Here is a 43,429-nt window from a genome sequence, read left to right on the forward strand (position 1 = left end):
CTGCATCGTTATCATTTATTGATATCGGAGCAGGCACTGGATATCAGTTTAAATTTAATCCAGGTGCGTTTAATGTCACTCTTTCAAATAAGTTGACATTCACTGCTACACCGGTTATCCCAGTTCCTGAACCAGAAAACAATGCTTTGATGTTGGCTGGCTTGGGTATTATTGGGCTAATCGCACGCAGAAAGTTTGCTTAATTTTTGTGTATGAATAAAAGCCGATTGCTGATGCAATCGGCTTTTTTATTTGTGAACTTGATCAACTAAAGTACTCACGAATTCTTTCGGCCGCAGCAATAGTTTCAACATTTGATGCCACAAGTGCCATACGAATAAAACCTTGTCCAGGGTTGAGTCCATGTACTTTACGTGCAAGGAAAGAGCCAGGCAAGACGGTTATATTGAGATCCTGATACAGTTCTTTAGCCACGACTGTGTCATCTTGCTGGGTATTAATCCATAGATAAAACGCTGCATCTGGTAATTGCGTCTTTGACCAGACGCTTTGTAAAAGCGGAGTCACCGCTGCAAATTTTTCACGGTAAAGTGCACGGTTTTGTTGAACGTGTGTTTCGTCATTCCAGGCCACGATACTGGCGGCTTGCACAGCCGGATTCATGGCGCAGCCGTGATAAGTACGATAAAGCGCAAATTTCTCGACAATCTCTTCATCACCCGCCACAAAACCTGAACGCATGCCAGGAACATTTGACCGCTTCGACAATGAGCTGAACATGACAATGCGTTTAAAGTCGCGACCTAGCTGATGTGCGGCTTGTAGGGCGCCCACGGGTGGTCGCGCTTCATCAAAATAGATTTCCGAGTAGCATTCATCTGAGGCAATCACAAATCCGTATTGATCAGAGAGTTCAAACAGCGTTTTCCAGGCGGCAATATCCATCACTTTTCCTGACGGATTGCCAGGACTGCAGACAAAAACCAGCTGCGTGCGTTGCAACACCTCGTTCGGTACTTGCGTGAGGTCCATGACAAAATCATTGTCAGGCGTAGTATTGATAAAGTAGGGCTGGGCCCCAGCCAGAAACGCGGCACCTTCATAAATCTGGTAAAACGGGTTGGGGGAGATCACCACCGGCGCTTGTGTGCCTGTATTGTCTATCACCGCCTGTGCAAAAGCGAATAATGCCTCGCGACTGCCATTGACTGGCAAGATGGCTTTATCGATATTTAGCGATGGGATCTGGTAGCGGCGTTGTAGCCATTGATTAATGGCTTCACGCAAGGCGGGGACACCGATTGTGGTAGGATAGCTGGCCAGTCCGTTCAGGTTGTTTGCCAAGGCTTCAGAAATGATGGCAGGTGTGGCGTGCTTGGGCTCACCGATAGACAGATTGACATGGCTATAGTCTGGATTAGGGGTAATTCCCTGAAACAAGTCACGCAAACGTTGAAACGGGTAGGGCTGGAGTTGATTTAAATGTGGATTCATAGGTGTGTATTATAAGTGACGCTTTCATATAAACAAAAAGCTTCGCAGCAAAAAAAATGGGCATCTTTGGCCTTGGTGTATGGCGCCTTATGTTGGGGCGTGATTTGGTATCCTTACCGTCTGCTCAATGAGGCGGGCATGTCTGGCGTGCAATCGAGCGTACTGAGTTACTGTGTGGCTTTGTTGTTGGGTGTCTTGTTGTTCTGGCGTCGCGCCGCTCAAATCAAAAATATTCCTTTTTCTGCCTACGGTTTAAGCCTGGTGGCCGGCTGGACCAATCTTGCTTATGTATTAGCGGTGATTGATGGCGAAGTGATGCGGGTCATGTTGCTGTTTTATCTTTCGCCATTGTGGACGCTGCTGTTGGCCAGAATATGGTTGCATGAGTCTTGGCATTTACCGCAGCTGGCAGCGATTGCGTTGTCTTTGCTTGGTGCAACCTTGATGCTGACGGATGGGCAATGGGTTTGGCCATGGCCGCAATCCAGCTCGGATTGGTTGGCGTTATCCGCCGGCATTGGTTTTTCACTGACCAACGTCATCACCCGATATTCCACACATTTGTCTGTTGCGGCTAAGGGCATGTTGGTGTGGCTAGGCGTATTTGGCTTGTCTGTGTTGGTATTACTCTGGCTGAATGGTGTCGCCGGCTTTGCTTTTGTGGCGAGCGTCTCGCCTGTGATGGGGCTGTGGTTGGTGGTTATCGCATTGTTGCTGGTTTCTGCCACCTTACTTGTTCAATATGGCGTGACCAAAATCCCGGCCATTCAAGCCTCGGTGTTATTTATGACCGAGTTGATTGTCGCTGCAGTGGCAGCCTATTTTTTAGCGCATGAGACCATGTCGGTGACAGAGATGATAGGCGGCTTGTGCATCATTGCTGCTGGCGTATTGTCAGTTAGCGCTGCGGAGACTCAGGACTTAGCCAGCGGATAAAAGCAGTTGCGCATAAGCGTGTTCCAGCTGGCGGCAGAAGCTCTCCGGGCTAAATAGTTTGCTGGCATTGTTTTGCAAGCGCAGCTTGATGGAGGCTAACATACTTGGTGATTGAGCCAATATGACGGCATGTTGTTCCAAGACATGCCAATCTTGGCATATGCAATCGTCCAAACCGATTTGCTTGAGCAAGCTTGCGCTAACGCGTGCCGGAAAGGTTGCTCCTTGCACCGTGAGCAAAGGAATGCCTTGCCACAGCGCATCGCTGGCGGTGGTATGGGCATTATAAGGCGCGGTATCCAGCATTAAATCCGCATGTTGCTGCCTGGCGATATGTTGCTCGATACTGGTGCGCGGCGCAAAAATCAAACGCTCAGGCGCCACGCCATGTGAGATCGCGGCATTTCTCAAATGCTTGGCTGCCCAGGCGTTACTTTCGAGCAACCACAATACGCTATCAGGGACCTGTTTTAAAATCCGCATCCAGCAAGCAAATACTTCTGGCGTGATCTTGAAACTCTGGTTAAAACAGCAAAAAACAAAGCTTTGGACAGGTAAGCCATGCGATTGGCGACTACCAGGGTCCGCCACTGGACGCCGTGCATTGTTGGGTTGATAGCACGGCAATCGTATTTTTTGCTCAGCCAAGGCGACTTCCGCCAGGGTAGCATCCACGACAATGGCATCATATAGCGGCCGACCGTTGACCATGCCCATACTGCCGGGATACCCCAACCAATTGATATGCTTGCGCGCAGGTTTGTAAGCCGCGACCCCGCTGCGACTGCGCTGGGTAAAGCCGGTCAAATCGACCAGCAGATCAATATCAGCGGCGCGCATATGTTGTGCTACCGCCTCGTCTGTCATGTCACTAATCTCTATCCAGTGATCGGCGGTGGCATGAAAAGCCTGCCATTCGGCAGACTGGTCATTTTTGCTATTGCTGTATAAAACCACCTCAAACTGATCGCGCTGATGGGCTGCGATGACCTCTGTGACCAAATAAGCCAAAGGATGTTTGCGGAAGTCAGAAGACAGATACGCCAGTTTTATGCGGTCACCTGCCGATTTGGCTGCCGGTGCAGAGAGTGGCTGGATATGCGCGTAATGCTGTTGTGCCCAGCGGCTGGCACAGGCCAACTGTTCCTGATCCGTAGTGCCCGGCATGGCTAAAAAAGCAAAGGGCGGGATTTGTGCCTGCGGCATGCTTTGCAAGGCATCACGCACCTCCGTAATGGCTGGTTCAAGACCTTGCCAGTCTGCCATATGCTGTTTTTGGTGGATCCAGTGCACTTTGGCATGTAGCAGGTTGGGGTTTAATTGCAGTGCTCGGGCGTAGGCCGCCACCGCCTGGTCAAGCAGGCCTTGTTCGCGGTAGGCATTGCCGAGGTTGTTATGGCACTCTGCATCGTGCGGATCCAACCTCAATGATTGCTGGTAATGCTGGATGGCGAGTGCCGTTTGCCCTAATTTACGTAAGCTATTGGCCAGGTTGAAATGCACATCGGCCTGCCCGTTGTCTTGTGCCAGCGAACGCCTGAAAAAGGTGGCAGCCAAGGCTTCATTGCCTTGAAGACTAGCGGCATTGCCGAGCTGCATTAATATCTGCGGATGTTCTGGCACCAATTGCAACGCGCGCTGAAAAGCAGTTTCTGCAGCACTGGCCTGTTTGTTTTGCAAATAATAGCGCCCAAGCTCGTAATGCAGTTCCGGGTCATCCGGCGCCCGCTTTAATTGCTGCTGTAATTTTGCTAGCTGATCATTCATGTCGTTTGCTGGGCCTGAAAAGGCTGTAACAATGGTTTCCAGCCGGCTTGTTTAAATAATAGCCGTTGGGGATGCAGGCCTAGCCAAAAAGTATCTTCGGTGAGCTGCGGCAAGGCATGCCCAAAGTCTTGCAGCAAACGCCTGGCCAGCACTGCTGCACAATAAGGCGCGGTCATGAGTCCTTTGCTACCGTGCGCCGCATGGGCATATAAGCCAGAGGGCGCAGGGAGGTCAGTGACGCTGGTGACGAGTTGCTGACTTTCAATCAAGGGCTGCAAGGGTAACACGGCGCCCACATAAGGTAAGTAATCCGGGGAACCACAGCGCAAAGAGGCGCGGGCAAACACAATGTCGGTCTGAACCGCCTGGTCAAATTGTGGGCTGAGCGTGCTCACCATTTGCAGATTATGCTGATTGTCTTGAGTACGCACGCTGGTATCGGTTTCGCCCGGTGCAAAGGTTGCGCCCATGGCATGTGTGCCTTGATGTGCCGGGGTTAGATAGCCATCGCCACACAAGATGGTACGCAGGCCTTGCATCAACGGTTGTGCGGCAATCACGCCCATTTGTCCACGCACCGGATTCAGCCACATGCCACTGTCAGGGATTAAGTTGGCTGCTTCGGCAGCATTACAAACCACGACTGCGTCAAATTGCCCCAGCAGACCCGCCTCGCTAAAAAGCTGCCAGCCCGAGGGCAAACGAGACAACTGGTGGACTGCTTGCCCGGTATACAACTGAATATTCGGCTGTTGGATCATCTGCTGACATGCCAGCACCGGATTGACCCAGGCGCCATGTGGAAAGTACAAACACTCATGTGCAATCTGAACGCCTGCCTGCTCACTGGCTTCTGCAGCTGTCGTTTTGTGTAGCAGTGGGGTTTCTACACCAAGGCCTGCATAACGTGCAGCTACCTTTTGTACCCGTTTATGTTCACGCGGACTGGCACCCAGTTGTAATAAGCCAACGCGTTGAAAGCCGTCTTCGCCCAGATTCAGTTGGGCATAATGCCGCAGACTATAGCTATAACTACGCCAGGCAAGCTGGTCATTGAGCGGTTTTTCGGCATTGAGCCTGGGATAGAGCATGCCTCTGGGGTTGCCGGAAGCGCCCGTCGCGACTTGTGCTGCGCGTTCAAATACATGCACTTCACAGCCTAACGTTGCTAATTGCCAAGCCGTACTGCAACCGGCGATCCCCGCACCTATGATGGCAACTTTTGGCAGCGGTTTGGAAGCTGGTTGAGCAGGCTCAGGCCAGCTGCCACATAACATCTCGCGTTTATTGCCAAAGCCTTTGGTTTTATTGACTGAAAACCCGGCGGCTTGCAAGCTACGTTTGACTATGCCTGCACTGGTAAAGGTAGCAAACGTGGTCCCTGCATGTGCGCAGGCCGCCATGCTGGCAAACAAATAAGGCTGCCACATTTGTGGGTTTTTAGCTGGGGCGAAGCCATCTAAAAACCAGGCATCAGCCTTCAGGGTGAGCGTAGGCAAATAATCGGCACTGTCGCCAATAAATAGCGTCAGGCTGGCCGAGAAGGCGGGCAGTTCAAGCTGGTTAATGCCCGGCTGTAATAACTGGTATTGCGCGCAGAGCGCTGCGCTCGCCTCGGCCAGTTCAGGAAAATGCGCATGCGCGGTCTGTAAGTCTTGCAGGGTAAACGGCGCGATTTCAACACTGACAAAATGCAAGTGGGCATTGGCGGGGGCGGTATCGCGCCAGAGTTGTAGGGCCGCCAGAAAATTGAGGCCACTGCCAAAGCCAGTCTCGACAATGACAAAATGACTCGCGTGCGCTGCCGGTAATTGCCGCCAGCGTTCAGCTAGATGGTTATGCTGCAAAAACACATAACGCGTTTCAGCCAACCCATGCTGGGGATGCTCAGGGCTGACCGAAAAGTAAACGTCATCAAATTGGCGGGAGTAGGGCAGACCATTGCGCCACTCTAAAACTGCATGTGTGCTCATAAGCCGCCAAGTTTATCACGCCAGGTTGCAGGGGCGTCTACCCGATGCGCTTGAGTTTGCGATAGCCGGGTTTGGCAAGCAAAAGATGCACATCCCCTAACGCGCATTCGGCAAAGCCACCCTCGCAATAACTCAGGTAAAAATCCCACATCCGAATAAAGGTCTCGCTGTAGCCCAGCCGCCGCACTGCGTCTAGGTTGGCAAAAAAGTTTTCCCGCCATAAGCGCAAGGTGGTGGCATAGTCCAGACCAATATCCTGCAGATCTACCAGGCGTAAATTACTTGCCCGCGTCATGCTGGCAAGCATGGCGGTATTTGATGGGATGTTGGAACCAGGGAAAATATAGCGCTGGATAAAGTCTACCGAGCGGATGGCGCTGGCATAACGCTGATCGGCAATCGTAATCGCCTGAATCAAGGCGACGCCATCCGGTTTTAAAAGCTTGCTGACCTTGTTGAAATAGGTGTCGTAATATTGATGACCGACAGCTTCTATCATTTCGATCGAAACCAGTTTGTCGTATTGCCCTTGCAGGTGGCGGTAATCCTGCTTGAGCAAGGTAATGCGGTCTTGCAGGCCTGCTTCGGCAATGCGGGTTTGCGCCAAGGCATATTGTTGTTGGGAAATGGTGGTCGTTGTGACATGACAGCCATAATGCTTGGCAGCATAGAGGGCAAAACCACCCCAACCGGTGCCAATCTCAATCACGCGATCGTTTGCGTTGAGCTGAAGCTTTTCACAAATCACCTGCAACTTACGCTCAGACGCGGCTTGCAAACTTTCAGCCCCTGCATCAAACATGGCAGAGGAGTACATCATGGTTGGGTCCAGAAATATCTGGAATAACTCATTGCCGAGGTCATAATGCGCCGCAATATTTTTTTTGCTGCCAGCTTCGCTGTTGCTATTCAGCCAATGAAACAGTTTCAGCACGGGCTTACTCAGCCATTGATAGCCCCCCTCCAAGTTATCCATAACTGATTGGTTAAGTACCATCAAACGGATGACATTGGTTAATGAATCAGCCTGCCAGTAACCAAGCATGTAAGCCTCACCGGCGCCTATGCTGCCACCAAAGGCAATTTCGCCATAAAAACGGGCATCATGCACAGTAATGCTAGCTTGAATTTGCCCTGACTGTGCCTGGCCAAATACATGAATTTCTGCGCCATCCACCAATGTGAGTTCACCAATTTGCAATCCTGCCAGGCGCTTAAGTACCTGCGATTTAGCCAGTTGAGCCACCCACTTGGCGCGGCTTTTGGCTTTCAGTGGTTTGGTCAGGCTGTCCGAAGTCAGGGATGAAGGGCTAGGGATGGTTGTCATAAGCTTAGTTTCCAAGTCTGGAATTTTGATCAGGATGAGAATAAAACGGTACTTTCTTAAGCCATAACCGCAAGGCTTGCCAGTAAATGGCGGCAATCACTTTCAGGGTCATCCAGGGGTATTGCCATAACAGGCGGTTGAGCGTTTTTGCCTGCCACGGCTGGCGCTGCAGTTTAAGCGTGGCAAAAAACATAGCCTGTTGATCACGCCAGTTTTGCATATGGACATGGATTTCTTGTGCGGGGGCAGAAAACTGCCATTGATACTGGATATCCATGGGCATGAATGGCGACACATGAAAATTCTTTTTTAAACGGAATACGCCGTTTTCTGCGGTATCCATGGCGTGCACATACGCATACCGTTCTTTCCAGGGCGTATTGGTTATGTGGCTCACAATCGCTTGCAACTGCCCCTGTGCATCATGGCAGTAATAAAAACTGACTGGATTAAAGCAAATACCCCAGTAACGGCAATGCGTGAGCAAGCCGATGCGGCCTAAAGGACGGCGCCCGGTTTGCTGTTCCACCAGGTTGCGCACACTGACATCCAGTGGCTCATTACTAGACCCCAGGTAGTCACGGCGCCTGAAATAAGCAAGATTTGGTTTAAGATAAGACCATAACCAATTGTTTTTAAAAAGTTTTGGTAGCTCTTCCAGGTCTAGATACAGCATAAATAACTGGTAACGAAAGCCATGCATGGTGGGCTGCAGCCGGTGATGGCTGACCCAACCCGTATAAATCGCGCTATGCAGCGGTTCTGTTTGCGAGGTGGTGGGTGCTGGACTCATGAAGTCATGGCCTGAAAATGTTTTACAGCGGCCAGGGCACTCACCACGCCATCCTCATGAAAGCCGTTGCGCCAATAGGCACCCGCATAGGCGGTGCGGTGCTTGCCACTGATTTCGGCATGGCGGGCTTGCGCTTGGGCACCCGCCAATGTGTATAAGGGGTGGCGATAGTGTAGCTTTTTAATCACCTTGCCTGGCGCGATGGCATCGGTGTAGTTCAAGGTGACCAGTAATGGTTCGCTGGATTGGATGCCCTGTAGAATATTCATGTTATAGGTGACTTGCACCTTGCCTGTCGTTTGCGCCGTGACATGGTAGTTCCATGCTGCCCAAGCCAGTTTGCGTTGCGGCATCAGGCTGGCATCGGTATGCAGATACACCGTGTTGTCCTGGTAAGGAATAGCGCCGAGAATTTCTTGCTCGGCTGGGGTGGCTTCAGCACCCAATATTTGCAAGGCTTCATCGCTATGGCAGGCAAAAAAGACAAAATCGAACTGCTCAGCTGCTCCGTTGAGCGTGGTGACGGTCACGCCATGTGCATCCCGTTCTATACTTTGCACCGCTGCATTGAGCCGGATGCGATCGCGGTAGCCTGCAGCCACTTTATCCAGATAGCGCGCAGACCCACCAACGATCGTGCGCCACTGCGGCCGCTGATCTATGGTAAGCATGCCATGATGGTGAAAAAAACGCACAAAAAAGCGGGCAGGAAATTGCAGCATCTGCTCTGCATCGGTAGACCAAATCGCCGCCCCCATAGGCACGATATAGTCGCGGATAAATGGCTTGGAGTATCCTTGCTGCTTTAAATACTCCCCCAGCGGGATTTCATCGCCGGCGGCCAGCAAGGCCAGCGACGATTTGTTAAAACGCAAAATATCCAGAATCATGCGGTAAAACGCTGGCGAAAGCAGGTTGCGGCGCTGGGCAAACAGGCTGTTCAAAGTCGTACCGTTATACTCCAGGCCAGACACCTCGTTGCGTACGCTAAAGCTCATATTGCTGTCGCGCCAGGCCACGCCCGTTTCACGCAAAATGCGTTCAAACTCAGGATAGGTTTTATCGTTAAACACAATAAAGCCGGTATCCACCGCATGGGTCTGGCCGCCGATCTTTACCTTGTGCGTATGGGTATGTCCGCCCAGGTAATCATTTGCCTCAAACAGCGTGATGTCATGCTGTTGATGCAAGGCGTAGGCAAGCGTATTGCCGGCAATGCCGCCACCTATGATGGCAATTTTAAATCCCATTACCGTGGCCCTTCCTGATGATGCTGGTCACGCACCTCCACCGGGACCTGTTTCAAATTCCAGATCAACCCCAATGCAGCCAACAGCTTTAGTCCGTAGTAGGTTAAGTCTATCTCCCACCAGTAAAAACCTTGCTTGACCGACCCTGGAAAATGATGATGATTGTTGTGCCAGCCTTCTCCCAGCGTCAGCACTGCAATCAGCCAGTTATTACGGCTATGGTCGCGGGTGGCATAACGGCGGCTGCCCCAGACATGTGCCAACGAGTTAACGCAAAACGTCGCGTGATAGAGTGCCACGGTGGACACCACAAAGCCCCACACTAGCAACTGCCAGCCGTTGGTATGTAGCTGTGGCGCATAGTATTCAAGCGTAACGCCCAGCAGGTAAATAGCCAAGGCCAGGGCAAGCGGCACCAGGCTATCAAACCGATCCAGCCAGCAAAGCTCACGAAAGCGCGTTAATTCTCGCACCCGCTCTAATTGTGTCTTAAAGTTAGCATGGCTTAAAAACCAGCCTAAATGGCTCCATAAAAAGCCATGCTGATGAGGGGAGTGGATATCTTGCGGCTGATCCGCGTGAACATGGTGGCTGCGGTGATGGGCTGCCCACCAGAGTGGCCCGCGTTGCACCGCAGTCGCACCGAGCAGAGCAAACAAGAATTGACCTGCACGTGAGGTCTGGAAGGTCTTGTGGGCAAAATAGCGGTGATAAAAGCCAGTAATGGCAAACATGCGGATGACATACAAGACTACGGCAAAGGCGACTGCAAACGGGCTCCAACCAACCCAATACAACGCAATCAACGCCAGATGCAGACCAACAAATGGCAGCACCCGCCACCAGTCTATACTCTCGGCATTGGCACTGGCAGGCGGTTGGTAGCGCTGGTTATCCAGCCAACCGATCAGCCGCCAAAGCAGCGCGGTGTTTCTGTGTTGCATGATTCGTCCTCTCTCAAATGCGCGACACGCTTGTTACTCATTATTGTTATGTGAACAAATTAAACATTATTTCGCCTGATGCTTGAATCGCTGCAGCTTGCTGGTGTCGTAGCCCATGGCGCGTATTTTAGTCACCAACTCTTCATAGCGGGCTTGCTCCAAAGTTGGCTGCCTGGACATTAGCCAGACATAATCCCTTTTATTACGGGCAATAATCGTATGCTTGTAATCCTGGTCCAGGTATGCGATCAAATATTCTGACTTAAATGGCCAGACGAATTGCATGCGCCACTCAGCATTGCCTGTTTGCGGAACAATAAAACCAGTGGGGTGATAGACTTTAAGCGGACCGCTAAAGCTGCCCTGGTGAAAGCTGAAAGTCGTCGCAATACTGCCATCGGCATTTTTTTCATAGCGCTCAACCGGATTGTAAGGATCCTTTTCAATAAATGTCGGGATCGCGGCAATCACGTACCAGTCGCCCATGAAACGGTTCAAGTCGACTTCCTCAACCGTTTTTATCGGAGGCAGGGTTTGACAAGCAGTGAGTGAGAAAATACCCATGATACAAATCGCTTTAAAAAGATTTTTCAACATATTGATTAAATGAGTTTATATATGATTTTGTAACCTTCTGGTGTGATTGACTCCAGGCCTACCCATTGCTGTTGCTGATCGTACCAAAGGGTAATTTTCAATTTTTCTTTGCCCTTGTAACGGCCATTGAGGCGGTATTGGTGGGTGAGGGTGGCCTGACCTTTTACCTCTATAGTTTTCACGCCATCATCCGTGACGGTCACATCCAGATATTCCGCGTTTTGCGGGTTAAGTAAACGCGTTTGCTTGAGTATTTCCGGATTCCAGTAGGCGAAGGTCATAACGCAGCCGGGCAGAGTTTGCGTGCTGCCATTTTTTTCAATGACAAACTGATTGTTTTGTAGCGCCCCTTTGACATCGGTGATTTCTTTATTTTCTTCGGTGTGTGCAGTCAATTGAGCCAGGCAGTTGCCTTGCCATTGCTCTTTGGCTTGGTGCTGGTAGCGGTAGGCATTAATAAACAATACTTTTACCTTAAAGTTGGCACGGCTTTGCAGTTGGTTTTGATCCAGACTGAACGTGTGAGTGCCAATTTTTTGCTGATCGAGAAACACCTCGAAAGACCAGTCCTGCGCGTGTAATGGCATCGCCGCCAACATGGCTAGGCCCGCTAAAAGGCACGGTGTTGATAAATGCTTGCTCATTTTTCAACTCGCTTGGGAATCCCGGGAATAAATGCATTGGTGTTGCTGACGTATTCGGCATAGCCGGGGCGGCGGCTATGAATCGTCTGCTCCATCAAGCGCACGCCACTCACCTTGAGTAGTAAAAACGTCATCAACACCGGTGATAGCCACACCCAGTAGCTGCCAGAAGAAGCCGCTAACAGTGCAAATCCCCACCAGATCAGGCATTCGCCAAAATAGTTGGGATGGCGGCTGTAGCGCCACAAGCCGGTATTAAGCACTTGGGTTTCATGCCCGGCTGCAGCTCTGAATCGTGTCAGTTGCATATCCGCAACCGCCTCCCAATATAAGCCGACCACAAATAACAATGCCCCGGCCAGGTCCAGCCAATTCAAGGCTGCGCTGGCTGAGATGGCTGCGAACAGCGGGTAAGAAATGACCCAGGCCAGTAGCGCCTGAAAAGCAAACACGATGTACAGGCTCTTCAGCCAGAAAAAAGGCTCGTTGTTTTTGCGTATGGTTTCGTAACGGTGGTCTTCTTTGCCCCAGTTGCGCCAGGTTAAGAAAATACTCAGCCTCAGCGACCATACGGTCACCGCGGTCAAAACCAGACAAGCACGTATGGAAAAATCGTCTAGGAATATGGCCGTTATATAGGCTGTGATTGCAAAAAACAGGCTCCACATGCTATCGACATGGCTGTAGTGTTTGGTGATGAAACTTAAGAACCAGCCACACAGTGCGAATAAGCTAATCGCAATCAGTGCGTAGTAATAAATCATAAGTGCCCCAAAGCAAAAGACTGGTTAAAGCGATAGCGTAACCACAACATGAGTGGCAACAGGGTAGCCCATTCAAGCCCAAACCACACCAGGCTGTAAATGTTGGGGAGCTGAATGGCTCCAAGGCTTTGCGCTCCTAAATAAGCGAGCGGACCAAATACGGCCCCCAAAATTAGTGCCAAGCCATATTTGTGCTGCAGCCAGCGCATGCTCACGTTCAAGGTGGTGGCAAATCCAAGCCATAAGGCCAGCATCCACAGCGGCAGATAGCCTGGCCAGTGTGTATGGTTTTCAAACAGAATCCATTGCAGCTGGTAGGCATATTGGTCCGCCACGGCACCAAGTAACGCTGTTAATAATAAAGGCAGGGTTTGTGACCAACCCTCGACCAAGGCTAGATGCAGTAAGGTATAAACTAAAACGGCAACAAAAACGGCGGCACTTAAGTCAGCTTTGGCAGACAGCACGCACAACCACCAAATGGCTTGAAAAGAAATAAAATTAAATATAATCAATTTATTATTGGTCATATTTAATACTTAACCTTATCTTTTTGAGAATAAATAATGGCTGACCCACCAGGTCTGGCCGTGGTTGTAGCCGAACAGTTCTGCGCAGGCCATGAAAAAGATCCGCCAGCGCTGGCGCCACATTTCTGCCTCTGCTTTGCTATAGATAGACTCAAGCACTGGCGTCAGTGCCGAATGGTTTTGATCCATGTGTTGTAGCCAGGCATTGGCGGTTTTTTCATAATGCGTCCCATCCCAACGCCATTTGTTTATCAGCTTCAAATCATCCTGAAAATACAAGGGCAAATCATCGCTAGGCATCATGCCGCCGCTAAAGAAATACTGGCTCATCCAATCATCTTCGGCATTCACATCAAATGCATACGGGGTGTAGCGGTGGACAAAGATATGTTTAAAAAATAAACCGCCCGGTTTAAGCCAACGCGCGACCTTGCCATACAGTACCTGATAGTTACGCATGTGCTCGAACATTTCCACCGAAACGATCCTGTCGTAAGTCTGCTCAGTGTCAAACACATTCATGTCAGCGGTCAGGATATGGATATTTGACAGGCCACGTGCTTTTGCCTGCGCCAAAATGTATTCACGCTGTGACGCAGAATTTGATACGCCGGTAATCTGTGATTGTGGATAATGGCTAGCCATCCATAACGTGAGTGAACCCCAGCCACAGCCTAGTTCCAGAATGTGCTGGCCATCCTGCAATTGGGCATGCGCACAAGTTTGCGTTAGCGCAAGCTGCTCGGCTTCATCCAGCGAGCGCGTGTCGGGTAACCAGAAACAACTGCTGTATTTGCGGTTGTGGCCTAAGCAATATTGATAAAAGTCGGCTGGGACTTCGTAATGTTGCGCATTGGCTTTTTCGGGCAAGGGAGCAATCTCTGAATGCGCCATGGCTTGCACAAATTTTGCGAGGTTTGACTGGGCCTGTTCACAATCCTCATCAGAGATCTCTTCTAACCTTGTTTTGCATAAACGCTGTATGCCTTTTCGTATCAATGCATCGGGGAGGTGGCCCATTTCAGACAACTTTAAGGCAAATGTCACAAGTGAAGTCATGATGATAATTATTGTGTTAACTAAATGATCCTAGTATAAGTCCATTCGTCCTTGAGATAAGTTTCATTGATAGAAAACTTTTTATCACATCTAGATGACGAGGCGGGAGCCCCCACTGTTTACCAGTAAATAAACGGTTGGCTCGGCAGAGTGCGTTTTAGGTGTATACTAACCTGTATAGTTAAAAATGTAGTAGGGGTTATCATCATGCGCAATAACAAATTAAGCGTGTTTTCCTTGGTGGCGCTTTCCGCCGTGCTCATGGCATGTACGCATGCCAGCAAACCGCAAAAAACATCTTCTCCCAATGTGGATTGGCCAACCTATGGGATGAATCTGAAGGCCCAGCGTTACTCCTCTTTGTCTCAAATCAACCAGAAGAATGTGCACCAGCTAGCACTTGCCTGGAAGGTTGAAACCGGCGTGAAAGCCACGTTTCAAGCCACCCCGATTGTTGTCGATGGCGTGATGTATGTCAGTCTGCCCTACAATCATGTGCTGGCTCTGGACGCAGTCACTGGCAAGCAGTTGTGGAAATATACGCATGACCGCAAATCAGATTGGCCCATGTGCTGTGGCCCTGCGAACCGTGGGGTGGCTGTGGCAGAGGGGAAGGTTTTTATAGGCACAGTGGATGCAAGGCTGATTGCGCTGGATGCTAAAACTGGCGAAAAACAATGGGATATTGATGTTGCAGCCAATCAGGTGAATACCGAGCATCAGGAAGCCTTGAGCGGAAATGACCCTAACAAAACCCGTAAAGTGACTGGTGGCACCGGCGTGGGGATCGCGATGGCACCAGTGGTTTTCAATCACAAAGTGATGATAGGCATTACCGGTGTCGGCTATGGTTTACATATCGATAATCCGCGCAGCGATGCGCCATTGGGCGCGGTGATTGGCGTGACTGGCCGCTACGGCCGCCCAGGCTTTTTAGCTGCATATGATGTGAAGGATGGTCATCAGGTTTGGCAATTTGATACGATTCCCAAGCAAGGTTGGGAAGGGCAGTTTACGACCCGAACCCCGGACGGTAATCAGTTCCAAAGAGACACCGCAGCTGAGCGTTCAGCGCTAAAAGATTATCCCGACGCTGCAACCTTTGGTGGCGGCTCTGCCTGGAGCACGCCAGCCATCGATACCGCGACCAATACGCTTTATTTTGGGACAGGCAACCCCTCACCGCAAATGAATGATGTATCGCGGCCAGGGGATAATTTGTATACGGTCTCTTTAGTGGCACTGGATACCGAAACAGGTCAATACAAATGGCATTACCAGCAAGTGCCACACGATCTCTGGGGCTATGATCTGGCAAGCCCTCCAGTCCTGTTCGACTATCAATATCAAGGTAAAACCATTGCTGCCGTTGGCCAGGCGAGTAAAACGGGTTGGTTCTATATTCACGATCGTAAAACAGGACAGTTCTTAACTAAATCAGCACCTTTCGTGCCGCAACATAACTTATTTTCCAAGCCAAGCAAAGAAGGCACTGTGATCTATCCAGGCATTCTGGGCGGCGCCAATTGGTCCCCAGTCAGCCTCGATGAAAAAAATCAAAAGGTCTATGTCGCTGCTATGCATAGCCCAATCAAATATACCGTGCACGAAACAACCGTCAATGCTGGCGAAAAGCCTATCCGCTATGCGGCAAGTGAACCGACGGATGATCCGAGGTGGGGCGTGCTTAGCTCAATAGACCTTGCTTCTGGCAAAGTGTTATGGCAAAGAAAAACAACTCAACCGCTGGTTGGTGGGGTTTTGAGTACCGACGGCGGGCTGTTATTTTGTGGAGAAGGCAATGGAACATTTTCTGCATACAACAACAGTACTGGTGATTTGTTATGGCAATATCAGTCCAGTTATGGTGTAAATGCTCCGCCAGTGACTTTTTCGGCGAATAGAAACCAATATATCGCTGTTGTCAGCGGTGGTAATTCATTATTTGGATTTAACCAAGGTGACATTATTTATGTGTTCAAGCTTAATTGAATTAACTAGTCGATATTCATCAAAGAATAATATATATTGATTAATATTTTTATTTTTAATAAAACTTAAATGATTAGTCATAATGGACTATTGTTTAAACAGTTCACTATTAGCATAATTGTTGTAATAGATTTTTTTACTTTGGAGAAGGAAATGTTTAAATCGTTCGTAAAGCTTGTAATGCCAGTCATGGCGATTGCAGCGTCCACCACAATTGCACAAGCCCAAGACTTTGGCCCATATACATCTAGTCAAAGTATTGATTTCACACGCTTAAAAGCCGATGCTGATTTCATTAAAAACACTGGGGCGATCTCGACTCGCGGAGCTTATTTTGATGACACCTATCAAATTAATCTATTGCAAGTATCTGACTTCTCCTACAATATTTCTGAAATCACTGCTGGTGATAATGTAAAGTATGACGTTACATTCCTCAACTTTGGTTTTTACGATTCATTCGGCGACGCTGTGACTACATTGACCAATCTTGCTGCAGGTACATACTTCCTGACAGCAAGCGGTAAACTTGCAGGTAGTGAAGGAGGGGATTTCAATGTTAGTTTCAATATCTCTCCAGTAGCTTCCGTACCTGAAGCTGACTCCTATGCATTGATGTTAGCTGGTTTGGGGTTGGTTGGGATGATTAGTCGTCGCAAAAACAAATAAATTAAGTTTTTTGAGAAGGGGTTGTTTATGAAATATGCCAAATATTTAATTACTGCTTGTCTTTTTGGGTCGTCATTAGCTAACGCAGCATTTTCCATATCAGATGCTGACCTTCTAAGCACAAACAGCAATAACTCCTTCTCCACTGCTCAATCAGCCTTCACCCTTACAGCTGGCAATAGTTACTCCATAAGCGGAGAAATTACAAGTAATGATATTGATTACTACAAAGTAATTATTGAACCATCAAGTTCATTAGTATTGAATATCAAACTTAGTGCGCCTAATATGAATCCAGGCTTGGGTTTATATGATTTCGGAGGTAACTTATTGTCTTATGACACTGAGACAGGCGGAACTCAGTACGCTGCAATACTGAATTATGTTCTAGATCCTGGAACTTATTTTATTTCCGCCGAACGCTCAGTATCCAATAGTCCGAACTTTAATTATCTGATAACTATTGACGTACCGGGTGTTACTCCAGTACCTGAACCTGAAACCCTTAGCTTGCTTGCTGTGAGTGTTTTTGGATTGTTTGGCATACGCCGAACTCGATAGTTTTAGTAGTAATCAATCAAAAGGGCTCATCGAGCCCTTTTTTTATAGAATAAATATCTTTAAGCTTTATAAAACCAATCTTTTTTACGTGCAGTAAATCCTTAAGCATTTATACGCGTTTAAAGGAGAAATTATGTTTTTAACTCCATGGGAGGAATATGTTTTAAACAAGGACTTACCTCGAATGCAATATTTATGTCAATGTGCAGACAGGATGATTGCTGAATTTGTTTATAACTATAATTATTCCGCTCCAATACCCAAAATTTATATTGATGCTTCCGATAGTTTTTATCCGTGTTCTGCACCAGATGGAAAGATTATTTTGCCTCATGGTTTTTTCCAATGGCTTGAAAATCTCGTTGAGTCTTTACCAGACCAAATAACTCCTGAAATAAAAAAGAAAAATGCTGGATTGATGATGATGTTTTGGGTTGTGGCACATGAGTATTCACATTTAGCTCGGTCTCACTTTGAACTTAAAAAAGTGAGACCTGATTTGTACGATGCTTGCGAATATGATGCTGACATGTGCGCCACTGAAGGACTATTTAGACATACACAACATATTCTAGACTCAAGGAAATCTGGCGTTACCACCATAAATAACAAAATTTACTTACTGGTATCTGTATTTTTTTATCTCAGGCCGTTGATTGATAGGGACAAGCTTGAATATGAAAAACATCATAAACCTTTCCATATAAGACTTTGGTGGATTTTAGAAAAACTAGCCTGGATAGATAATTTCGACCCTGTGACAGCCCAGCCGACAGAGGCCTTTGTATCTGAAATTAAGATTTTGATGGATGCATTATATTCTGCTGAGAAGGCTTATATAAAACATAACCAAATTGAAAATAGTTTATTTATAGACTTATTTGTCAGATTTGCAGATACCGTTAAACCATATGCGGATGAGATTAGTAAAAAATGGCAAGAAGCTGCACCTTTTGTTAAGCAATTTCAGCTAATAAAAATTTCAACGTGATGTTTTTCTATTTAACTCGATAAATATTTCAAATTTCAGTTTATCAAATTTCAAAAATTATGAATCTTTAAGTCGGGTATTGTCCGAAATTGAGCCCAATTGGTTATAGATTTTCGATGCTCTGAGGCTTCTTATTTTCCTCCTTTTTAGTTCGTGTAATGTATATTATGTTAAATATTATAGATAAGGTAAAAAGCTTACAATGAGGCTCAGCACGCACTGCCCTTAATGTATTAGCGTTTTTTGAAGCATAGATACCGTCAAAAAAATGAGATTTTCTTTGTTACACCCAAGCACCGCTGAAGGTAGTTTTTCTTTTTGTTTCAATATCCCCGGCTACGCATATAGCCCAATATGCGTGTCTTAATTAATTGTAAACTTACGAATTAATTGCATACATTATTAAAATATAAATATTATTTACATTTTATTGTGGCGTGCTAGTATGAAGTCTCAAGCTATTAATAATAAAGGGGGGAATTAATCATGAGAGGAAATAAACAGCACGAAAAAATACAGGCCAAGTACACACTATTATGGTGTTTAAAAATCGGGGCATTCTTAGGTACTTTTAATCAGCATAACCTTATCAAAGAGTTTAATTTGAAGCCAATTTTTGTGAGACGCTGGGTGTTGGGCAAATTGGTTGTCCCGCAAACGCTTTTGTATCAAGTGAAACATCTTGCTTATGCCCCACCACGTTCTCAAAAATTCAGAAAAGTAAGGGCGCCTTTTAGTGATCAATCTTGTTTAGTTTCTCTTGAGGCTAGGAGTGAATGGAAGTTACGTTTCTTTGATGAGATGAATAGTCGCGCCAAATATAAATTTTGTAAGCGACTAAAACACCTTCTTTAAATTGTTGCCTTCAATTCAATAAGGTGCAATTAAAAAATTTGCCCGCTTTTTGTATCATTTTTCTCGTCTTCAAGCTTTACTGATTAGCTGTAGCATCAATATCCTATTGTTGGAGATGCTACATGCAGCTTTTACCTACACAGGAAATGGTGAAAAAAATATCTGACTCCTGGTCGTTTGTCAGCGGTTCCGCTTTCAACTTCAAGGAGAGCCAGCGCTATACCTTTCACAACCATGACAACCTGATGGCTGTTGTACTCCCGCTTTATATCGATCGTTTACCACAACATGAGTCGATTGCGATTGGATTGATCGTGGATGACGCTGAGGCACAAAAAATTGCATCCCATATGTTTGGATTATCATTTGATGAGTTATCAGATGATGATGTGAAAGATGCCAAAAAAGAAACATGTAATATTATGGGGGGCGGCCTAATCGTTGATAATCACAGCGAATTGGGTTTGCCTACAGAGATTCCTTTAGAAGAATTCTTTGAGCTACAAAAAACAGCGACGTTCAGTCGTTTATTTGTCAGTGATAAGCCAAACGAAGACCTGGTCAATCTAGTGATCTTCGATGTAAATAATCATAAGTTTTCAGGGGTATTTTCATTATGAGCACAATGACGGGTGAAGCCACCAAGTTCTTGATTGTGGATGATAGTCGCGCAATACAAAGTATTATTAAACGCGCGATAGAGGGCTGCAATTATCCAAAACTCGAAATTCAAACTGCCACCGACGCAGAAGCTGCCATGAATATCCTTGAGGGCTACCGCCCTGATCTGATTATCACCGACTGGCATATGCATAAAATCAGTGGCTTGGAATTTTGCCAGCATGTCTGTCAAACGTATGGTAAGAAAATTCCTATCGGCTTTGTGACGACAGAATCAGCTGTTGAAAAGATTGATCAGGCATATCAAAGCGGTGCTAGATTTGTAATTAACAAACCATTTCAAGATATTGATTTAATGTCAAAAATACTGGAGATTATTCCTGTAGGTGGCATAGTTGAAGAGCCTACTTCAGTGCCAGAAAACCTCGCTGGCAGCCATAAAATGCTGGCTGGTATGCTGAAAGGGCAAGCTTTTACATTAGAGCCCTGCCCTCCACTCACCCTGAGCGGTTTAACAGAAAACAATTTTATTGGCTTGTTTGGCGAAAATGGCAAAACACCGCCCGTGAATGCATTGGCAATCATGGAAATGAACGCTGTTGGCATGCTGTGGGCGCTCAATAATGAAAAGCCGGATATGTTTAAAACTCTCATGGCCAGCGGAAATGCAAATAACGACCAATTGGACGAGGCAAGAAGATTCATGGATGAATTTGGTGCCGGAATGTCGATTGGACATAAAAATGGTCCGTTAAAACTGGCTAGGTCAAGTATTGTGAGTAGGCAATTTCCTCGACTTGAGATGTCTTTAAATAGCAATTTAGGCCGGATGGATTACCGTATTCATGTGCCAGACATTGGCACAGGATTTATCACTTATATCAAACTCCTGTAAGGAGAATATGATGCCTTTTACCTGGGGTGAATTGTTAAGTGGCGCTGGCGTGGTCATTAGTGTTGGCGCCGCTTTTCTATTAGTTAAATTGCTCATCAGCAATACCTTGCAACAGGAAAAGTTTTTCAATGCGCTGGGTAAGTGTTATACAGAGCTGGAATCATCAAGTGATCGACTGGATACGCTGTGTACTATCCTCGATAGAAGATTTTCCAATTTTGAAGAAAACCAAAAACAATCAGATCCCTTTTTAATCAATAGCATACAGCGATTTGATAAAGCTGCGCAGGAGATTAGAGATCGCCTGGATGACTTATTACTCTCAGAAGACTCAGATATCAGAATCGCAGAGCGCTTGAGTGAGCCTGTGTTGCAAGAGCTTAATAAGCTACAAACGCATTTGGAACAAATGGCGGGCCAACTGCGGCGCAATAATTACTTATCTGCTGATGAAAATGCTGAAATGGCCGCAATGAGAAAGCGAATTGAAAGCTATCAAAGCATGATGATGAAGGCGAGATCAGAAGCCAAGGAAACAGAAAATGTGATGGCTGAATTACGTCAGGAAATTCAACAGTTGCGTGTTATGAGCAATCGTCCAGTTCAACCCGCAAATGATGCCTCTGCCAGAGAGCTACAGTATCAGCTGGATGAGATGGAGCAGCAAAAACGCAAACTTGAAGAACAGCTTGCCGCATTAAATAACGAAAAAGAGCGTAATGAAATCGAGAAGAAATTCATTGAAGATCGGTTTATGGAGTTATCTTGATAGTCATATAAAACAAAAAGCCACCAATCGGTGGCTTTTTGTTTACGCTCATTAATTAATTAAATGATATCTTAAAGTGGTGGAGCTGGGGGGAATTGAACCCCCGTCCGCAAGCCCTCCACAGACAGTTCTACATACTTAGCTGTGTTGTTTATGTTTAACCAGGCAGCCACCAACGAGCAAGCAGATGACTAGCGAGTTGCCTTAGATTTAATGCCTTACCAAGCAACCCGGTAAAGCACGATCCTCTCTAAATGACGCTGCTGCCGGTTACCCGGCCCGACCGAGAGGCTCTTCGGTGCAGCGTCCGGCTGGATTAAGCAGCCAGAGCGTAAGTTTCGTCGTTTGCGACTATACTTTTTCAGATGGATTTACGAGGGAACCTGAATCCTCGGTATGCCCTGCACTGCTTTGCAACCCACGTCGAAACCGGGTCAGCCCCAATGCACCTGTTGGATTATACGCCTGAATCGGCGGCGAACCAAACTTAAAGGTGCAAGGGTATGACATGGTACAATTTAAAGATGTTCAAAAAAATTGTGATTTTTGGGGTTGGTCTCATTGGTGGCTCAGTTGCATTAGCACTCAAACAGCAGCCGCATGCCCCGCACATTACAGGCGTAGGTCGTTCAGCACAAAGCCTGCAAGAAGCGTTGGATTTAGGGTTGATAGACAGTGCAGAAACAGACGTTTCGCTGGCACTTAAAGAGGCCGATCTGGTATTGATCGCGACGCCCGTTGCGCAGACCCCTACCATTCTAAAAGCGATTCTGCCGTATTTAAGTGATAACACTGTCATCACGGATGCAGGCAGTACAAAGTCAGATGTGATGAGCTATGCAAGTGCAGAATTGGGTGACCGTGTAAACCAGTTTGTTGGCGGCCATCCGATTGCCGGGGCTGAAAAAAGTGGTCCCGCGGCGGCTTTAGCTGAATTATATGTGGGCAAAAACGTCATTCTGACGCCAGATGCAATGACTTCTGCTAAAGCGGTGGAGAAAGTTACCTGGCTGTGGCAGCAATGTGGTGCAGTGGTCTCGCGCATGACAGCGTCAGAGCATGACAGCGTGTTTGCAGCTGTGAGCCATTTGCCTCACCTTCTGGCATTTGCCTTGGTAGAAGATTTGGCTAGCCGTAAAAATTCAGCGCTGCTATTTAAATTTGCTGCCAGTGGTTTCCGTGACTTTACTCGGATCGCCGGCAGTCATCCTGAAATGTGGCGGGATATTGCATTGGCAAACCGGGCTGCATTATTGAATGAGCTTAAATGTTATCAGCAGGCGCTCGCTGAAATGACGGTATTGCTTGAAGCTGGCAATGGTCAGGCATTGCATGATCTGTTTGAACACGCCAGCCGTGCACGCAACGACTGGGCCAAATCCAAAATCCAATAATTCACTTTCGCTTATGGAACAACTGCACTTATCCGCTGCCCGTCATGCTCAAGGCCAGATCACTTTGCCTGGCTCAAAAAGTATTTCCAACCGCACTTTACTGCTCGCTGCTTTGTCTGATGGCGTCACGGTCATCCGGGATTTACTTGCCTCGGATGATACCGCCAGAATGCTGGAAGCATTAACTGCGCTAGGGGTAAAGCTGGAAAATATTTCAGAAAATGCCTGGCAAGTTACCGGCTGTGGCGCAGACTTTCCTAATAAGCAAGCAGATTTATTCCTCGGCAATGCAGGGACAGCATTCAGGCCCTTAACGGCTGCGCTGGCATTCTCAGGGGGGCACTATCATCTGCATGGGGTTGCTCGCATGCATGAACGGCCGATTGGCGATTTAGTGGATGCCTTGCAACAAGTAGGTGCGCAAGTCGCCTACCTTGGCAACGCGGGCTACCCTCCCCTGCAAATTTCTCCGGCAAAATTGGATGTTAGCCAAGCCATCAAAATCAGGGGTGATGTCTCCAGCCAGTTTTTAACAGCGTTGCTCATGGCATTACCACTCACCGGTCAGGCGGCAACCATAGAAGTAGTGGGCGAGCTGATCTCCAAGCCTTATATTGAAATCACACTCAATCTGATGCAGCGCTTTGGCGTGACTGTGCAGCGCGATGGCTGGCAGCGTTTTTACCTCCCGGCGGCTTTGCATTACCAATCGCCTGGCGAGATTTATGTTGAAGGCGATGCTTCAAGCGCCTCTTACTTTATTGCAGCGGGTATCATCGCCGGTGATGTGACTGTTCAAGGTGTTGGCAAGCAAAGCATACAAGGCGACATCCGTTTTGCCGAAGCAGCCAACTTGATGGGTGGCCGTATCAGCTATGGAGACAACCATGTCCGCGCTGAAAACACAGGGGCATTGCGGGCAATTGACCTTGATTGCAACCATATTCCCGATGCAGCCATGACTTTGGCCGTGATGGCCATGTTTGTAAACGGCGATACCGATCAAGCCCGCACCACAACCTTACGAAATATCGCCAGTTGGCGCGTTAAAGAAACAGACCGTATTGCCGCAATGGCGACAGAACTGCGCAAAGTCGGAGCGACAGTTGTGGAAGGTCCGGACTATATTCAGGTGACGGCACCCAAACAGCTGACGCCTCATGCCGTAATTGACACCTATGATGACCACCGCATGGCGATGTGTTTTTCATTACTCAGCCTGGCTGGCATCCCCATCACCATAAATGATCCTAAATGTGTCGCTAAAACCTTTCCCGAATACTTTAAGGTATTTGCGGGCATTGTGCGTGAGTGATTTTCAAGCTGCATAAGCCCATTCATGCTCGTCCGGTTCTATTGCGCTAGGCATGTCCTGCGCATGTTGATGGCGTTGCCAGGCGCGCTCATGAAAATAAAAGACAACGGTATTACAAGCGGGCTCGATGAGTGCCATGAGCCCGCCCACCAGAATACTGCCGGTGAAAAGATAGGCAATGGTAAACGCAACGCTGAAATGCAGCATGGCAAAAGACATGGTTTTAATCATGATGTGCTCCTTATAAACATTGAAGCCATGATATAAAAGACCAAAATCAAAATCCAATTCATTGTTTTTAATTATTTGATAAGTAAAATTTATTATGGATAACTTCCTACCTCCAGTGATTGCCATTGATGGCCCTTCCGCCTCAGGGAAAGGCAGTGTGGCAGAGCGTGTTGCCAATTATTTTGGATTTCATTATCTGGATTCCGGGGCAATTTACCGGCTGTTGGCTTATGCAGCTTTCCAACAAAAGGTAGCCTGGTCGGATGCTGAGCATTTAGCTGAGATTGCCAGTCAGATGCAGATCAGATTTGAACACGGCGAAGCTTATCTGGATGGTGAACAAGTGAGCGCGCATATCCGAACCGAAAACATGGGTAAAGGAGCTTCTGAAGTTGCGGTCCACCCTGCTGTACGCACGGCCCTGTTTCAAACACAACGCAATTTCAGGCAAGCGCCAGGGCTGGTGGGGGATGGCCGTGATATTGGATCAGTTATTTTTCCTGATGCAGGATTAAAGATATTCTTGACTGCCGCAGTCGAAACACGCGCCAAGCGCCGCTATGACCAACTGATCCAGCGCGGAGAATCCGCTGATTACGCATTAATTCTGGCCGATTTGCAGCAACGGGATTTGCGCGACAGCCAGCGCGCGGTGGCTCCATTAAAACAATTGCCAGATGCTATTTTGCTGGATACCACTGACAAGAATATTGAGCAGGCGGTGAATATCATTATCGAAGCATTTAAAAAAGCAACATAAACAGCGTAAAAAATCACATAAGTCATTGAAGCCAATAATTTTTTTGTGTATAGTCTCGGATTCGGGTTGCTCAAGTCATGCTTGGGCAATATTTTTTAAACCTTTTCTATTGTTTGCGCCTGTGCGTGGCAATAGCTCGCTGAGAGATGCCTGTCTTCCCGCGAGTAAAATTGGACAATTTTTTAATGGCTTCTATTTCTAATACATCCTCTTCCATGGAATCTTTTGCAGCCCTCTTCGAAGAAAGCCTGGCCCGCCAGGAAATGCGCGCTGGTGAAGTAATCACCGCCGAAGTAGTATCTGTAGACAATGATTTCGTTATCGTGAACGCCGGCTTGAAATCCGAGAGCGTGATTAACGCCAGTGAATTCAAAAACGCCCAAGGCGAGCTCGAAGTTGCTGTGGGCGACTTCGTTAAAGTAGCGATCGAAAAACTGGAAGATGGTTTTGGTTCTACACAACTTTCTCGTGAAAAAGCGAAGAAAATGCAAGCATGGCTGGATCTGGAAGAAGCCATGAACGAAGGCCGTGTTGTTAAAGGTTTCGTAAGCAGCCGTGTTAAAGGCGGTCTGCGCGTTTCTGTCAGCGGCATCATGGCATTTTTGCCTGGCTCACTGGTAGACATTCGTCCAGTAAAAGACACCACTCCTTACGAAAACAAAGAGTGGGATTTCAAAGTGATCAAACTGGACCGCAAGCGTAACAACATCGTGGTTTCCCGCCGCGCTGTCATGGAAGACACTCTGGGTGCTGACCGTGAAGCCTTGCTGGGCAGCCTGACTGAAGGTGCTGTGATCAAAGGTATCGTTAAAAACATCACTGACTACGGCGCGTTCGTGGATCTGGGTGGTATCGATGGCCTGTTGCACATTACTGACTTGGCATGGCGCCGCGTGAAGCACCCATCTGAAGTGCTGACTGTTGGTGAAGAAGTTGAAGCCAAGATCCTGAAATTCGACCAAGAGAAAAACCGTGTTTCTCTGGGTATCAAACAATTGGGCGACGACCCATGGGTGGCATTGAGCCGCCGTTACCCAGTAGGCACACGCCTGTTCGGTAAAGTGTCTAACCTGACTGACTACGGCGCGTTCGTTGAAGTCGAGCCAGGTATCGAAGGTTTGGTACACGTGTCTGAAATGGACTGGACCAACAAGAACATTCACCCAGGCAAAATCGCTCAATTGGGCGACGAAGTTGAAGTCATGATCCTGGAAATCGACGAAGACCGTCGTCGTCTGTCCTTGGGCATGAAACAGTGCAAACCAAACCCATGGGATGATTTCGCAGCAACACACGCTAAAGGTGACAAAGTCGCTGGCCAAATCAAGTCTATCACTGACTTTGGTGTATTTATCGGCCTGCCAGGTGGCATCGACGGTTTGGTACACTTGTCAGACCTGTCATGGACACAGTCTGGCGAAGAAGCCATCCGCAACTTCAAAAAAGGTGACGAGCTGCAAGCTGTGATCCTGGGTATTGATGTTGAGAAAGAGCGTATCTCCCTGGGTGTGAAACAGTTGACTGAAGATCCTAGCGGCAACAGCGCACCTATCGGTGAAGACAAAGGCGGCAAACCAAAAGCCAAGAAAGCAAAAGCTGACGACGTGATGATCGACGAAGCTTCTGCAGGGACCACTAACCTAGGTGCTTTGTTGAAAGCCAAACTGGACAGCAAAAAATAAGAAGGCTTTAGATCATGACACGATCTGAACTGATAGACCTGCTCGCCCAGCGCTTTCCGCAATTAGTGCTTAAAGATGCTGAGTTATCCGTTAAAACCATCCTGGATGCAATGACGGAAAACCTGGCGACAGGTGAGCGTATCGAAATACGCGGCTTTGGCAGCTTTAGTCTCAACTATCGCCCGCCTCGCTTGGGTCGTAATCCCAAAACTGGCACCAAGGTACAGGTGCCAGCAAAATACGTCCCGCACTTTAAGGCTGGTAAAGAGTTGCGTGACCGCGTAGACGCGATCGAATCTTAATTTTTGTGATTCAGTAGTAAACAGAAAACGGTATCTTCGGGTACCGTTTTTTTTTACCCGTCAGAGTGCGATAGATAGCGCATTCAATAGCGCTTGGGTAAAATGTCATATGTACAAACAAGAGAGCGTTTATGCTGGTTGAATTCGAGTATTGGTGGCTGTTGATTTTGCCCCTGTTTTTTACATTGGGCTGGATTGCAGCCCGCGTGGACATTAAGCAACTGATTGCTGAGTCAACCTCGCTACCAGCCACCTATTTCAAAGGCCTCAATCTATTGATTGCTGACCAATACCATAAAGCTGTGGATGCGTTTAGTGAAGCGCTCTACATGAATAAAGATTCGCTTGAGCTGCACTTTGTCTTGGGCAGCTTGTTTCGTCGAACTGGAGAAACCGACCGCGCGATACACTTGCACTTAAACCTACTTGAAAACTACGAACTTACCGAGCAGCAATCCACTTCGATCAAAGTCGAATTAGCGCAGGATTACTTTAAAGCAGGCCTGTATGATCGCGCAGAAGAGATTTTTCAAACGCTACGGCATACGCGCTATGAACAAGCAGCTTTGCGCCATTTGCTTGAAATCTACGTTAAAGAGCGCGAATGGTCACTCGCCATCGGCATTGCCACCGAGCTAGAGCGCTCATCTGGCGTGTCTTACCGCAAAGAGGTGGCACAGTATTATTGCGAGCTGGCGGCAAGTGCCATGATTGCGCAGGACTGGCCATCGGCAAAAGTACAACTCGAACAAGCACTGGATGCCAATAAAAACTGCGTTCGGGCCAATGTCCTGCTGGGGGATATCGCTGCGCAACAAGGCCATCATTCTGATGCCATCGCGTTCTGGAAGCGTATAGAAATGCAGCATCCTGAGCACCTTGGCCTGGTCGCGCAAAAAATGCTTAAAAGCTATTCTGCTTTGTATGGTGAAGAAGAGAGCGAGAACAGTGGTAAGGTTTCTCGCGGCTTGAAAGAGGGCTTGAGCCAGCTGCATTATTATTTGGAGCTCTATCAGCTGAGTAGCATCATGTCAGTCTTATATGAGGCAACACTGCAGGCTGAAGGTGCAGATAAAGCTGCAAAACTTGCCCGCAATGAATTAATCCGTAAACCCAGCCTTAAATCACTGGATCAATTACTGCAAGCACGTGCCATGTTGCAGGATGAACAGCATGATTTACAACTGATGCAGCAAACTGTTCGCAATGCCATCGGTGACCGTGCTGCCTATTATTGCGACCAATGTGGTTTCCGCGCTAAACAATATCACTGGCAATGCCCTGCTTGTAATGCCTGGGAATCACTCCCGCCAGAGCCGACAGAAGCGACCATCCGTGACATCAAGTTACTCAATCGTAAATAAGTACGCGACTCCCCTTCCTAAACACAAATTGCTTAATAAGACCGTTTATTTATGACAGACAGTAAAATAGTTGTTGCCCTGGATTATGCCGATGCAAAATCGGCCCTTGCCCTGGTAGACCACCTTGATCCCAGTTTGTGTAAATTAAAGGTGGGCAAAGAACTCTTTACCGCCGCTGGACCCAATTTTGTAGAGCAACTGGTAAGCAAGCAATATGATGTTTTTCTGGACCTGAAATTCCATGACATCCCCAATACGGTGGCTAAAGCTTGCCAGGCAGCGGCAAATTTAGGCGTTTGGATGGTGAATGTGCATGCCAGCGGCGGGCAACCTATGATGCAAGCGGCGCGTGAAGGGCTGGATAAAGCCTTTGGTGATCAAGCACCGCTGTTAATTGCGGTCACGGTACTAACCAGTATGGATGCTGCAACGCTGCACTCCCTTGGAGTACAGCGCTCCTTGCCTGAACAGGTGCTTGCATTAGCCACGCTAACGCAGCAGGCTGGACTAGATGGTGTGGTGTGCTCTGCCCAGGAGGCCAGCATGTTGAGAAACGCTCTCGGTGATGCGTTTTGCCTGGTTACTCCTGGCATTCGTCTTAAAGACTCGGCAAAGGATGATCAAACCCGTATTGTTACGCCCGAAGATGCCCTGGCGCTAGGAGCAAGCTACCTAGTGATTGGCAGACCGATTACTCAAGTAGCAGATCCGCTTGTTGCATTAAATGCAATTATTAAAAATATTTAACATTTATTAATAAATTTAATGACCCTAAGCTTCTTATCTCTATTTGTCTCAGTAGAATTAAAAACAGGCGACATGCCTGATTTTTTATACTTATCGATTCTGGAGGACATATGATGAAAACGCTTATGGGGTATCTGATGTATTTTCTTTTATTGCCGGCAGCTTATGCGGTGGTAGATATCAATACGGCAAGTCAGGCGGAACTTGAAAGCCTGAATGGTATCGGTCCGGCCAAGGCGCAAGCCATCATTGAATATCGAAAAAAGAGTGGTGGCTTTAAGTCAGTGGAAGAGCTGGATCAAGTGCCAGGCATAGGCCAGGCAACCTTGGCAAACCTGAAGAAAGATGTAAGCGTCGGCGCCAAGAAAGCAATTGCGGCTGAGGCTAATAAAACCGAAAAAGTAGCAGAGAAAAAGAAATAACTATCTAAATTAAACAAAAAGCACCCTATTGGGTGCTTTTTTTATTTGGCGGAGATAGGAGTAAAGGCTTCAACAGATACATAAGCGACTGCCGTAACTATTGGAAATATATATACAACCGTATGAGGAGTCTATAGCTGACCTTGAGCCATTCCGAGACATCCTCTCACATAAGCGCAAGAAGAAAGATAAAGCCGACTCAAGAGACGCTTGGACTAAAGAGGAAGTATTACTTCTATGGAATAAGGCCAAACTCAAAGGCAAGCAAGACCTTGTAGACCTTATATCCTTGCGGCTTACACTGGAGCACGCATTGAAGAGATATGCAGTCTGAAGGTTGAGGATGTTACCGACAGCGCCTTTAACATTACAGATGCAAAAACTAAAGCTGGGATAAGGTCTATCCCTATCCACAGTAAGATTGAACCTGTAGTGAAGCGTCTTAAGGAAAACTCTAAGGATGGTTACTTGCTGTCTGGCCTGACCTTCAATAAGTACGGCGACAGGTCTAATGCTATAGGTAAGCGATTCGGGACGCTTAAGACGGGCTTGGGCTTCAATAGAGATAAATCCACCCACAGCTTTAGACACTCTCTTATTACCTTCTTGGATGATGCTGGGGGGCAGACAACACACATACAGGATATTGTCGGCCATGAAAAATATGGTACCACGGGCAAGGTGTACAACAAGCCTGCGCCTGTGAGTGTGAGTGTGCTTAAGCAGGATATAGAGAATCTGGTTTATCCGTTGCCTGATTTGGCATAGTAGAATTATTTTTGTAAGCAAATCTCACAATCAACAACAATAAAGAAAATTATGAAAAATACTATTACAACTGTATGCATTGGTTTGCTTCTAACAGGGTGTGCGACCACTGGCTCAACTCCTCCAGTCCCAAATTCAAGTATTAAGCCCCAGGAGTTGCTTGAGGCAACTTACCAAAGTTGGCTTCGACAAGTCGCTGAGGAGTATCACTGCAACAATCCCCGAGTGATTGAAGTCCTGCCGAATGAAACAAAGGTTAAAGGTGTAATTTCAGAAAAGTGGGTTGCTGATGTCTGTGGGCAGACAAAGAACTTCTTCCCTATTCTGACCCCAGATGGCACAGGCGGCTATCTAAGAGCTATAGGTTCATAAACATGACTGAATTAATCAACTTGGCATTTAAAGATGCTGTTATCAGAAACCAAGTCAAAGAAATTAAAAGACTGCTTTCAGAAGGGGTTAACATTAACAGTATATTAAACAGTGATAGCGACACTGCCTTGCATTACGCTAGTTACCTTTTAATGCCAAAGCTTGTAGATTTCTTGATAGAGAATAAAGCCGATTTAAATGTAATTAATGAAAATGAGTACACGCCTCTCATGAATGCATGCTCTTCTGGGGGAGTGAAAGGTAGCGCCATTGCTTTGAAGCTTATTGAAGCAGGTGCTGACGTAACATATATCAGACAAAGCGATGAAAAAACTGCTCTAAACTGTGCTGTAGCAAACTTCATAGGTAAGAGCTGCTCCACTGAAGTCATTCAGGCCTTAATTGATAGAGGTGCCTGCGTTGATGGAGTTCCAAATGCAGTTCAGACTCCCCTTATGCTGGCCGCCAGAACTAATAATATCCAGTCTATCGAGATACTTTTGCAGAATGGAGCAAACCCCAGCCTTCCATCCGGCCTGCCTTGGGCAAAGGGATTCACAGCGGAGGAACTTGCAGCACATGAAGGTATGAAGAAAGCTTTTAAGTATCTAAGTGAGTACAGGCAGAACGGTTACAAGTTTGTATAGAAGCACATTGAAGCTTATTTAGAATATTTTAATGAAAATAATTGCCTTGCTCGTACTTTTATTCTCTTCAGAGCTGATGGCCTTTGAAGACTTCAGTATCGAAGAACGCTTTACAAAGCCTGTTAAGATTCCAGCTTCCATTACTTCACATCTAAATAAAGAGATTAGTGAAGACATGGCATTTTGCGAGGATTTAAAGCCTGAAGACATGCTTGAGGCTCAGATAGTCAGTTTGAATAAATCTTCAAAGGCTTACTTGGTAAAGCCAGCAACTATGTGCTTGTGTGGTGTTTATTATTGCCCTATGTGGATGTTTCAAATAAAGGGCAAGAAAACCAGCCTGATTTGGAGCGCTCCTGCCACTGGAGTAATGGCAATACTAAATACAAAAGCTAATGGGTATCCGCAAATAAAGGACTATGGAGGAGCTGCCTCACATGGCTATAAGTCAATCTGGACATGGAGTGGAAAGAAATACAAGGAAACTTACAGGCAAAACTACTCTACGGATGGCTTTAAAGGGTGCTTTGATGTAGAAACTTTTCGTTTAAAAGGCGAGAAGCTTGTTAGAGTTTCTAATGAGTGTCTTGAGGACTTACCAGAGCGGTGAAATTTCACCACAAATTTTCGTGGGGATATTGATAGTTTAAGGAGCGCGAAATACCCCCCGTGGCGGTCTCGAGGTGTGGCTTGACTCATCGCCCTTCCATTTTCCCCAACCATGCGCCAGACTGCTAGTAATCCCTGTAATTGTCGTTACATATAAGAAGACAAGACATGATAACTAAACCTACATTGTTCATCCTTGGGGCTGGGGCAAGCATCCCTTATGGGTTTCCTTCAGGTGCGGCTTTGAGAAGGCAAATATGTGAGGCTGCGGTTGGCTCTGAACCCCCATTGGCACTTGCTTTAGAGAAATATTTCGGAGTTAGTTGGCCTGAGTTCATCGATTTCGCAGAGTCTTTTAAACTTTCCAGAACAGCTTCAATAGACTCCTTTCTAAGCAGAAGGCCGGAGTTTTCAAGAATAGGCAAACTCTTCATTGCATCGCTGTTAGTACCTAAAGAAGATAAGGAAATATTTAATCTAAATATACAAGATGATTGGTATTTCGCTCTTTGGAATTGCTTAATCAGTAACGCGCACTCACTCAAACAACTGAAAAAAAACAACATTCAAATTTTCACCTTTAATTATGACCGTTCATTAGAGGTGTACTTACACGGCGCAATAATCAATACATTTAATGTGAGCGAAGAGGAAGCCATTGAAGCCCTGAGCTACTTTGAGATTCAACATGTATATGGCTCCCTAGGTGTATACGGTATGACTGATGACTTTCCAATGAACACAAGAGCATACAGTAACCATTGGAATATGCATTCAATTCAAGCTGCGGCCTCGACATTAAGAGTGATACCTGAAGCAAGGGATGATGACGCAATATTCAATAAAGCTAAGGATGCTTTTCGATGGGCACATAACGTCTGCTTCTTAGGTTTTGGATTTGACCCACTAAACGTTCAACGTCTCGGATTTAGAGAGTTGATTCATTCAGGGCATTTCAATTCTTTGCCTTACAAAGTTGTTGCTTCTACACTAGACAAGACACCTGCCGAAGTTGAGATGATTCACGAAGCGATTCTAGGAGTTACAGACTTTCATGACCAACAGGGCCGCCTTTGCTTGGATTGGAGTACTTACGACTCAGAAAATCTTTCAACATTGAGACGCTTTGCGTGGTTACTCCAGTAACCGACCTGTTTTGTATTGAATTAAGGCAATCAGAGAACCACTGTCAGAAAGTGGTCAGTTATGGACACCCTCTTTAAGTAACTCTCTCGCTACCAATTTTTCTGAATAGTTGATCAAATCAAAAGGGTATACATATCTATGTTACTTAATTCAGGATTACCTTAAGTTTCACTCCAAGCGCCCCGCCCTCTCTCCATGTCTCGATTAAGCCGGATGAGTCTACAGCCTCAAAGGCATACGATGAGCAAAAGGTGTTGTCAATGTGTTGACGGTTGATGCTAAGCGTTGCATTGTTTATTCCTTATATATGTTGAAATGTATATCAACGAGCTAGGAACATCACGCAAACGTAAGGTAAAAGCGCAAGGTAAAAATAAAAAACCTGTTATCCGTAACTTATTAATTAGTAACAGAAAACAGGCCTTATTTTACTGCTGGCGGAGAGAGAGGGATTCGAACCCTCGATAGAGTTGCCCCTATGCCACCTTTCCAGGGTGGTGACTTAAACCGCTCATCCATCTCTCCGAAAGAAGGCGGGATTATACCCATAAAAGTGGAAGACGCCAAATCATTTTGCGGCATTTATTCCAAGCTTAATTTAACGTCACTTACGTCTTTGCGGCGGCGTTCTGATTCACAGTCTGCTATCTTATAAAACAGTATAAAGTTGGCTAAAAGGCTTGCTTTTGTCATTTTTAAGGTTTAATGTTTAGCACACAAACATGCGGCTAAGCCTTATAAAATAAGGTGTTATCGTTTGTTTATCGCGATATCTTGTTGCGATTTGATGTATGCGGTTTGGAGAGCAGTTCTGCTACGATATTAATAGAAAAAACACAGGAGTTACTATGAGTTTGGATCTTCTCAAGGCCATGGGTGTTAAAGTCCCCTATAAAGCCAAATACGATAACTTTATCGGTGGAAAATGGGTTGCACCGGTCAAAGGCGAATATTTTGATGTCATCTCCCCCATTACCGGCAAGCCTTACACACAAGCTGCGCGCTCGAGTGCAGAGGATGTAGAGTTAGCCTTGGATGCAGCGCATGCAGCGGCCGATAAATGGGGCAAAACTTCTGTGGTTGAGCGCTCTAATCTGTTGCTGAAAATTGCGGACCGTATCGAGCAGAATCTTGAACTCATTGCGACCGCGGAAACTGTTGATAACGGTAAACCTATCCGTGAAACGATGAATGCAGACATTCCATTAGCGGCAGACCATTTCCGCTATTTTGCCGGGGCGTTACGTGCGCAAGAAGGCAGCATCAGCGAATTGGATGAACATACCGTTGCCTATCATTTTCACGAGCCACTAGGCGTGGTCGGCCAGATTATTCCATGGAACTTCCCTATTCTCATGGCTGCCTGGAAACTGGCGCCTGCGGTGGCGGCTGGTAACGTGGTCGTGATGAAGCCTGCAGAGTTCACACCAGTTAGCTTGCTGATCCTGCTGGAAGTTATCGCTGACTTGATTCCTCCAGGCGTGATTAACGTTGTTAACGGTTTTGGCCGTGAAGTGGGTGCGCCACTCTCCACCAGCAAGCGTATTGCCAAAATTGCTTTTACCGGCTCTACAGCAACGGGTCGTTATATTGCCCAGGCAGCGGCAAGCAACCTGATTCCAGCCACACTCGAATTGGGTGGTAAATCCCCCAACATCTTCTTTAAAGATATTATGTCTGCCGACGATGACTTCCTGGATAAAGCGGTCGAAGGCTTGGTGCTATTTGCATTTAACCAGGGCGAGGTCTGTACCTGCCCTTCCCGTGCGTTAATTCAGGAATCCATTTACGACAAATTTATGGAGCGCGTATTGCCACGCGTTGCCGCCATCAAACAAGGTAACCCGCTCGACCCTAATACCATGATTGGTGCTCAAGCCTCCCAAGACCAGGTTAACAAGATCCTGTCTTATATGGATATTGGCCGTCAGGAAGGCGCGCAATTGCTGTGTGGTGGCGAGCGTAATGTATTGAGTGGTGATCTGGCTGAAGGCTACTACATCAAGCCTACGCTGTTCAAAGGCCACAACAAAATGCGTATTTTCCAGGAAGAAATTTTTGGGCCTGTGCTGGCCGTGACCACATTTAAAGATGAAGCCGAAGCGCTGAGCATCGCTAACGACACGATCTTTGGGTTGGGTTCAGGTGTTTGGTCACGTGATGGCAGCCGTGCCTACCGTATGGGCCGTGGCATTAAAGCTGGGCGCGTATGGACCAACTGCTACCATGCTTATCCTGCGCATGCGGCATTTGGTGGCTACAAAGAGTCCGGTATCGGCCGCGAAACCCATAAAATGATGCTGGATCACTACCAGCAAACCAAAAACTTACTGGTCAGCTACAACCCGAAAAAACTGGGATTCTTCTAAATCTCAAAGGGCATTTTAAATAAGTATTTGTTTGATCTAAAGGAGCGAATTTTTCGCTCCTTTTTTCATCTATCATCAGAACAACATAGACAGGGGAAGCGTATGACTGAACGTGTTTCTGCAACGCCAGCGGCGATTGCACTGATTGAGCAATTAACAGCCCAGCATGGCCCGATTGTATTTTTTCAATCTGGCGGCTGTTGTGAGGGCAGCGGACCGATGTGCCTGCCTGTAGCTGAATATAAAGCCAGCCCGATGGATGTGAAGTTGGGGACGTTACCTGGCGGGGCTATTTTTTACATGAGCGACAGCCACTTCAGTTTTATGCACAGCACGCATACTATTTTGGATGCCATGCCTGGCTCAAGTGGCTCTTTTTCACTCGATTGCGGTAGTGGCATGGCTTTTATCACGCGCGGGCGTTTATATTCTGATGAAGAGCTGGCGACACTCAAACCAGAAGAGCGCGTTGGACTTTAAATAAAGAAAGCCAAATAAAAAAGGCATCCGCAGATGCCTTTTTTCGAATGGTTACATTAGAAGCCCAGACTCTCCAGCAGGTCATCCACCTGCTCCTGGTTGGCGACCACGTCCACGGTATTATGTGGATCAATTTGCGGGCCATTCATCAGTGAGTCTTCGTCTTTTTTAGCTGAAGGGGAAAAGTCTACCAATACCTGCACCAGCTGCCGCTCTAGATCCTGAGCCAGTGAAGTCACTTTTTTAATCACTTGGCCAGTCAAATCCTGGAAGTCTTGCGCCATCATGATATCCATCAGCAAAGACTTGGTGGTCGACGTATGCTGATTGACCAGCGACATATAGTCCAGTGTTTCACGCACAACCACATCATATTCAGATTTGAGTGCTGCACGTTGCATAATTTCTTCCCAGCGCTGTTTCAACACAGCAGCGCGGTCAGCAAGCTCAGATTGCAATGGAGTTGCCAGGTCAGTCGCATTTAATACGCGCTCAGCAGCCTGCTCTGTCATCCTGGCGACGTAGCTGAGGCGATCGCGTGCATCGGGTATTTCCTGCGCGACTTGCTCCAGCACTTTGTCGTAGCCCAGCGCACTTAAGTTATCGTGCAAAGAACGGGTCATGTGCCCAATCCGGCTGATCATTTCCTCTTGCTGATTGGGGCTCATGGAGGAAATCATGGCAGAGGCAATCTCCACCGCGGCATGATCCTGATTAGGATTGATAGCTTCGGTCATGGTTACACCTCGCCTTTTTCCAATTTTTCAAAGATTTTGGATAATTTCTCTTCAAGGGTCGCAGCAGTAAAAGGCTTCACCACATAGCCGTTGGCTTTGGCCTGGGCGGCTGCAATAATGTTTTCTTTTTTAGCCTCTGCGGTCACCATTAACACCGGTAATTTGGATAATTTGCTATCCGCGCGGATGTTCTGCAACATGGTTAAGCCGTCCATGTTAGGCATGTTCCAGTCAGAAACCACAAACTCAAAGTCACCATTGCGCAACTTGTTGAGGGCATCTGCGCCATCTTCTGCCTCTTCAACGTTGTTATAACCAAGTTCTTTAAGCAGGTTGCGCACAATTCTACGCATCGTAGAAAAATCATCCACTACCAGAAATTTAGTATTTGGGTTGCCCATTTGTTACTCCGCTATCATTTAATTACTAATCCCGTAGCCTGTATTATGGAACGAACCATGGTCAATGCTAATCAGGATAAAGCTGGGATTTACCGGTTTATTCCACAGTGTGTTAAACACGAATGGCACGTTCACTATTGGCAGCCAGATGTTGCAAGACCATGCGTGGCAGGTCTTTTAAATGCCCGACTTCGTGCACACCGCCATGGGCGACTGCCTCTCGCGGCATGCCATAAACGACACAGCTTTCTTCATTTTGGGCAAAGTTATAAGAACCTGCATTTTTCATGCGTAGCATGCCAGCCGCGCCATCTTTACCCATGCCGGTGAGGATAATCCCCACTGCGTTTTTACCGGCATTGACAGCCGCTGAATCAAACAATACATCGACTGACGGTTTATGTCTATTCACCGGCTCACTGTCGGAAAGACGCGTGACGTAGTTTGCACCGCTTCTGGCAAGTAACAGATGCTGGTCACCTGGCGCAATATATGCGTGACCAGGCAAAACGCGCTCACCTTCTTCGGCTTCCTTGACGGCAATTTTACATAAGCTGTCCAAACGGCTTGCAAACGATTTGGTAAAGCCCGCAGGCATGTGTTGGGTAATCAAAATGCCTGGACAATCTGACGGCATTTGCATTAAAAAAGATTTAATCGCTTCGGTGCCGCCGGTAGAGGCGCCAATGATCAATAGTTTTTCACTACTGATCAACGGGTTGCGGATAGCGCTTTGCTGTACTTGGGTGTTGGAGGCTTTGGCGATGCTTTGCAGGGTGCTAATTTTGGCCCTGGCAGCAACGCGGATTTTATCCGTGATTTCGGCGGCGTATTGCTGCATGCCTTGGGTAATGCCCATTTTAGGCTTGGTGACAAAGTCGGTTGCACCCAACTCCAGGGCTCGCAAAGTGATCTCAGAGCCCTTTTCGGTCAGCGTGGAGACCATGAGTACGGGCATCGGGCGTAACCGCATGAGTTTTTCTAAAAAATCCAGACCGTCCATCCGTGGCATTTCCACGTCCAGCGTCAGCACATCCGGATTAAGTTGTTTGATCATCTCACGTGCCACCAGTGGGTCCGGGGCGGTACCAACCACTTCCAGATCCTTGGTGTCGTTAATGATTTCGCTCAACAAACTGCGTATCAATGCCGAGTCGTCAATCACCAGCACTTTTGTTTTCATGGCATAACCCCTTGTTTTAATTATTATTAGAACAAATCGATATCTCCACCCACATCGTTGGTTTGCAGCTTGCTGGAGTAAGCTTGCTCGCGTTTGACCAAGGTGTAGTTGTTCAATTGTTTCAGTTTTTTAACCAGTACTTTACCCGTTTTGGGAAAGAAATAAACCTTGCGGGGATAAATATCCAGCAAATCTTCACCGGTCACTTTAATCCCTTCTTCTTTAAGATATTTTTTGACAAATGCAGCATTGCGGTCTCCCACGTTATTAGTGGTGAAACTGCGCAACACGTTGCCGCCGCCAAAGATTTTGGCTTCCAGGTTTTCACGCTTGGCGCCATTGCGCAACAGCTGGTTGATCAGGACTTCCATCGCATACGTGCCATAACGCATGGATTCTGAAATGGGGCTGTCTTTATCTGCACTGCCACCTTCGGGCAACATAAAATGATTCATGCCGCCAATGCCTGTACGGCTGTCACGGATACAGGCTGAAACACAAGAGCCCAGCACAGTCACAATCAACATGTCTTTGTCTGTATAGTAATACTCCCCTGGTGAAATTTTGGCAGCGTTGCAATTAAACGTTCTGTCAAAATACAGGGTGTTAGAAATTTCTTCTTGCATGACACTCATAGCGATTTCCGATGCGTAAAGAGGCTGGAACGTGCCGCGCCACTGGTTTTTAATTTATAGACGGTTTTTCCTAACAGCTGCAGGTGATCAGACACATATAAAAAGTTTTCTGAATGACCAGCCAATAACAAGCTGTCTTCATGCATGAGGGTGACAAATTTATCAATGATTTTGCCTTGGGTCGGTTTGTCAAAATAGATCATGACATTTCGGCAGAAAATCACATCAAAGCCATCATGAAATGGCCATTGTCCATCCAGTAAATTCAGTTGATGAAAATTGATTAATTCGCGGACTGCTTTTTTGACCCGCACCAAGCCATCATGCTTGCCGGTGCCGCGCTCAAAAAACTTGCGTACGCGTGTTTCATCCATTTTCTTGACCCGGTCTAGCGGGTAAACCCCTGCACTTGCCGTAGCCAGTACATTGGTGTCGATGTCCGTGGCAATAATTTCCACAGGTGGTTTGAGGCTATTGAAAGCCTCGCAAGCGGTGATGGCAATCGAATAAGGCTCTTCGCCAGTCGATGCTGCAGAACACCAGATGCGTAAAGGTTTGCCTCGCCTGTTGGCTGAGAGCTTGACCAGATGCTCAGCCAAAATCGGGAAATGATGTTCTTCCCGAAAAAATGAGGTCAGGTTGGTGGTCAGGGCATTGGTAAATGCCTGCCACTCATCAGCGTTGTTTTGTTGCTCTAGCGTGTCCAGATAGTGTTTGAAACTATTCATGTCCAGCGCGCGCAACCGCCTACCGATTCGGCTGTAAACCATATCGGTCTTTGCATCGGATAATGAAATGCCTGCATGGCGATAAATCAGGCTTTTAATTCTGACGAAATCATCGCGCGTAAACAAAAACTCGCGATCTTCTTGCTCTTGTTTTTTTAATGCACTCACTTCGTTATCCTATGCAAATCCGTGGGCGTACACTGGCCTGAATTAAGCGCGTGTCGTGTTAATACGCTCTCTCATTTGTGAAATAGCCAAGTCAACTTGCTGCTCATCTTTCACTTGGGTTTCATAGCTGTTTTTAGCATACTTGCTACGCTCTTGCATTTGCGAAATCGCTAAAGCAGCCGCTTTGTCTTCAGCACGGCGGTTTTGTGCTTCTGGCGTTTGTGCAGCAAATGGATGCAAGGCTTCCTTGTACTGTTTCACAACGTCAGCCGCTTTAGGCTCACGCGCAACAGCGGCTTTAATCGCCATTTTGGTTGCACGGTAGTTCCAGTCCTGGATACGGTCATCCATGTCAGCTTTGCTGTCGATGAATACACCCACACAGATAAATACATCATCTGCTTCTTCCAGAGGAATGGTGCCATCGGCAACACAATCCATCACTGCCATCGCTACACCACGTTGAGCCGGGCCAAACATTTGGGTTGCCTGGCGGCCGTCTTTGATGGTCACCTTGTTAAACATTACGGTGTTTGGTTTTACCATCATGTTTGGCGCTGCAATCGCCAACAAACCGTTTACGCCTTGTTTTTGGTCGGTGAGCGTACGACAAAATGCGTCTTCTGCAGCGCTACCGCGTGGTCCCATAATCAAATCGATGTGGGCCACATTTTTCAAGTCCAAACCACCTTCTGGACGCTCTTCGATGACCAAACCTTCGCCAATCAATACTCGATCAATCACTGCCATTTTTAACTCCTAATATAAAAAGTACTACTTTATTAAAGGGCGATCGCTACCCTGCCCTAACCGTTGCTAACCTGACGATAGTTATCGTCCCAGTCCGCATTTCCTGCATGGTGGCTGGACGCTTTTGACTGTCCATCCACAATAAACACACCTACTGCGGTCGCCAATTCATTGGCATGATCCATCAGGGATTCAGCCGCAGCTGCAGCCTGTTCAACCAGGGCTGTATTTTGCTGCGTCACATCATCCATGCGGATGACCGCATCATTAACCATCGCAATGCCGGCACTTTGTTCGTTTGAAGCCGAGGCAATTTCACCAATAATCACACTGACCCGTTTTACCGAGTCCACGATTTCGTGCATGGTGTTCCCAGCTTCCTGCACCTGGCGGCTGCCTTCTGCCGTTTTGCTCACAGAGTTGGTAATCAATTCTTTAATTTCACGTGCGGCCACAGAAGAGCGTTGTGCCAGGCTACCCACTTCTGCAGCGACCACGGCAAAACCGCGCCCTTGTTCACCCGCACGCGCCGCTTCGACTGCTGCGTTCAGTGCCAGGATATTGGTCTGGAAAGCAATGCCGTCAATCACAGAAATAATGTCTTCAATCTTGCGCGCGCTCTCATTGATATCGCTCATGGTCGCGACTACCGCACCAACCACCTCGCCACCTTTAACGGCAACTTGTGAAGCCTGTGCAGCTAAGTTATTCGCCTGCTTGGCATTTTCGGCATTCTGTTTGACAGTCGAAGCCAGCTCATCCATGCTGGACGCTGTTTTTTCCAGGTTGGCGGCTTGATCTTCAGTCCGGCGGCTCAGGTCAGCATTGCCCTGGGCAATCTCTTTGGCGGCAATATTGATAGACTCGGCTGCTGTTTTCACGGTCAACACCGGCTCTACAATCATGTCCAGTGTATTGTTCATGCCTTGCACAATCTTGCGGTAATCGCCCGGATGTCTGTCAGCATTCGCACGTACGGTGACACGTCCTTCTTTTGCCGCTTCGGCCAGCATTTGGGCGTCAGCATTTAAGGCTTTGAGGTTGCTACGTACCTGTTCAATTGTTTTGTTAATGTTGGCTTTGAGGCCTGGAAACTGCTCCAGTGGCGCATCGAAGTTGCCATCACCAAAGGCTTGAACACAGGCCATGGCTTTTTGATTCAATTCAATGTGGCCGGCCACAATATTGTTAATACTTTCAGCCAATAATGAGAACTGGCCTCTGAACATGTCTGCACGCAAGGTCATATCAATATTGCCTTTTTCATGCTCGGCATTGACCCAGTTCACAGAATCCACAATGCCTTTCAGGTTGCCACGAATACGGTCAACGCTCTTGTTCATGGCGGCTTTTTTACCTGGCATAGTTTCCAGTTGGGCAGTCAAGTCACCCCGGCCTATGCTGTCCATCACGGCAATAAAGCGCTCTGTTTCACCCACATAACCATCTACCATCCGATTCACAACCTCGGCCACAACCTTAAAGTCGCCATTAAACTGCGCACTATCCAAACGAGCATCGGTTTCACCTTCAGCATGATTTTTAGACATGACAGTCAGCGCTTGCGTTAATGTCTGCACGTTAGACTTCAAGTGATCAAAGCCTTGATTAAAGGCATGCAAGTGCTCTGGCAACGGTTCAAGTTGCACATTGAGTTCACCACGGCCCAATGCAGCGATTGCGCGTCCGGCTTTCTCCATGCTTGCGGCATGCATATTCAAAAGATGGTTGACGCTTGTAGCGACCTGACCCAGCTCACCGGCAAATGCATGCACTTCGAGCTCTGCTTGCACGTTTCCTTTGGCGTGTGCTGCCTCCAAGGCGGCTACTTGCTGCTTGAAGTGCGCCAGGCTGGCTTTTGATTGATTCACAGCACCAATCAAAGAGTCTGGGTTATTAGACTCGGAGACAGAAAAGTCGCCTTTAGCCAATGATTGTGCTGCTGCGAGCGCTTGCTGCGGCTCGCCGCCAACGGTCCGTTTGACGGTAGTGATCAGCGCGCAGGCCATCACCATGGCAAATAGTGTCAAGCCGGCATGCAGGACATAGCCCATGCCTGATCCGGTATTCAATCCCAGTGGTGCCAACAGACTTAATCCCAATGCACCCAGCATCACTGTCAGTTGCAATAAAAGTTTAGTACGGGAAATTGTTCCAGCAAGCGCACCCCATTGGTCAGTGAACATGCGTTTCACTCCTTTTATCCAAATCCATAATATTTATTGTTTGGTCTATTTATCGACCTATGTCAGCGATTATTAAGCATGCAAGCCTGATTTGAATTGCATGTAAAAAGGGGAAACTTGGTTCTTTTGCGGTAATTGCAGCCCTAAAGAAATGAATATCGCCCTAATTAGTTGCCGTGGATGGACTTGGGGCATCGCTGGTGCGTACTGATCGCGTAGCCAGTGGCAATAGACAGCTGAGACCGCCATTGCCACTGATACACTATCGTCTTAAATTAAAAGGTCTCCCAGCCATGATCATGGGTGCCCGTTTTGAGTGGCAGATCAAAGCGCGGGGTATTGGCGTGTGACCAGCTGCCAGCGCCGGACGCTGGACGATGGTTCACCTGTGCCTGGGCACGGCCATTTCCGGGGCGTGATGGTTGTTTGTGCTTGACTGAGTGAGCGCCACTGGCCATCCCGTCCAACTTGAACTGACTAATCGCCTCAGTCAGCTGGTTGGCCTGATCAACCAGGGATTCCGCCGCAGCGGCGGCTTCTTCAACCAAGGCCGCGTTCTGTTGCGTGGTTTCATCCATGCTGGTCACCGCCTGGTTCACCTGATCAATGCCAGTGGTCTGTTCAGTAGAAGCCGCTGAAAT

General features: G+C 47.3%; 45 protein-coding genes, 1 tRNA gene, 1 other RNA gene and 1 pseudogene (1 of these 48 running past the window's edge). 25 read left to right on the top strand and 23 right to left on the bottom strand.

All coding sequences use genetic code 11. The features are described 5' to 3' along the window. A protein-coding gene (locus ACIDF8_RS14145; RefSeq protein WP_412011260.1) for a PEP-CTERM sorting domain-containing protein crosses the window boundary here: on the top strand, positions 1 to 203 show its final stretch. Its footprint begins 316 nt before the window's first position; the window shows 203 of its 519 coding nt (coding positions 317-519); its start codon lies off the left edge, out of view; its stop codon occupies positions 201 to 203. 61 nt (positions 204 to 264) lie between these two features. On the opposite strand, the gene dapC is transcribed toward ACIDF8_RS14145, so the two are convergent. Then, positions 265 to 1,455, bottom strand: a complete 1,191-nt coding sequence (dapC, locus tag ACIDF8_RS14150) for a succinyldiaminopimelate transaminase (RefSeq protein WP_412011261.1) — start codon at positions 1,453 to 1,455, stop codon at positions 265 to 267. Between the two features lie 15 nt (positions 1,456 to 1,470). Here dapC and ACIDF8_RS14155 point away from each other — a divergent pair, with 15 nt between their 5' ends. Further along, positions 1,471 to 2,391 (top strand): DMT family transporter, encoded by a 921-nt coding sequence (locus ACIDF8_RS14155; RefSeq protein WP_412011262.1) that lies wholly within the window; start codon positions 1,471 to 1,473, stop codon positions 2,389 to 2,391. Here ACIDF8_RS14155 and ACIDF8_RS14160 read toward each other — a convergent pair. From ACIDF8_RS14160 to ACIDF8_RS14210, 11 genes are all read right to left on the bottom strand, one after another. Continuing rightward, positions 2,377 to 4,158, bottom strand: coding sequence for a tetratricopeptide repeat protein (locus ACIDF8_RS14160; RefSeq protein WP_412011263.1), 1,782 nt, complete (start codon positions 4,156 to 4,158; stop codon positions 2,377 to 2,379). The two genes, ACIDF8_RS14155 and ACIDF8_RS14160, sit on opposite strands and share 15 nt — an antisense overlap. Beyond that, positions 4,155 to 6,131 carry a bifunctional tRNA (5-methylaminomethyl-2-thiouridine)(34)-methyltransferase MnmD/FAD-dependent 5-carboxymethylaminomethyl-2-thiouridine(34) oxidoreductase MnmC gene (gene mnmC, locus ACIDF8_RS14165; RefSeq protein ID WP_412011264.1) on the bottom strand — a complete coding sequence of 659 codons (1,977 nt, stop codon included), beginning with the start codon at positions 6,129 to 6,131 and terminating at the stop codon, positions 4,155 to 4,157. The genes ACIDF8_RS14160 and mnmC overlap by 4 nt, the downstream gene beginning before the upstream one ends. Positions 6,132 to 6,168: 37 nt before the next feature. Next, positions 6,169 to 7,458, bottom strand: coding sequence for a class I SAM-dependent methyltransferase (locus ACIDF8_RS14170; RefSeq protein ID WP_412011265.1), 1,290 nt, complete (start codon positions 7,456 to 7,458; stop codon positions 6,169 to 6,171). A 4-nt stretch (positions 7,459 to 7,462) separates the two neighbouring features. Beyond that, positions 7,463 to 8,251 carry a DUF1365 domain-containing protein gene (locus ACIDF8_RS14175; protein ID WP_412011266.1) on the bottom strand — a complete coding sequence of 263 codons (789 nt, stop codon included), beginning with the start codon at positions 8,249 to 8,251 and terminating at the stop codon, positions 7,463 to 7,465. Continuing rightward, on the bottom strand, positions 8,248 to 9,501 hold the full coding sequence (locus tag ACIDF8_RS14180; RefSeq protein ID WP_412011267.1) for an NAD(P)/FAD-dependent oxidoreductase: 1,254 nt from the start codon (positions 9,499 to 9,501) through the stop codon (positions 8,248 to 8,250). The genes ACIDF8_RS14175 and ACIDF8_RS14180 overlap by 4 nt, the downstream gene beginning before the upstream one ends. Continuing rightward, complete coding sequence (locus tag ACIDF8_RS14185) at positions 9,501 to 10,445, bottom strand: acyl-CoA desaturase (protein ID WP_412011268.1); 945 nt, start codon at positions 10,443 to 10,445, stop codon at positions 9,501 to 9,503. Before ACIDF8_RS14185 ends, ACIDF8_RS14180 begins: the two co-directional genes overlap by 1 nt. A 66-nt stretch (positions 10,446 to 10,511) precedes the next feature. Further along, a complete protein-coding gene (locus ACIDF8_RS14190) occupies positions 10,512 to 10,943 on the bottom strand; it encodes a lipocalin family protein (RefSeq protein WP_412011269.1) in 432 nt (143 codons plus the stop codon). Between the two features lie 104 nt (positions 10,944 to 11,047). After that, entirely contained in the window at positions 11,048 to 11,641 is a 594-nt protein-coding gene (locus ACIDF8_RS14195; RefSeq protein WP_412011270.1) for a DUF6134 family protein, read from the bottom strand. Between the two features lie 41 nt (positions 11,642 to 11,682). Then, on the bottom strand, positions 11,683 to 12,450 hold the full coding sequence (locus ACIDF8_RS14200) for a DUF1295 domain-containing protein (protein WP_412011271.1): 768 nt from the start codon (positions 12,448 to 12,450) through the stop codon (positions 11,683 to 11,685). After that, the gene (locus ACIDF8_RS14205) at positions 12,447 to 12,980 is read right to left on the bottom strand and encodes a DUF2878 domain-containing protein (RefSeq protein ID WP_412011272.1); all 534 of its coding nucleotides are present in this window, start codon (positions 12,978 to 12,980) and stop codon (positions 12,447 to 12,449) included. The genes ACIDF8_RS14200 and ACIDF8_RS14205 overlap by 4 nt, the downstream gene beginning before the upstream one ends. A gap of 15 nt (positions 12,981 to 12,995) precedes the next feature. Continuing rightward, on the bottom strand, positions 12,996 to 14,039 hold the full coding sequence (locus ACIDF8_RS14210; protein ID WP_412011273.1) for an SAM-dependent methyltransferase: 1,044 nt from the start codon (positions 14,037 to 14,039) through the stop codon (positions 12,996 to 12,998). Positions 14,040 to 14,246: 207 nt separating this feature from the next. Between ACIDF8_RS14210 and ACIDF8_RS14215 the strand changes: the two genes are divergently transcribed. The 8 genes from ACIDF8_RS14215 (at position 14,247) to ACIDF8_RS14250 (ending at position 21,392) form a co-directional block, all read left to right on the top strand. Next, positions 14,247 to 16,031 carry a pyrroloquinoline quinone-dependent dehydrogenase gene (locus ACIDF8_RS14215; protein ID WP_412011274.1) on the top strand — a complete coding sequence of 595 codons (1,785 nt, stop codon included), beginning with the start codon at positions 14,247 to 14,249 and terminating at the stop codon, positions 16,029 to 16,031. A 69-nt stretch (positions 16,032 to 16,100) separates the two neighbouring features. Next, complete coding sequence (locus ACIDF8_RS14220) at positions 16,101 to 16,700, top strand: FxDxF family PEP-CTERM protein (protein WP_412011275.1); 600 nt, start codon at positions 16,101 to 16,103, stop codon at positions 16,698 to 16,700. Positions 16,701 to 16,727: 27 nt separating this feature from the next. Next, positions 16,728 to 17,261, top strand: a complete 534-nt coding sequence (locus ACIDF8_RS14225) for a PEP-CTERM sorting domain-containing protein (protein WP_412011276.1) — start codon at positions 16,728 to 16,730, stop codon at positions 17,259 to 17,261. Between the two features lie 133 nt (positions 17,262 to 17,394). After that, positions 17,395 to 18,252 carry a hypothetical protein gene (locus ACIDF8_RS14230; protein ID WP_412011277.1) on the top strand — a complete coding sequence of 286 codons (858 nt, stop codon included), beginning with the start codon at positions 17,395 to 17,397 and terminating at the stop codon, positions 18,250 to 18,252. 486 nt (positions 18,253 to 18,738) lie between these two features. Continuing rightward, positions 18,739 to 19,107: a hypothetical protein gene (locus ACIDF8_RS14235; protein ID WP_412011278.1), complete on the top strand. Its 369-nt coding sequence runs from the start codon at positions 18,739 to 18,741 to the stop codon at positions 19,105 to 19,107. Between the two features lie 122 nt (positions 19,108 to 19,229). Next, positions 19,230 to 19,727 carry a chemotaxis protein CheX gene (locus ACIDF8_RS14240; protein WP_412011279.1) on the top strand — a complete coding sequence of 166 codons (498 nt, stop codon included), beginning with the start codon at positions 19,230 to 19,232 and terminating at the stop codon, positions 19,725 to 19,727. Next, positions 19,724 to 20,623, top strand: coding sequence for a response regulator (locus ACIDF8_RS14245; RefSeq protein ID WP_412011280.1), 900 nt, complete (start codon positions 19,724 to 19,726; stop codon positions 20,621 to 20,623). Before ACIDF8_RS14240 ends, ACIDF8_RS14245 begins: the two co-directional genes overlap by 4 nt. Positions 20,624 to 20,630: 7 nt before the next feature. Continuing rightward, positions 20,631 to 21,392, top strand: coding sequence for a hypothetical protein (locus ACIDF8_RS14250; protein ID WP_412011281.1), 762 nt, complete (start codon positions 20,631 to 20,633; stop codon positions 21,390 to 21,392). 77 nt (positions 21,393 to 21,469) lie between these two features. Here the strand turns inward: ACIDF8_RS14250 and ssrA are convergent. Beyond that, positions 21,470 to 21,834: a transfer-messenger RNA gene (ssrA, locus tag ACIDF8_RS14255) on the bottom strand. 61 nt (positions 21,835 to 21,895) lie between these two features. On the opposite strand from ssrA, the gene ACIDF8_RS14260 reads away from it, so the two are divergent. Further along, positions 21,896 to 22,786, top strand: a complete 891-nt coding sequence (locus tag ACIDF8_RS14260; RefSeq protein ID WP_412011282.1) for a prephenate dehydrogenase — start codon at positions 21,896 to 21,898, stop codon at positions 22,784 to 22,786. 13 nt (positions 22,787 to 22,799) lie between these two features. Next, positions 22,800 to 24,101 (top strand): 3-phosphoshikimate 1-carboxyvinyltransferase, encoded by a 1,302-nt coding sequence (gene aroA, locus ACIDF8_RS14265; RefSeq protein ID WP_412011283.1) that lies wholly within the window; start codon positions 22,800 to 22,802, stop codon positions 24,099 to 24,101. 3 nt (positions 24,102 to 24,104) lie between these two features. Here the strand turns inward: aroA and ACIDF8_RS14270 are convergent, their stop codons facing one another. Beyond that, positions 24,105 to 24,332, bottom strand: coding sequence for a DUF2061 domain-containing protein (locus ACIDF8_RS14270; RefSeq protein ID WP_412011284.1), 228 nt, complete (start codon positions 24,330 to 24,332; stop codon positions 24,105 to 24,107). Positions 24,333 to 24,426: 94 nt separating this feature from the next. Here ACIDF8_RS14270 and cmk point away from each other — a divergent pair, with 94 nt between their 5' ends. The 11 genes from cmk to ACIDF8_RS14325 all read left to right on the top strand — a co-directional run bounded on the left by cmk (position 24,427) and on the right by ACIDF8_RS14325 (position 33,151). Beyond that, positions 24,427 to 25,092 (top strand): (d)CMP kinase, encoded by a 666-nt coding sequence (cmk, locus tag ACIDF8_RS14275; RefSeq protein WP_412011285.1) that lies wholly within the window; start codon positions 24,427 to 24,429, stop codon positions 25,090 to 25,092. Positions 25,093 to 25,277: 185 nt separating this feature from the next. Continuing rightward, positions 25,278 to 26,774, top strand: coding sequence for a 30S ribosomal protein S1 (gene rpsA / locus ACIDF8_RS14280; protein WP_412011286.1), 1,497 nt, complete (start codon positions 25,278 to 25,280; stop codon positions 26,772 to 26,774). Between the two features lie 14 nt (positions 26,775 to 26,788). Continuing rightward, positions 26,789 to 27,076 (top strand): integration host factor subunit beta, encoded by a 288-nt coding sequence (locus tag ACIDF8_RS14285; RefSeq protein WP_018985241.1) that lies wholly within the window; start codon positions 26,789 to 26,791, stop codon positions 27,074 to 27,076. A gap of 131 nt (positions 27,077 to 27,207) precedes the next feature. Continuing rightward, on the top strand, positions 27,208 to 28,440 hold the full coding sequence (gene lapB / locus ACIDF8_RS14290) for a lipopolysaccharide assembly protein LapB (protein ID WP_412011287.1): 1,233 nt from the start codon (positions 27,208 to 27,210) through the stop codon (positions 28,438 to 28,440). 51 nt (positions 28,441 to 28,491) lie between these two features. Then, positions 28,492 to 29,187: an orotidine-5'-phosphate decarboxylase gene (gene pyrF / locus ACIDF8_RS14295; RefSeq protein ID WP_412011288.1), complete on the top strand. Its 696-nt coding sequence runs from the start codon at positions 28,492 to 28,494 to the stop codon at positions 29,185 to 29,187. 110 nt (positions 29,188 to 29,297) lie between these two features. After that, positions 29,298 to 29,609 (top strand): ComEA family DNA-binding protein, encoded by a 312-nt coding sequence (locus ACIDF8_RS14300; RefSeq protein WP_412011289.1) that lies wholly within the window; start codon positions 29,298 to 29,300, stop codon positions 29,607 to 29,609. Positions 29,610 to 29,894: 285 nt separating this feature from the next. Then, positions 29,895 to 30,377 carry a tyrosine-type recombinase/integrase gene (locus ACIDF8_RS14305; RefSeq protein WP_412011303.1) on the top strand — a complete coding sequence of 161 codons (483 nt, stop codon included), beginning with the start codon at positions 29,895 to 29,897 and terminating at the stop codon, positions 30,375 to 30,377. Between the two features lie 51 nt (positions 30,378 to 30,428). Continuing rightward, positions 30,429 to 30,749, top strand: coding sequence for a hypothetical protein (locus tag ACIDF8_RS14310; RefSeq protein WP_412011290.1), 321 nt, complete (start codon positions 30,429 to 30,431; stop codon positions 30,747 to 30,749). A gap of 2 nt (positions 30,750 to 30,751) precedes the next feature. Next, positions 30,752 to 31,396, top strand: coding sequence for an ankyrin repeat domain-containing protein (locus ACIDF8_RS14315; RefSeq protein ID WP_412011291.1), 645 nt, complete (start codon positions 30,752 to 30,754; stop codon positions 31,394 to 31,396). A gap of 31 nt (positions 31,397 to 31,427) precedes the next feature. Further along, positions 31,428 to 32,006, top strand: a complete 579-nt coding sequence (locus ACIDF8_RS14320; RefSeq protein ID WP_412011292.1) for a hypothetical protein — start codon at positions 31,428 to 31,430, stop codon at positions 32,004 to 32,006. Positions 32,007 to 32,173: 167 nt separating this feature from the next. Then, positions 32,174 to 33,151 carry a hypothetical protein gene (locus ACIDF8_RS14325; protein ID WP_412011293.1) on the top strand — a complete coding sequence of 326 codons (978 nt, stop codon included), beginning with the start codon at positions 32,174 to 32,176 and terminating at the stop codon, positions 33,149 to 33,151. A gap of 435 nt (positions 33,152 to 33,586) precedes the next feature. Here the strand turns inward: ACIDF8_RS14325 and ACIDF8_RS14330 are convergent. Beyond that, positions 33,587 to 33,676, bottom strand: a tRNA-Ser gene (locus tag ACIDF8_RS14330). A gap of 323 nt (positions 33,677 to 33,999) precedes the next feature. Between ACIDF8_RS14330 and ACIDF8_RS14335 the strand changes: the two genes are divergently transcribed. Together ACIDF8_RS14335 and ACIDF8_RS14340 are read left to right on the top strand one after the other, a co-directional pair. Then, complete coding sequence (locus tag ACIDF8_RS14335) at positions 34,000 to 35,520, top strand: aldehyde dehydrogenase family protein (RefSeq protein WP_412011294.1); 1,521 nt, start codon at positions 34,000 to 34,002, stop codon at positions 35,518 to 35,520. A gap of 102 nt (positions 35,521 to 35,622) precedes the next feature. Continuing rightward, positions 35,623 to 36,000 (top strand): DUF779 domain-containing protein, encoded by a 378-nt coding sequence (locus ACIDF8_RS14340; protein WP_412011295.1) that lies wholly within the window; start codon positions 35,623 to 35,625, stop codon positions 35,998 to 36,000. Between the two features lie 56 nt (positions 36,001 to 36,056). Here ACIDF8_RS14340 and cheZ read toward each other — a convergent pair whose 3' ends face one another. From cheZ to ACIDF8_RS14380, 8 genes and pseudogenes are all read right to left on the bottom strand, one after another. After that, positions 36,057 to 36,737 (bottom strand): protein phosphatase CheZ, encoded by a 681-nt coding sequence (cheZ, locus tag ACIDF8_RS14345; RefSeq protein ID WP_412011296.1) that lies wholly within the window; start codon positions 36,735 to 36,737, stop codon positions 36,057 to 36,059. Positions 36,738 to 36,739: 2 nt separating this feature from the next. Continuing rightward, positions 36,740 to 37,138 (bottom strand): chemotaxis response regulator CheY, encoded by a 399-nt coding sequence (gene cheY / locus ACIDF8_RS14350; protein ID WP_412011297.1) that lies wholly within the window; start codon positions 37,136 to 37,138, stop codon positions 36,740 to 36,742. A 112-nt stretch (positions 37,139 to 37,250) separates the two neighbouring features. Beyond that, positions 37,251 to 38,321 (bottom strand): protein-glutamate methylesterase/protein-glutamine glutaminase, encoded by a 1,071-nt coding sequence (locus ACIDF8_RS14355; protein ID WP_412011298.1) that lies wholly within the window; start codon positions 38,319 to 38,321, stop codon positions 37,251 to 37,253. Between the two features lie 26 nt (positions 38,322 to 38,347). Beyond that, the gene (cheD, locus tag ACIDF8_RS14360) at positions 38,348 to 38,956 is read right to left on the bottom strand and encodes a chemoreceptor glutamine deamidase CheD (protein ID WP_124551641.1); all 609 of its coding nucleotides are present in this window, start codon (positions 38,954 to 38,956) and stop codon (positions 38,348 to 38,350) included. After that, positions 38,953 to 39,852, bottom strand: a complete 900-nt coding sequence (locus ACIDF8_RS14365; protein WP_412011299.1) for a CheR family methyltransferase — start codon at positions 39,850 to 39,852, stop codon at positions 38,953 to 38,955. Before ACIDF8_RS14365 ends, cheD begins: the two co-directional genes overlap by 4 nt. Before the next feature lie 42 nt (positions 39,853 to 39,894). After that, positions 39,895 to 40,602, bottom strand: coding sequence for a formaldehyde-activating enzyme (gene fae / locus ACIDF8_RS14370; protein WP_412011300.1), 708 nt, complete (start codon positions 40,600 to 40,602; stop codon positions 39,895 to 39,897). Positions 40,603 to 40,658: 56 nt separating this feature from the next. Next, positions 40,659 to 42,788 carry a methyl-accepting chemotaxis protein gene (locus ACIDF8_RS14375; protein ID WP_412011301.1) on the bottom strand — a complete coding sequence of 710 codons (2,130 nt, stop codon included), beginning with the start codon at positions 42,786 to 42,788 and terminating at the stop codon, positions 40,659 to 40,661. Positions 42,789 to 43,063: 275 nt separating this feature from the next. Beyond that, positions 43,064 to 43,429, bottom strand: a pseudogene (locus tag ACIDF8_RS14380) (chemotaxis protein); the annotation flags it as partial.

It is taken from the genome of Methylophilus sp. 3sh_L (assembly GCF_046766015.1).
In the GTDB taxonomy this organism is placed as follows: Bacteria; Pseudomonadota; Gammaproteobacteria; order Burkholderiales; family Methylophilaceae; genus Methylophilus.

Excerpts from the sequence above, each read along its gene's own strand:
- dapC (WP_412011261.1), bottom strand. The coding sequence starts at position 1,455 with ATGAATCCACATTTAAATCAACTCCAGCCCTACCCGTTTCAACGTTTG.
- ACIDF8_RS14160 (WP_412011263.1), bottom strand. The coding sequence starts at position 4,158 with ATGAATGATCAGCTAGCAAAATTACAGCAGCAATTAAAGCGGGCGCCG.
- mnmC (WP_412011264.1), bottom strand. The coding sequence starts at position 6,131 with ATGAGCACACATGCAGTTTTAGAGTGGCGCAATGGTCTGCCCTACTCC.
- ACIDF8_RS14170 (WP_412011265.1), bottom strand. The coding sequence starts at position 7,458 with ATGACAACCATCCCTAGCCCTTCATCCCTGACTTCGGACAGCCTGACC.
- ACIDF8_RS14175 (WP_412011266.1), bottom strand. The coding sequence starts at position 8,251 with ATGAGTCCAGCACCCACCACCTCGCAAACAGAACCGCTGCATAGCGCG.
- ACIDF8_RS14180 (WP_412011267.1), bottom strand. The coding sequence starts at position 9,501 with ATGGGATTTAAAATTGCCATCATAGGTGGCGGCATTGCCGGCAATACG.
- ACIDF8_RS14185 (WP_412011268.1), bottom strand. The coding sequence starts at position 10,445 with ATGCAACACAGAAACACCGCGCTGCTTTGGCGGCTGATCGGTTGGCTG.
- ACIDF8_RS14195 (WP_412011270.1), bottom strand. The coding sequence starts at position 11,641 with ATGTTGGCGGCGATGCCATTACACGCGCAGGACTGGTCTTTCGAGGTG.
- ACIDF8_RS14200 (WP_412011271.1), bottom strand. The coding sequence starts at position 12,450 with ATGATTTATTACTACGCACTGATTGCGATTAGCTTATTCGCACTGTGT.
- ACIDF8_RS14205 (WP_412011272.1), bottom strand. The coding sequence starts at position 12,980 with ATGACCAATAATAAATTGATTATATTTAATTTTATTTCTTTTCAAGCC.
- ACIDF8_RS14210 (WP_412011273.1), bottom strand. The coding sequence starts at position 14,039 with ATGACTTCACTTGTGACATTTGCCTTAAAGTTGTCTGAAATGGGCCAC.
- ACIDF8_RS14215 (WP_412011274.1), top strand. The coding sequence starts at position 14,247 with ATGCGCAATAACAAATTAAGCGTGTTTTCCTTGGTGGCGCTTTCCGCC.
- ACIDF8_RS14220 (WP_412011275.1), top strand. The coding sequence starts at position 16,101 with ATGATTAGTCATAATGGACTATTGTTTAAACAGTTCACTATTAGCATA.
- ACIDF8_RS14225 (WP_412011276.1), top strand. The coding sequence starts at position 16,728 with ATGAAATATGCCAAATATTTAATTACTGCTTGTCTTTTTGGGTCGTCA.
- ACIDF8_RS14230 (WP_412011277.1), top strand. The coding sequence starts at position 17,395 with ATGTTTTTAACTCCATGGGAGGAATATGTTTTAAACAAGGACTTACCT.
- ACIDF8_RS14235 (WP_412011278.1), top strand. The coding sequence starts at position 18,739 with ATGAGAGGAAATAAACAGCACGAAAAAATACAGGCCAAGTACACACTA.
- ACIDF8_RS14240 (WP_412011279.1), top strand. The coding sequence starts at position 19,230 with ATGCAGCTTTTACCTACACAGGAAATGGTGAAAAAAATATCTGACTCC.
- ACIDF8_RS14245 (WP_412011280.1), top strand. The coding sequence starts at position 19,724 with ATGAGCACAATGACGGGTGAAGCCACCAAGTTCTTGATTGTGGATGAT.
- ACIDF8_RS14250 (WP_412011281.1), top strand. The coding sequence starts at position 20,631 with ATGATGCCTTTTACCTGGGGTGAATTGTTAAGTGGCGCTGGCGTGGTC.
- ACIDF8_RS14260 (WP_412011282.1), top strand. The coding sequence starts at position 21,896 with ATGACATGGTACAATTTAAAGATGTTCAAAAAAATTGTGATTTTTGGG.
- aroA (WP_412011283.1), top strand. The coding sequence starts at position 22,800 with ATGGAACAACTGCACTTATCCGCTGCCCGTCATGCTCAAGGCCAGATC.
- ACIDF8_RS14270 (WP_412011284.1), bottom strand. The coding sequence starts at position 24,332 with ATGATTAAAACCATGTCTTTTGCCATGCTGCATTTCAGCGTTGCGTTT.
- cmk (WP_412011285.1), top strand. The coding sequence starts at position 24,427 with ATGGATAACTTCCTACCTCCAGTGATTGCCATTGATGGCCCTTCCGCC.
- rpsA (WP_412011286.1), top strand. The coding sequence starts at position 25,278 with ATGGCTTCTATTTCTAATACATCCTCTTCCATGGAATCTTTTGCAGCC.
- ACIDF8_RS14285 (WP_018985241.1), top strand. The coding sequence starts at position 26,789 with ATGACACGATCTGAACTGATAGACCTGCTCGCCCAGCGCTTTCCGCAA.
- lapB (WP_412011287.1), top strand. The coding sequence starts at position 27,208 with ATGCTGGTTGAATTCGAGTATTGGTGGCTGTTGATTTTGCCCCTGTTT.
- pyrF (WP_412011288.1), top strand. The coding sequence starts at position 28,492 with ATGACAGACAGTAAAATAGTTGTTGCCCTGGATTATGCCGATGCAAAA.
- ACIDF8_RS14300 (WP_412011289.1), top strand. The coding sequence starts at position 29,298 with ATGATGAAAACGCTTATGGGGTATCTGATGTATTTTCTTTTATTGCCG.
- ACIDF8_RS14310 (WP_412011290.1), top strand. The coding sequence starts at position 30,429 with ATGAAAAATACTATTACAACTGTATGCATTGGTTTGCTTCTAACAGGG.
- ACIDF8_RS14315 (WP_412011291.1), top strand. The coding sequence starts at position 30,752 with ATGACTGAATTAATCAACTTGGCATTTAAAGATGCTGTTATCAGAAAC.
- ACIDF8_RS14320 (WP_412011292.1), top strand. The coding sequence starts at position 31,428 with ATGAAAATAATTGCCTTGCTCGTACTTTTATTCTCTTCAGAGCTGATG.
- ACIDF8_RS14325 (WP_412011293.1), top strand. The coding sequence starts at position 32,174 with ATGATAACTAAACCTACATTGTTCATCCTTGGGGCTGGGGCAAGCATC.
- ACIDF8_RS14335 (WP_412011294.1), top strand. The coding sequence starts at position 34,000 with ATGAGTTTGGATCTTCTCAAGGCCATGGGTGTTAAAGTCCCCTATAAA.
- ACIDF8_RS14340 (WP_412011295.1), top strand. The coding sequence starts at position 35,623 with ATGACTGAACGTGTTTCTGCAACGCCAGCGGCGATTGCACTGATTGAG.
- cheZ (WP_412011296.1), bottom strand. The coding sequence starts at position 36,737 with ATGACCGAAGCTATCAATCCTAATCAGGATCATGCCGCGGTGGAGATT.
- cheY (WP_412011297.1), bottom strand. The coding sequence starts at position 37,138 with ATGGGCAACCCAAATACTAAATTTCTGGTAGTGGATGATTTTTCTACG.
- ACIDF8_RS14355 (WP_412011298.1), bottom strand. The coding sequence starts at position 38,321 with ATGAAAACAAAAGTGCTGGTGATTGACGACTCGGCATTGATACGCAGT.
- cheD (WP_124551641.1), bottom strand. The coding sequence starts at position 38,956 with ATGAGTGTCATGCAAGAAGAAATTTCTAACACCCTGTATTTTGACAGA.
- fae (WP_412011300.1), bottom strand. The coding sequence starts at position 40,602 with ATGGCAGTGATTGATCGAGTATTGATTGGCGAAGGTTTGGTCATCGAA.
- ACIDF8_RS14375 (WP_412011301.1), bottom strand. The coding sequence starts at position 42,788 with ATGTTCACTGACCAATGGGGTGCGCTTGCTGGAACAATTTCCCGTACT.